The organism is Achromobacter sp. K91 (assembly GCF_003576205.1).
GTDB classification, from domain to species: Bacteria; Pseudomonadota; Gammaproteobacteria; order Burkholderiales; family Burkholderiaceae_B; genus Achromobacter; species Achromobacter aegrifaciens.
In genome coordinates, this window is sequence record NZ_QWFB01000030.1 from 165945 (window position 1) to 222212 (window position 56268).

Annotated in this window: 53 protein-coding genes (1 of these 53 cut by a window edge); 32 read left to right on the plus strand and 21 right to left on the minus strand. The window is 66.7% G+C overall.

Annotated features, from left to right (window positions below):
• The 6 genes in view from DXK93_RS12375 to DXK93_RS12400 are tightly spaced (at most 54 nt apart) and all read left to right on the plus strand, a layout consistent with a single transcriptional unit that may run on beyond the window.
• Window positions 1-1078 carry the 3' portion of a cytochrome ubiquinol oxidase subunit I gene (locus DXK93_RS12375; protein WP_119450190.1) on the plus strand. 497 nt of this gene lie to the left of the window's left edge, so only the last 1078 of its 1575 coding nucleotides appear in the window; the start codon falls outside the window, past its left edge; its stop codon occupies window positions 1076-1078.
• Between the two features lie 13 nt (window positions 1079-1091).
• Window positions 1092-2246 carry a cytochrome d ubiquinol oxidase subunit II gene (gene cydB / locus DXK93_RS12380; protein WP_054457758.1) on the plus strand — a complete coding sequence of 385 codons (1155 nt, stop codon included), beginning with the start codon at window positions 1092-1094 and terminating at the stop codon, window positions 2244-2246.
• Between the two features lie 16 nt (window positions 2247-2262).
• Window positions 2263-2388 (plus strand): cytochrome bd-I oxidase subunit CydX, encoded by a 126-nt coding sequence (cydX, locus tag DXK93_RS12385; protein WP_054457757.1) that lies wholly within the window; start codon window positions 2263-2265, stop codon window positions 2386-2388.
• Complete coding sequence (gene cydD / locus DXK93_RS12390; RefSeq protein WP_119450191.1) at window positions 2385-4163, plus strand: thiol reductant ABC exporter subunit CydD; 1779 nt, start codon at window positions 2385-2387, stop codon at window positions 4161-4163. Before cydX ends, cydD begins: the two co-directional genes overlap by 4 nt.
• The gene (cydC, locus tag DXK93_RS12395) at window positions 4160-5863 is read left to right on the plus strand and encodes a thiol reductant ABC exporter subunit CydC (RefSeq protein ID WP_119450192.1); all 1704 of its coding nucleotides are present in this window, start codon (window positions 4160-4162) and stop codon (window positions 5861-5863) included. Before cydD ends, cydC begins: the two co-directional genes overlap by 4 nt.
• Window positions 5864-5917: 54 nt before the next feature.
• Complete coding sequence (locus tag DXK93_RS12400) at window positions 5918-6472, plus strand: adenine phosphoribosyltransferase (protein ID WP_054457754.1); 555 nt, start codon at window positions 5918-5920, stop codon at window positions 6470-6472.
• 18 nt (window positions 6473-6490) lie between these two features.
• On the opposite strand, the gene DXK93_RS12405 is transcribed toward DXK93_RS12400, so the two are convergent.
• Window positions 6491-7381 (minus strand): LysR family transcriptional regulator, encoded by an 891-nt coding sequence (locus tag DXK93_RS12405; RefSeq protein ID WP_013396712.1) that lies wholly within the window; start codon window positions 7379-7381, stop codon window positions 6491-6493.
• A gap of 383 nt (window positions 7382-7764) precedes the next feature.
• On the opposite strand from DXK93_RS12405, the gene DXK93_RS12410 reads away from it, so the two are divergent.
• Together DXK93_RS12410 and DXK93_RS12415 are read left to right on the plus strand one after the other, a co-directional pair.
• Entirely contained in the window at window positions 7765-8148 is a 384-nt protein-coding gene (locus DXK93_RS12410; protein WP_054457753.1) for a DUF4148 domain-containing protein, read from the plus strand.
• 433 nt (window positions 8149-8581) lie between these two features.
• Complete coding sequence (locus tag DXK93_RS12415) at window positions 8582-9694, plus strand: porin (RefSeq protein WP_054457752.1); 1113 nt, start codon at window positions 8582-8584, stop codon at window positions 9692-9694.
• Window positions 9695-9866: 172 nt separating this feature from the next.
• Here DXK93_RS12415 and ilvA read toward each other — a convergent pair whose 3' ends face one another.
• Window positions 9867-11375, minus strand: coding sequence for a threonine ammonia-lyase, biosynthetic (gene ilvA, locus DXK93_RS12420; RefSeq protein ID WP_054457791.1), 1509 nt, complete (start codon window positions 11373-11375; stop codon window positions 9867-9869).
• A gap of 73 nt (window positions 11376-11448) precedes the next feature.
• Here ilvA and DXK93_RS12425 point away from each other — a divergent pair, with 73 nt between their 5' ends.
• Both DXK93_RS12425 and DXK93_RS12430 read left to right on the plus strand, forming a co-directional pair.
• The gene (locus tag DXK93_RS12425; protein WP_054457751.1) at window positions 11449-11985 is read left to right on the plus strand and encodes a YqaA family protein; all 537 of its coding nucleotides are present in this window, start codon (window positions 11449-11451) and stop codon (window positions 11983-11985) included.
• 133 nt (window positions 11986-12118) lie between these two features.
• Entirely contained in the window at window positions 12119-16078 is a 3960-nt protein-coding gene (locus DXK93_RS12430) for an FAD/FMN-binding oxidoreductase (protein WP_119450193.1), read from the plus strand.
• An 89-nt stretch (window positions 16079-16167) separates the two neighbouring features.
• Here DXK93_RS12430 and DXK93_RS12435 read toward each other — a convergent pair whose 3' ends face one another.
• The gene (locus tag DXK93_RS12435; protein ID WP_054457749.1) at window positions 16168-17136 is read right to left on the minus strand and encodes a tripartite tricarboxylate transporter substrate binding protein; all 969 of its coding nucleotides are present in this window, start codon (window positions 17134-17136) and stop codon (window positions 16168-16170) included.
• 129 nt (window positions 17137-17265) lie between these two features.
• Complete coding sequence (locus DXK93_RS12440; RefSeq protein WP_119450194.1) at window positions 17266-17985, minus strand: YggS family pyridoxal phosphate-dependent enzyme; 720 nt, start codon at window positions 17983-17985, stop codon at window positions 17266-17268.
• A gap of 199 nt (window positions 17986-18184) precedes the next feature.
• On the opposite strand from DXK93_RS12440, the gene DXK93_RS12445 reads away from it, so the two are divergent.
• Entirely contained in the window at window positions 18185-19426 is a 1242-nt protein-coding gene (locus DXK93_RS12445) for a PLP-dependent aminotransferase family protein (RefSeq protein ID WP_054457747.1), read from the plus strand.
• A 193-nt stretch (window positions 19427-19619) separates the two neighbouring features.
• Window positions 19620-20636 (plus strand): amino acid ABC transporter substrate-binding protein, encoded by a 1017-nt coding sequence (locus tag DXK93_RS12450; RefSeq protein ID WP_054457746.1) that lies wholly within the window; start codon window positions 19620-19622, stop codon window positions 20634-20636.
• Between the two features lie 57 nt (window positions 20637-20693).
• Here the strand turns inward: DXK93_RS12450 and DXK93_RS12455 are convergent, their stop codons facing one another.
• From DXK93_RS12455 to dprA, 3 genes are all read right to left on the minus strand, one after another.
• A complete protein-coding gene (locus DXK93_RS12455) occupies window positions 20694-21167 on the minus strand; it encodes a hypothetical protein (protein ID WP_054457790.1) in 474 nt (157 codons plus the stop codon).
• A gap of 8 nt (window positions 21168-21175) precedes the next feature.
• Entirely contained in the window at window positions 21176-22084 is a 909-nt protein-coding gene (locus DXK93_RS12460; RefSeq protein WP_054457745.1) for a hydroxymethylglutaryl-CoA lyase, read from the minus strand.
• 112 nt (window positions 22085-22196) lie between these two features.
• Complete coding sequence (gene dprA, locus DXK93_RS12465; RefSeq protein WP_119450195.1) at window positions 22197-23309, minus strand: DNA-processing protein DprA; 1113 nt, start codon at window positions 23307-23309, stop codon at window positions 22197-22199.
• A gap of 216 nt (window positions 23310-23525) precedes the next feature.
• Here dprA and def point away from each other — a divergent pair, with 216 nt between their 5' ends.
• Together def and fmt are read left to right on the plus strand one after the other, a co-directional pair.
• Entirely contained in the window at window positions 23526-24038 is a 513-nt protein-coding gene (gene def, locus DXK93_RS12470) for a peptide deformylase (RefSeq protein ID WP_054457743.1), read from the plus strand.
• Between the two features lie 175 nt (window positions 24039-24213).
• Entirely contained in the window at window positions 24214-25155 is a 942-nt protein-coding gene (gene fmt / locus DXK93_RS12475) for a methionyl-tRNA formyltransferase (RefSeq protein ID WP_054457742.1), read from the plus strand.
• A gap of 34 nt (window positions 25156-25189) precedes the next feature.
• On the opposite strand, the gene DXK93_RS12480 is transcribed toward fmt, so the two are convergent.
• Genes DXK93_RS12480 through DXK93_RS12495 form a run of 4 tightly spaced genes read right to left on the minus strand, consistent with a single transcriptional unit; the run spans window position 25190 to window position 27701 of the window.
• Complete coding sequence (locus DXK93_RS12480; protein WP_054457741.1) at window positions 25190-25816, minus strand: pyridoxamine 5'-phosphate oxidase family protein; 627 nt, start codon at window positions 25814-25816, stop codon at window positions 25190-25192.
• Window positions 25817-25833: 17 nt separating this feature from the next.
• Complete coding sequence (locus DXK93_RS12485) at window positions 25834-26460, minus strand: HAD hydrolase-like protein (RefSeq protein ID WP_054457740.1); 627 nt, start codon at window positions 26458-26460, stop codon at window positions 25834-25836.
• Between the two features lie 49 nt (window positions 26461-26509).
• Complete coding sequence (locus DXK93_RS12490; protein ID WP_119450196.1) at window positions 26510-27076, minus strand: hypothetical protein; 567 nt, start codon at window positions 27074-27076, stop codon at window positions 26510-26512.
• Between the two features lie 37 nt (window positions 27077-27113).
• Entirely contained in the window at window positions 27114-27701 is a 588-nt protein-coding gene (locus tag DXK93_RS12495) for a TIGR00730 family Rossman fold protein (protein ID WP_054457738.1), read from the minus strand.
• A 220-nt stretch (window positions 27702-27921) separates the two neighbouring features.
• On the opposite strand from DXK93_RS12495, the gene DXK93_RS12500 reads away from it, so the two are divergent.
• A complete protein-coding gene (locus DXK93_RS12500; RefSeq protein ID WP_119450197.1) occupies window positions 27922-28482 on the plus strand; it encodes a bacterioferritin in 561 nt (186 codons plus the stop codon).
• On the opposite strand, the gene DXK93_RS12505 is transcribed toward DXK93_RS12500, so the two are convergent.
• Window positions 28479-28874 (minus strand): helix-turn-helix domain-containing protein, encoded by a 396-nt coding sequence (locus tag DXK93_RS12505; RefSeq protein ID WP_119450198.1) that lies wholly within the window; start codon window positions 28872-28874, stop codon window positions 28479-28481. The two genes, DXK93_RS12500 and DXK93_RS12505, sit on opposite strands and share 4 nt — an antisense overlap.
• Before the next feature lie 81 nt (window positions 28875-28955).
• Between DXK93_RS12505 and DXK93_RS12510 the strand changes: the two genes are divergently transcribed.
• Window positions 28956-29273 carry a multidrug efflux SMR transporter gene (locus DXK93_RS12510; protein WP_042796135.1) on the plus strand — a complete coding sequence of 106 codons (318 nt, stop codon included), beginning with the start codon at window positions 28956-28958 and terminating at the stop codon, window positions 29271-29273.
• Between the two features lie 35 nt (window positions 29274-29308).
• Here DXK93_RS12510 and rimO read toward each other — a convergent pair whose 3' ends face one another.
• From rimO to DXK93_RS12525, 3 genes are all read right to left on the minus strand, one after another.
• Entirely contained in the window at window positions 29309-30646 is a 1338-nt protein-coding gene (gene rimO / locus DXK93_RS12515) for a 30S ribosomal protein S12 methylthiotransferase RimO (RefSeq protein WP_054457789.1), read from the minus strand.
• Window positions 30647-30825: 179 nt separating this feature from the next.
• Entirely contained in the window at window positions 30826-31083 is a 258-nt protein-coding gene (locus tag DXK93_RS12520; protein ID WP_054457735.1) for a DNA-binding transcriptional regulator, read from the minus strand.
• Window positions 31084-31332: 249 nt separating this feature from the next.
• Window positions 31333-31965, minus strand: a complete 633-nt coding sequence (locus tag DXK93_RS12525; protein ID WP_054457734.1) for a LysE family translocator — start codon at window positions 31963-31965, stop codon at window positions 31333-31335.
• A 92-nt stretch (window positions 31966-32057) separates the two neighbouring features.
• Here DXK93_RS12525 and rsmB point away from each other — a divergent pair, with 92 nt between their 5' ends.
• From rsmB to DXK93_RS12560, 7 genes are all read left to right on the plus strand, one after another.
• Window positions 32058-33395, plus strand: coding sequence for a 16S rRNA (cytosine(967)-C(5))-methyltransferase RsmB (gene rsmB, locus DXK93_RS12530; protein ID WP_119450199.1), 1338 nt, complete (start codon window positions 32058-32060; stop codon window positions 33393-33395).
• 40 nt (window positions 33396-33435) lie between these two features.
• Window positions 33436-34026 (plus strand): DUF4390 domain-containing protein, encoded by a 591-nt coding sequence (locus tag DXK93_RS12535; protein WP_082401241.1) that lies wholly within the window; start codon window positions 33436-33438, stop codon window positions 34024-34026.
• On the plus strand, window positions 34023-36338 hold the full coding sequence (locus tag DXK93_RS12540; protein WP_119450200.1) for an ATP-binding protein: 2316 nt from the start codon (window positions 34023-34025) through the stop codon (window positions 36336-36338). Before DXK93_RS12535 ends, DXK93_RS12540 begins: the two co-directional genes overlap by 4 nt.
• An 11-nt stretch (window positions 36339-36349) precedes the next feature.
• Window positions 36350-37042, plus strand: a complete 693-nt coding sequence (locus tag DXK93_RS12545; RefSeq protein ID WP_119450201.1) for a response regulator — start codon at window positions 36350-36352, stop codon at window positions 37040-37042.
• Window positions 37039-38418, plus strand: a complete 1380-nt coding sequence (gene trkA, locus DXK93_RS12550; RefSeq protein ID WP_054457730.1) for a Trk system potassium transporter TrkA — start codon at window positions 37039-37041, stop codon at window positions 38416-38418. Before DXK93_RS12545 ends, trkA begins: the two co-directional genes overlap by 4 nt.
• Window positions 38419-38469: 51 nt before the next feature.
• Window positions 38470-39939, plus strand: coding sequence for a TrkH family potassium uptake protein (locus tag DXK93_RS12555; protein WP_054457729.1), 1470 nt, complete (start codon window positions 38470-38472; stop codon window positions 39937-39939).
• A 308-nt stretch (window positions 39940-40247) separates the two neighbouring features.
• Complete coding sequence (locus DXK93_RS12560) at window positions 40248-41492, plus strand: YbdK family carboxylate-amine ligase (protein WP_054457728.1); 1245 nt, start codon at window positions 40248-40250, stop codon at window positions 41490-41492.
• Between the two features lie 56 nt (window positions 41493-41548).
• Here DXK93_RS12560 and DXK93_RS12565 read toward each other — a convergent pair whose 3' ends face one another.
• Window positions 41549-42481 carry a methyltransferase domain-containing protein gene (locus DXK93_RS12565; RefSeq protein WP_119450202.1) on the minus strand — a complete coding sequence of 311 codons (933 nt, stop codon included), beginning with the start codon at window positions 42479-42481 and terminating at the stop codon, window positions 41549-41551.
• 287 nt (window positions 42482-42768) lie between these two features.
• Here DXK93_RS12565 and DXK93_RS12570 point away from each other — a divergent pair, with 287 nt between their 5' ends.
• Complete coding sequence (locus DXK93_RS12570; RefSeq protein ID WP_306650696.1) at window positions 42769-43314, plus strand: ComF family protein; 546 nt, start codon at window positions 42769-42771, stop codon at window positions 43312-43314.
• Window positions 43315-43394: 80 nt separating this feature from the next.
• Window positions 43395-43865, plus strand: a complete 471-nt coding sequence (locus DXK93_RS12575; RefSeq protein ID WP_054457725.1) for a tRNA (cytidine(34)-2'-O)-methyltransferase — start codon at window positions 43395-43397, stop codon at window positions 43863-43865.
• Between the two features lie 50 nt (window positions 43866-43915).
• Here DXK93_RS12575 and DXK93_RS12580 read toward each other — a convergent pair whose 3' ends face one another.
• The 5 genes from DXK93_RS12580 to DXK93_RS12600 form a co-directional block, all read right to left on the minus strand.
• A complete protein-coding gene (locus DXK93_RS12580; RefSeq protein ID WP_054457724.1) occupies window positions 43916-44908 on the minus strand; it encodes a tripartite tricarboxylate transporter substrate binding protein in 993 nt (330 codons plus the stop codon).
• A gap of 48 nt (window positions 44909-44956) precedes the next feature.
• Entirely contained in the window at window positions 44957-46039 is a 1083-nt protein-coding gene (locus tag DXK93_RS12585; RefSeq protein WP_054457723.1) for an NAD(P)H-dependent glycerol-3-phosphate dehydrogenase, read from the minus strand.
• 94 nt (window positions 46040-46133) lie between these two features.
• Window positions 46134-46664, minus strand: a complete 531-nt coding sequence (gene secB, locus DXK93_RS12590) for a protein-export chaperone SecB (protein ID WP_054457722.1) — start codon at window positions 46662-46664, stop codon at window positions 46134-46136.
• 39 nt (window positions 46665-46703) lie between these two features.
• Window positions 46704-46961: a glutaredoxin 3 gene (gene grxC, locus DXK93_RS12595; protein WP_054457721.1), complete on the minus strand. Its 258-nt coding sequence runs from the start codon at window positions 46959-46961 to the stop codon at window positions 46704-46706.
• Between the two features lie 51 nt (window positions 46962-47012).
• Window positions 47013-47435 carry a rhodanese-like domain-containing protein gene (locus DXK93_RS12600; RefSeq protein WP_059378185.1) on the minus strand — a complete coding sequence of 141 codons (423 nt, stop codon included), beginning with the start codon at window positions 47433-47435 and terminating at the stop codon, window positions 47013-47015.
• A 162-nt stretch (window positions 47436-47597) separates the two neighbouring features.
• On the opposite strand from DXK93_RS12600, the gene gpmA reads away from it, so the two are divergent.
• From gpmA to DXK93_RS12635, 7 genes are all read left to right on the plus strand, one after another.
• Window positions 47598-48350: a 2,3-diphosphoglycerate-dependent phosphoglycerate mutase gene (gene gpmA / locus DXK93_RS12605; protein ID WP_054457719.1), complete on the plus strand. Its 753-nt coding sequence runs from the start codon at window positions 47598-47600 to the stop codon at window positions 48348-48350.
• 7 nt (window positions 48351-48357) lie between these two features.
• The gene (locus DXK93_RS12610; RefSeq protein ID WP_119450203.1) at window positions 48358-49977 is read left to right on the plus strand and encodes a murein hydrolase activator EnvC; all 1620 of its coding nucleotides are present in this window, start codon (window positions 48358-48360) and stop codon (window positions 49975-49977) included.
• 59 nt (window positions 49978-50036) lie between these two features.
• Window positions 50037-51482, plus strand: coding sequence for a S41 family peptidase (locus tag DXK93_RS12615; RefSeq protein WP_054457717.1), 1446 nt, complete (start codon window positions 50037-50039; stop codon window positions 51480-51482).
• On the plus strand, window positions 51479-52234 hold the full coding sequence (locus DXK93_RS12620; protein ID WP_054457716.1) for a molybdopterin-synthase adenylyltransferase MoeB: 756 nt from the start codon (window positions 51479-51481) through the stop codon (window positions 52232-52234). Before DXK93_RS12615 ends, DXK93_RS12620 begins: the two co-directional genes overlap by 4 nt.
• A 107-nt stretch (window positions 52235-52341) precedes the next feature.
• Window positions 52342-53529 (plus strand): GGDEF domain-containing protein, encoded by a 1188-nt coding sequence (locus DXK93_RS12625; RefSeq protein ID WP_054457715.1) that lies wholly within the window; start codon window positions 52342-52344, stop codon window positions 53527-53529.
• Between the two features lie 102 nt (window positions 53530-53631).
• The gene (locus DXK93_RS12630) at window positions 53632-54351 is read left to right on the plus strand and encodes a FadR/GntR family transcriptional regulator (RefSeq protein WP_119450204.1); all 720 of its coding nucleotides are present in this window, start codon (window positions 53632-53634) and stop codon (window positions 54349-54351) included.
• A complete protein-coding gene (locus DXK93_RS12635; protein ID WP_054457713.1) occupies window positions 54348-55760 on the plus strand; it encodes an FAD-binding oxidoreductase in 1413 nt (470 codons plus the stop codon). Before DXK93_RS12630 ends, DXK93_RS12635 begins: the two co-directional genes overlap by 4 nt.
• Window positions 55761-56268: the final 508 nt, after the last annotated feature.

Genomic DNA, 56268 nt, shown 5'->3' on the forward strand with positions numbered 1-56268 from the left:
GCGCATGGAGATGACCGACTTCGCCGCGGTGATCTTCAACCCCGTGGCGCAGGCCAAGTTCGTGCACACGGTCAGCGCAGGCTACGTCGCGGGCGCCATGTTCGTCATGTCGATCAGCGCCTGGTACCTCCTGAAGGGCCGCCACATCGACCTGGCCAAGCGCTCGATGGCGGTCGCCGCCAGCTTCGGTCTGGCCTCGGCGCTGTCGGTCGTGGTGCTGGGAGACGAAAGCGGCTACCTCACCACCGAACACCAGAAGATGAAGATCGCGGCCATCGAGTCCATGTGGCACACCGAGCCGGCCCCCGCGTCCTTCAACCTGATCGCCATCCCCAACCAGGCCGAGCGCAAGAACGACTTCGCCATCGAGATTCCCTACGTCATGGGCATCATCGGCACGCGTTCGCTCACCACGCCGCTGCTGGGCATCGACGACCTGATCCGCCGCGCCGAAAACCGCATCCGCGATGGCATGGTGGCCTATGACGCCTTGCAGAAGATCCGCGCCAATCCCAAGGACGTGGACGCGCGCATGGTGTTTGACAAGACCTGGCCCGACCTGGGCTATGCGCTGCTGGTCAAGCGCTATCAGCCCGACATGAGCAAGGTCACCGAAGACGACATCAAAAAGGCCGCCGTCGATACCGTGCCCAACGTGGCGCCGCTGTTCTGGGCGTTCCGCATCATGGTGGCGGTGGGCATGTACCTGATCCTGTTCTTCGGCGTGGCCTTCTGGCTGGCCTCGCGCGGGCGGCTGGACAGCCGGCGCGGTCTGCTCAAGGTGGCGTTGTGGAGCCTGCCGCTGCCCTGGGTCGCCATCGAAAGCGGTTGGTTCGTTGCCGAATACGGCCGCCAGCCCTGGGTGATCGAAGGCGTGCTGCCGACCTACTACGCGGCTTCCGGCCTGACCATCGTCGACCTGGCGATCAGCCTGACAATATTCCTGGTGCTGTACACGGTGCTGCTGATCATCGGCGTGAAGGTGATGCTGCACGCCGTGAGGAAGGGACCGAAATCCGATGGGCCGGCGCCCGGCGCTGCCGCCGCCGATCCTGTGCACGCTGCCGTGCGGGCCTGAAGGAGAGACAGCGATGGATACTCTTATTCCTTTCGACTACGGCACGCTGCGCGTGGTCTGGTGGGTGCTGCTGGGCGCGTTGCTCATCGGCTTCGCCGTCATGGACGGCTTTGACCTGGGCGTGGCCGCGCTGCTGCCGGTGGTAGCCAAGACCGACGCCGAGCGCCGGGTGGTGATCAACGTGGTGGGACCGGTCTGGGAAGGCAACCAGGTCTGGCTCATCACCGCGGGCGGCGCCATTTTCGCGGCATGGCCCTTGCTGTACGCCGCGTCGTTCTCCGGGTTCTATCTGGCGATGATGCTGGTGCTGATCGCGCTGATCCTGCGGCCGGTCGGCTTCAAGTACCGCAGCAAGATGGAAGGCACCAGCTGGCGCAACCGCTGGGACGGCGTGCTCTGTTTCTCGGGCGTGGTGGCCTCGCTGGTGTTCGGCGTGGCCATGGGCAACATCATCCTGGGCGTGCCGTTCACGTTCGATCCGGTGACCTTGCGTCCGATCTATGAAGGCCACTTCTACCAGTTGTTCATGCCGTTCGCGTTGTTGGCCGGCGTGCTCAGCGTGGTGATGCTGGCCATGCACGGCGCCGTGTTGCTGGCCTGGCGCACGGAAGACCCGATCTCGTCGCGCGCCCGCAACTGGGGTAGGCTGTGCGCCTTGCTGACCGCGGCGCTGTTCGCAGCGGGCGGCTTCTGGGTGGCAAGCGGCTTGCCTGGCCACGTGATCACCAGCGCGGTGGACATGGCCGGTCCGTCGGACCCGATGCTCAAGGCCGTGACGGTGCAAAACGGCGCCTGGATGGCCAACTACGCGAAATGGCCGCTGATGTGGATCGCGCCCGCGCTGGGCGTGGGCGGCGCCGTCCTGGTGGCGCTGCTGCTTAGCGTGCGCGCCAACGTGCTGGCGTTCCTGGCGTCGTCGGTGTCGATCGCTGGCGTGATCCTGACGGTGGGCTTTTCGCTCTTCCCGTTCATCATGCCCTCGTCGACCAAGCCGCAGGCCGGCCTGACCATTTGGGACGGATCCTCCAGCCACTTGACGCTATGGATCATGGTGATCGCGGTCGCCATCTTCCTGCCCATCGTGACCGTCTACACCGCCTGGGTCTACCGCGTCATGCGCGGCAAGGTCACCCATGAGTCGGTCGGCGACACGCCCAACTCATACTGATAAAGGAGCCTCCACCATGTGGTATTTCTCGTGGATACTCGGTCTGGGCCTGGCGTGCGCCTTCGCCATCCTCAATGCAATGTGGTTCGAGCTGCGCGAGGGTCATACCCATGATCCGCGCGCCAGCCGCGAAGACGAGTGAGCGGCGGCGCCAGCAGCCTCGAGCACGATCCCTCGGCCACCCTGAACAAACCGCCGCGCGAACAGTCGCGGTGGTTGATGGCGCTCGCCAAGACGGCCAGGCTGCCGCTGATGCTGGCGGGCGCCGCGCCTCTGGTCAGCGGCGCCTTGCTGGTGGTGCAGGCCTGGTTGCTGGCCAGCGTGCTCGACGCGGCCATCGTCAGGCAGGCGCCCCGGCAGGAGCTGCTGGGCGACATCCTGGCTATCGCAGGGCTCATGCTGGTGCGCGCCTGCATCACCTGGGCGGGCGAGCGCGCGGGCGCGGACGCGGCCGAGCGCATCAAGCGCTACGTGAGGCTGTCGCTTTTCCGGCGTTTGGTGCAGAAGGGGCCGTACTGGAGCCGGGGGCAGGCGTCTGGAGAACTGGCGAGCGCAGTGGTGGACCAGGTCGAGGCCCTGGACGGGTTCTTTGCCAAGTATCTGCCCGCCATGGCCGCGGCCGCCATGCTGCCGGTCGCTTTTTCGGTGGTGCTGCTGCCGATGGACGTGATTGCCGGACTGGTCCTGCTGATCACGGCGCCGTTGATTCCCTTGTTCATGGCCCTGGTGGGCTGGGGCGCCCAGGGCGCAAGCCGCCGGCACCTGCGCGCCTTTGCGCGCTTGTCGGGCTTCTTTGCCGATCGGCTGCGCGGTCTGTCCACCCTGAAGCTCTATGGCCGCGCCGAGGCTGAAGCCGAGTCCGTCGTGGCGGCCAGCGACGCGCTGCGCCAACGCACGATGTCGGTGCTGCGCATCGCGTTTCTTTCATCGGCGGTGCTGGAGTTCTTCGCGGCGCTGGGCGTGGCCGGGGTGGCGGTCTACATCGGATTGACCTATCTGGGATTCCTGGATCTGCGCTGGTCGCCGCTCACTCTGCAGGCAGGGCTGTTCTGTCTGCTGATGGCGCCGGAGGTCTATGCACCGTTGCGCCAGTTCGCGGCGCACTATCACGATCGCGCGGCCGCGCTTGCGGCAGTTTCGCAGATCTCCCTGCTGTTCGATGGCTTGCCGCAGGCTGGCGATGCTGCAACCGATGGAGCGCCTGGCGCAGGCAAGGCCGCCGCAGGCCCGGGACGCGTTTCCAAAAGCCGCGGCCCCGGCGCCGCCCTGGCCATCGCGGGTTTGAACCTTGACGCGCCAGGCCGCAGCCAGGCGGTACTGGCGGACGCTGGCCTGACCTTGGCGCCCGGCGAGCATGCCGCGCTGATGGGGCCCAGCGGCATCGGCAAATCCTCCCTGATCGAGGCGATTGCGCGCCTGCGGCCGTTTCAAGGCGATATCCGCATCGACGGCGTGCCCTTGCCGGATTGGGGCGAGGCGGCACTGCGCCAGCGCGTGGCGCTGATTGGGCAGAAGCCGCAGCTGCTGACGGGATCCATCGCCGACAACATTCGCTTGGGGCGTCCGGAGGCTTCCGATGCCGAAGTGCAGACGGCCGCGCGCCGCGCCTGCGTGCTGGAGTTCGCCGAGGCCCTGCCGCAAGGGCTGGCGACGCAACTGGGTGGCCGCGGGCACGGCCTGTCCGGCGGCCAGGCGCAGCGCGTCGCGCTGGCGCGTCTATTCCTGCGCGATCCGGGCTTGATCCTGCTGGACGAACCCACGGCGCATCTGGACGAAGGCACGCAGGCGCGCGTGCTGGACGCGATCCTGGAATTCTCCGCCGGCCGCACCTTGTTGCTGGCAACGCACGCGCCCGCGGTGGCGGCCCGGCTGGGCAGGACGTTGCAGGTGGTTGGCGGAAAAGTGGAAGACGCATGAAGAATCTGTTGTTGCTCCTGCCGCTCTATGTGCGCCGAAAAAGCGGGCTTTTACTCGCATTGTTCTGCGCGCTGGCCACCGTGGCGGCCGGCGTGGGCCTGCTGGGCGTGTCGGGCTGGTTCCTGACCGGCGCGGCGCTGGCGGGGGCGGGCGGCGCGTTCAATCTGTTTGCGCCTTCGGCGCTGGTGCGGGGTTTGTCGTTCCTGCGCATCGTGGCGCGTTACGCCGACCGCGTAGTGGGCCATTCCGCCACGCTGCGCCTGCTGGCGGACCTGCGCGCCAAAGTGTTCTCGGCCTTGATCCGGCTTACGCCGCGGCAATTGGCGCGCTATCGCGACGGCGATCTGGTGGCGCGCATGACGGGCGACGTCGACGCGCTCGATACGGTCTTCCTGTTTGTGCTGGCGCCCTTGATCACCGCCATCCTGGCGGGAGCGGTGTTGACCGCGGTGTTGGGATCGTGGGTGCCCGCCGCCGCACTGGCGCTGGCCCTGGCCTTGCTGGTCGCATGCGTGCTGGTGCCCTTGTGGCTGCTGCGCGCCGCGCGCAAACCTGGCGCGGCGGCCCAGGAGAGCGCGGCGGGACTGCGCGCCGCGACGCTGGACGCGGTGGATGGGCATGCCGACATGGTGGCCTTGCACGCGCAGGCGCAGACGGCCGCGCATTTCGAACGTCTGTGCGACGCCAGTGCGCTCGCCCGCCGCAGCCAGGCGCGGGTGGCTGCGCGGGGACAGTTTTTCCTGCAGGCCGCCGCCGGCGCATCGGTGCTGGCCTTGCTCTGGTTCGGCCTGGACACGCTGGAGATGGGGCGCATGGAAGGTCCCACGCTGGCCGGATTGTTGCTGGCGGTCATCGGCATTTTCGAAGTGGCCGGCCCGATCATGCGGGGCGCATCGCGCATGGGCTCGGCCATCTCGGCGGCCGGACGCATCCGTGAAGTCACGCAAAGCGAGCCGGACATGCAGGATCCGACGACGCCCCGGGCCTTGCCCGAGAGCGGCGCGCTGGAGCTGGACGGCGTGCGCTTTGCCTATCCCGCCCGGGGAGCGGCCGCGAGTCCGCCTGTGCTGGCCGGCGTAAGCCTGCGCGTGGCGCCGGGCGAACGGATCGCCATCGTGGGACCCAGCGGCGCGGGCAAGTCGACACTGTTGCACCTGCTCCTTCGTCTGGAAGACCCGCAGGCGGGACAGGTGCGTTTCGGCGGCTGCGACGCGCGCGCCTGTACGCAGGCGGATTGGCACCGGCGCATCGCGCTGCTGTCGCAGGACGCTCCCGTGTTCCTGGGAACCCTGCGCACCAATCTGCTCATCGGCGATCCCGAGGCGGACGACGCCGCCTTGTGGCGCGCGCTGGACGCTGCGCGGCTGGGCGACTTCGTGCGTGGCCTGCCCGATGGCCTGGACACCTGGGCGGGGGAGACGGGGTCGCAGCTGTCGGCGGGACAGGCGCGCCGCTTGTGCCTGGCGCGTGCGCTGTTGTCGCCAGCTGCGGTCATCGTGCTGGACGAACCCACTGCCGGTCTGGACGTCGAGGCCGAAGCGGCATTCTTCAGCGATCTGGCGGGCGCCTTGCGGGGACGCGCCGTGGTGCTGGCCACCCACGCTGCGTTGCCCGCAGGGGCGGTCGATCGCCGCTACGCACTGCAGGGCGGCCGGCTACAGCAATGTGAATTGTCATCGCGGACGGCAACCCTGGCTTAAGCGCTGTTGCGAGGTTATAGTTCGCCTTGCTTCAATTCTTCAGGGCCGTCTTCCATGCAGACCGACAACGCCGAGTACATCCGGCGCACCATCCGCAGCGTTCCAGACTGGCCCCAACCCGGTGTCATTTTTCGCGACATCACGCCCGTGCTGCAGGATCCGCGCGCGTTCCGGGTGCTTATCGATCTCTTCGTCTATCGCTATATGCGCCAGCGCCTGGACCTGGTGGCTGGCGTGGATGCGCGCGGCTTCATCGTGGGCAGCGTGCTGGCTTACGAACTCAATCTGGGCTTTGTGCCGGTGCGCAAGAAGGGCAAGCTGCCGTTCCGCACCGTGGCCGAGGAGTACTCGCTCGAGTACGGGAACGCGTCGGTTGAAATGCACACGGACTCCGTGCGCACCGGCCAGCGCGTCCTGCTGGTGGACGACCTGATCGCCACCGGCGGCACCATGCTGGCCGCCATCAAGCTGCTGCAGCGCCTGGGCGCCAACGTGGTCGAGGCGGCCGCCATCATCGATCTGCCCGACCTGGGCGGTTCCGCCAAGGTCGCCGCCACCGGCACGCCGCTCTACACCGTCTGTCAGTACAGCGCCGACACGCCCGCGTAACTCATCAACAACCGCCGCTCAAGCGTCCGACAACCTGGGTTGTATGAAATCCAGGAAAGCCTTGGTCTTCGCCGGCAGCATGCGCGAAGGCAGCAGCGCGAAGAGCGGCAGGGGCGTCAGGCTCCACTCCGGCAGCACCCGCACCAGGCCCGCTTGCTTGATTGCGCGTTCCATCGCGTCAAAGACCAGCAGCGGCGTGATGCCCAGGCCTTGTCCGGCCAGCCGTCCGAGCATGCCGACGTTGTTGGCCGACAGGCGTCCCGACACTTGTACGCGTTCCACCTTGTCGCCCGAATGCAGCATCCAGAAGGATGACTCCTCGCGCATGGTGGGGCGCAGACATTCGTGATGGCTGAGATCCGCGGGCACCCGAGGCTCGCCGTGGCGGGCCAGGTACTCGGGAGAGGCATATAGCTGATGGGCCATCAGCACGATCTTGCGCGAGATCAGGCTGGAGTCCGGCTGCTGGCCAAAGCGCAGGATCAGGTCGAACGGATTGCTGATGGGGTCGATCGGGCGCATGCTCAGATCGAAGTCGCATTCGATATCCGGATGCTGCTCGCGGAATTCGCTGATGACGGCGGGCAGGAACAGCTGCGCCAGGCTGGTGGGCAGCGAGATACGCAGGCGTCCCTTGGGTTGCACCGCCATGTCCAGCAACTGATCGTGCGCAATGCGCGCTTCTTCCACGATATGACGGCAGCGTTCGAAGTAGATGGCGCCGGCCTCGGTCAGGTCGATCTTGCGCGTGCTGCGGTTGAGCAGCCGCATGCCGATGCTGCGCTCCAGTTCGCTGACGCGGCGCGAGAGCGTGGACGTGGGAATATTCAAGGCTTCGGCCGCGTGGCTGAAGTTCTTGCGCTTGGCGACTTCGACAAACAGAGCGATGTCGTTAAGCTGGATATCCATGGGGGCTCTCACGATTTAATTCCATTTCTGGGTGGATTCATATGATAAATGGAATAATTGTCCCGCCAGTAGAAATGTCTATTTCCCCACGCTGAACGGCGCATCCACCCGATCAGCTGCATATGTTCTCTTACCTAGCTTGCTTCCCGCTGAATGCTGGCAAGTCTTGCCGTCGCTGGATGGTATGGGGAACTGTGCAGAAAATGCGCAGATTCTGGCGATAACATCCCGTAATTGTCCCATCTGTGCAAATATGTTCCCCAAAATAAGGGTTTTTACTAGGCTGCAATCGCCAGATACTTCGTCCCAGCAATCAAATTGTCATATCGCACCTGCCAGCCTGGCAGAAGACGATGTGCAAGGTTTAGGATGGAGTCATCTCAATGAAAGCCCTAGCTACCGCACTCATGGTTACCGCAACGTTGGTGGGTATGTCCGCCGCTCACGCCGATGGCAAGACGCGTGAACAGGTCCAGCAGGAACTGCAAGCCGCCAAGGCCGCCGGCCAGGTCACGTTTGGTGAACTGGACTACCCGCCCGCCACCGTCGAGCGCACCAGCCTGTCGCGTGAACAAGTCCAGCAGGAACTGCAAAGCGCCAAGGCCGCTGGCCAGGTGACCTCTGCTGAACTGGACTACCCGCCCAAAGCCGCCGTGTCGCAAACCGCGGGCAAGAGCCGCGAACAAGTGCGCCAGGAACTGGCTGAAGCCAAGGCGCGCGGCGAGTACAGCTTTGGTGAACTGGACTATCCGCCCCAAGGCCGTTAAGTCGCCCCGCTACCAAGGAAAAAGCCCCTACGGACGCCGAGGGGCTTTTTTCTGCGCGGTGCGCACGGCCGCGCTCGCCAAATAGTGTCGCGTTTGCGCATCAGAATTGTGCGAATCAGCCAACAAGTCTTGTTGGCCGGTCAGGCGCGGCAGGAGAATGTCCGAGGCTTGTTTGATTTTTTGCGAGCCTTAATTCGCATTTGATATCAACACGTTAACGCAGGTTTCCAAAGAGGGTAGCTAGTAAGAGGGCCGTGATTATCCCAACCATGGAAAGTAGTTCTTCGAAATCCGGGTTACTTCGAATTGGCGCAGGCTGGACACTGGCTTCAGTGCATGCGCCGCTAACTTGTTCGCAGCGGCACGCAGACTCCCAGCTCTGTGCGCGGTGGGTTTGCGGTTTGCCTTTCATCTCGCCATTTTGGGGACTTATATGAAGAAGACGCTATTGGCTGTCGCGCTGCTGGCTGGTTTTGCCGGCGTTGCGCAAGCCGCAGACTCCGTGACGCTGTACGGCTTGATCGACGCCGGTATCGGCTACGAGAAGGTCAAGTTCGACGGCAATTCGCAAAGCCGTTTCGGCGGCGTGCAGGGCGTGAGCAGCGGCTCGCGTTTTGGCCTGCGCGGTACCGAAGATCTGGGCGACGGCCTGCGCGCGGTGTTCACGCTGGAAGGCGGCTTCGGCCCCATGAACGGCAAGTCGCTGCAGAACGGTCGCCTGTGGGGCCGCCAGGCCACCGTGGGCCTGGACAGCGATACCTGGGGCCGCCTGGAATTCGGCCGCCAGACCAACCTGGCTTCCAAGTACTTCGGTTCGATCGACCCGTTCTCGATCAGCTACAACACCGCCAACATGGGTACCACGTTCGGTAGCGCCAACACGATGCGCCTGGACAACATGGTCCTGTACCAGACCCCCAGCATGGGCGGCTTCAAGGTGGGCGTGGGTTACTCCTTCAGCGCCGATGACGCCGTCAGCGACACCTCGCAGACCGGCTTCCAGACTGGCAACAACAACCGCGTGCTGACCGCGGGCGTGCAATACGTCAACGGCCCGTTGAACCTGGCTGCTGCGTATGACCGCTTCAATCCGTCCAACGGCCAGACCGGCGGCAAGTCCGAAGCCCGCATCCAGGAATACATCCTGGGCGGTTCGTACGACTTCGAAGTCGTGAAGGTTGCGGCGGCATTCGGCCAGACCCGCGACGGCTGGTTCGTCGGCCAGAACATGGGCACCACGCCCGCTGGCATGCAGAACCTGGGCACGTTCAAGCTGGCCGACGGCTTCCGCGCCAATTCGTACATGATCGGCGCGACCGTGCCGCTGGGCCGCCACGCGGTCTTCGGTTCGTGGCAGCGCGCGACCGCCAGCAACGACAAGCTGACGGGCGACGACGCAACGTTCAACGTCTACAGCTTGGGCTACACCTACGACTTCACCAAGCGCACCAACCTGTACGCGTACGCCTCCTACGGCGACAACTACGCGTTCCAGCGCGATGCGACCGACACGGCAGTCGCCGTGGGTGTGCGTCACCGTTTCTAAGCGCTAGGACGTCCGGCAAGACCTTGCTGAATGCGCGGCTCATCTCCGTGGGCCGCCGAGTGACAGCGAACCCCCCCACTGGTTGCCGCCGGACGTTTGTAGAGCAGGGAAGGGAAGGGCCTCCGCAAGGAGGCCCTCTCGTTTTTTATGCGCCCGCGTGAAGGGCGTGGATTTAGAGGAACAGCTTGTAGGCCGGATTGTCGGTCTCGTTCCAGTGGGGATAGCCCAGTTCCGCGACGAAGCTGCGGAACTGCTTCTTGTCGGCGGGCGGCACCTGGATGCCGATCAGGATGCGGCCATAATCCGCGCCCTGGTTGCGGTAATGGAACAGGCTGATGTTCCAGTCCGGATTCATGGCGTTCAGAAAACGCATCAGCGCGCCCGGGCGTTCCGGGAATTCAAAGCGGTACAGCAGTTCGTTGCGCGCCAACGCCGAGCGTCCGCCCACCATATGGCGCAGGTGGGTCTTGGCCATTTCGTCGTGGGTCAGGTCCAGCGTGTCAAAGCCGTGGCGGCGGAAGTTTGCGGCGATCTTGTCGGGTTCGGACGCCGAGGACACCTGGATGCCGACGAAGACGTGTGCGCGGTCCGCGTCGGAGATGCGGTAGTTGAACTCGGTCACGCTGCGCTCGCCCACCAGTTCACAGAAACGGCGGAAGCTGCCGCGCTGCTCCGGCATGGTGACGGCGAACACGGCTTCGCGCATTTCGCCGACCTCGGCGCGTTCGGATACGAAGCGCAGCCGGTCAAAATTCATGTTGGCGCCGCAGGCGATCGCCACCAGCGTCTTGCCCTTCAGATTGTGTTCGGCCGCGTACTGCTTGGCGCCCGCGACCGCCATCGCGCCAGCCGGCTCCAGCACGCTGCGCGTGTCCTGGAACACGTCCTTGATGGCTGCGCAAATCGCATCGGTGTTGACCACCACGAAGTCGTCCACGTACTGGCGCGTGAGCTTGAAGGTCTCCGCGCCCACCATCTTGACCGCCGTGCCGTCCGAGAACAGCCCCACATCGTTCAACTGCACGCGGCGGCCCGCGCGCACGCTGCGCAGCATGGCGTCGGAATCTTCCGTCTGCACGCCGATGATCTTGATTTCCGGGCGCAGCTGCTTGATGTAGGCGGCCACGCCCGCGATCAGCCCGCCGCCGCCGATGGCCACGAAGATGGCGTCGATCGGGCCGGGATGCTGGCGCAGGATCTCCATGCCCACGGTGCCCTGGCCGGCGATCACGTCAGGGTCGTCGAAGGGGTGGACGAAGGTCAGCTTCTCTTTCTTTTCCAGGATCTGCGCGTGCGCGTAGGCGTCAGAAAAGCTCTCGCCGGCCAGCACGACTTCGCCGCCCAGGCGGCGCACCGCGTCGATCTTCACTTGCGGGCTGGTGGTGGGCATGACGATGACGGCGCGGCAGCCCAGCCGGCTGGCCGCCAGCGCCACACCCTGGGCGTGGTTGCCCGCCGAGGCCGCGATGACGCCGCGGTTGCGCGCGGCCGGGCTCAGGTTGGCCATCTTGTTGTAGGCCCCGCGCAGCTTGAAGCTGAACACCGCCTGGGTATCTTCGCGCTTGAGCAGCACCGTGTTCGAGATCCGCTGCGACAGCAGCGGCGCCGTCTCCAGCGGCGATTCGACCGCTACGTCGTAAACCTTGGAGGTCAGGATGCGTTTCAGATAGTCAGTGGACATGGACAGCGGGCGGGGCAAGAAGTAGGAAGGTGGGGCAGATTATGCACCCGCGCGCGGCTACACTCGCCCCACTATGGAAGAAAGTCTGTTATCCGCTGTGCATTGGATGCTGGGGGTGCTGTCGCTGCCCTCGGTCGGCCTGTCCGCGATCTTCACGGTCTCGCTGGTGTCCGCGACCCTGCTGCCCTTGGGTTCGGAGCCCGCCGTGTTCGGCTACATCAAGCTGGCGCCGGACATGTTCTGGCCGGCCATCCTGGTGGCGACCGCGGGCAATACCGTGGGCGGCGCCATCAGCTATGCCATGGGCCTGGGCGCCGAGCGCGCCGTGCAGCGCTGGAAGGAACACCACCCCCATCCGCATCCTGACGCGACCGAAGGCGGACGCATGCGCGGCCGCTGGAACGAGCGGGCCCATGACTGGATCCACCGCATGGGGCCGCCGGCGCTGCTGCTGTCCTGGCTGCCCGCAGTGGGCGATCCGCTGTGCGCCGTGGCAGGGTGGCTGCGGCTGTCGTTCTGGCCTTGCGTGGTCTACATGGCCATCGGCAAATTCCTGCGCTATCTGGTCATGACGGCCGGACTGCTGTGGTTTTTCCCCGGGCAGATCTAGCGCCAGGATTGCACTTAATTGGGGACGCACCGCCCCTCTCATTTCCGAGTTTCGAGCGCTTCCCTAGGGGTATTAGGGGCCAGACTCGGCCTATGGCATAAAATAATTTTTTAAGGGCCCCCTTCTTGCAGCCATGAACGCCCCACTCGCTAGCCACATCTTGAACGGGGCGATGCCGCCCGCAGCACCCGCGCGCTTGCGCGAAATCCCGTACAACTACACGTCGTTTTCCGACCGCGAGATTGTCGGCCGCTTGCTGGGCGACGACGCCTGGAGTCTGCTGAGCGACCTGCGCGGCGAACGCCGCACCGGCCGTTCCGCGCGCATGCTGTACGAGGTGCTGGGCGACATCTGGGTGGTGCGCCGCAACCCTTATCTGCAGGACGACCTGCTCGACAATCCCAAGCGCCGCAAGCAGCTCATCGAAGCCCTGCATCACCGCCTGGGCGAAATCGACCGTCGCCGCGAACCGGACGTGCCCGCCGAGGCCGGCCATGATCCGCACCGCGACGAGAAGGTCGTCGGACTGCTGGCGCGGGCGCGCTCCGCCATCGCCGCATTCGAGGGCGAATTCGACCAGACCGCCATGATGCGCAAGCAGGCGCAGAAGGTGCTGGGCCGCATCACCGCCCGCGACAACATCAAGTTCGACGGCCTGTCGCGCGTCTCGCACGTGACCGACGCCACCGACTGGCGCGTGGAATACCCCTTCGTGGTGCTGACGCCGGACTCGGAAGACGAGATCGCCGCGCTGGTCACAGCCTGTATTGAACTGGGGCTGACCATCATCCCGCGAGGCGGCGGCACCGGTTATACCGGCGGCGCCATTCCGCTGACCTGGAAGTCGGCGGTGATCAACACCGAAAAGTTCGACAAGCTGGGCAAGGTCGAGTCCTGTCTGCTGCCCGGGCTGACCGAGCCCGTGGCGGTCATCCATGCCGGCGCCGGTGTGGTGACCAAGCGCGTTTCCGAGGCCGCCGAGGCCGCGGGCTTCGTGTTCGCCGTCGATCCGACCTCGGCCGAGGCTTCCTGCGTGGGCGGCAACATCGCCATGAACGCGGGCGGCAAGAAGGCCGTGCTGTGGGGCACCGCGCTGGACAACCTGGCCTGGTGGCGCATGGTCGACCCGAACGGCAACTGGCTGGAAGTCAGCCGCCTCGACCACAACATGGGCAAGATCCATGACGTGGACGTGGCGCGCTTCGAGCTCAAGTGGTTCGACGGCCGCGGCAAGCCGGGCGAGCGCCTGCTGAAGACCGAAACCCTGGAAATCCAGGGCCGCGTGTTCCGCAAGGAAGGCCTGGGCAAGGACGTCACCGACAAGTTCCTGGCTGGCCTGCCCGGCATCCAGAAGGAAGGCTGCGACGGCCTGATCACGTCGGCGCGCTGGGTGCTGCACCGCATGCCGCGCTACACGCGCACCGTCTGTATGGAGTTCTTCGGCCAGGCGCGCGACGCGATCCCGTCGATCGTCGAGGTCAAGGGCTACCTGGACGGCGAAGGCCGCGCCCGCGGCGCCATCCTGGCAGGTCTTGAGCACCTGGACGAACGCTATCTGCGCGCGGTGGGCTACGCCACCAAGAGCAAGCGCGGCGTGCTGCCCAAGATGGTCCTGATCGGCGACATCGTCGGCGACGACGAAGACGCCGTGGCCGCGGCATCCAGCGAAGTCGTGCGCCTGGCCAACACGCGCCACGGCGAAGGCTTTGTGGCCGTCAGCCCCGAAGCGCGCAAGAAGTTCTGGCTGGACCGTTCGCGCACCGCCGCCATCGCGCGCCACACCAACGCCTTCAAGATCAACGAAGACGTGGTGATCCCGCTGCCGCGCATGGGCGAGTACACCGATCACATCGAACGCATCAACATCGAACTCTCGACCAGCAACAAGCTCAAGCTGCTGGGCGAGCTGGACGCCTATCTGTGCACGCCGTTGCCGGTCGGCAAGATCGACGACACGGACGTCGAGACGACCCGCGCCGAAATGCTGGCCGAGCGCACGCGCCAGGCGCTGGAACTGGTGGCCGCCGTCCGGCAGCGCTGGCAGTGGCTGCTGGACAACCTGGACCTGCCGCTCCTGCAGGCGCTGCCCGAGCTGCACGGCCTGGGCCTGGGTGAATTGCAACCCGCCTTGTCGGACCGCCTCGCGGCGCAGCCCGGCGCACGCGTCTTCGACGTGGTGCAGGACCGCACCATCCGCCTGTCCTGGAAGACGGAAGTGCTGGCGGGCCTGCAGCGCACGTTCTCGGGCGCAGCCTACAAGAAGATCATCGACGAGATGATCGCCATCCATGGCCGCGTGTTGAAGAGCCGCGTGTTCGTGGCGCTGCACATGCACGCCGGCGACGGCAACGTGCATACCAATATCCCGGTCAACTCGGACGACTACGGCATGCTGCAGGAGGCCCACCAGGCCGTCGAGCGCATCATGCAGATCGCCCGCGACCTGGACGGCGTGATCTCGGGCGAGCACGGTATCGGCTTGACCAAGTACGAATTCCTGACCGAGGCCGAACTGGCCCCGTTCCAGGACTACAAGCGCCGCGTCGATCCCAACGGCCACTTCAACGCCGGCAAGCTGATGCCGGGCGCGGACCTGCGCCACGCCTGGACGCCCAGCTTCAACCTGATGGGCCACGAGTCGCTGATCATGCAGCAAAGCGACATCGGCGCCATCTCCGAATCCATCAAGGACTGCCTGCGCTGCGGCAAGTGCAAGCCGGTATGCGCCACCCACGTGCCGCGAGCCAACCTGCTGTATTCGCCGCGCAACAAGATCCTGGCCACCTCGCTGCTGGTGGAAGCCTTCCTGTACGAAGAGCAGACCCGGCGCGGCGTCAGCCTCAAGCACTGGGAAGAGTTCGAGGACGTGGCCGACCATTGCACGGTCTGCCACAAGTGCTACAACCCCTGTCCGGTCGACATCGACTTCGGCGACGTGTCGATGAACATGCGCGCCGTGCTGCGCCGCATGGGCCGCAAGTCGTTCAATCCGGGCACGGCCAGCGCCATGTTCTTCCTGAACGCCAAGGATCCGGCGACCATCAACGCCACCCGCAAGGCGATGGTGGGCGTGGGCTACAAGGTCCAGCGCGCCGCGCATGACCTGCTGTCGGGCCTGGTGAAGAAGCAGACCGCCGCGCCTCCGGCCACGGTGGGCAAGCCGCCGCTGCGCGAGCAGGTGGTCCACTTCGTGAACAAGAAGATGCCCGGCGGGCTGCCCAAGCAGGCGGCGCGCAAGCTGCTGGACATCGAAGACGCGAACTACGTGCCCATCATCCGCGATCCCAAGGCCACCACGGCCGACACGGAAGCGGTGTTCTACTTCCCGGGCTGCGGCTCCGAACGCCTGTTCTCGCAGGTGGGCCTGGCCACGCAGGCCATGCTGTGGCACGCGGGCGTGCAGACCGTGCTGCCGCCGGGCTACCTGTGCTGCGGCTATCCCCAGCGCGGCAACGGCATGACGGACAAGGCCGAGCAGATCATCACCGACAACCGGGTGCTGTTCCACCGCGTTGCCAACACGCTGAACTACCTGGACATCAAGACGGTGGTGGTCAGCTGCGGCACTTGCTACGACCAGTTGGCGGGCTACGAGTTCGACAAGATCTTCCCGGGCTGCCGCCTGATCGACATCCACGAGTACCTGCTGGAAAAGGGCATCAAGCTGGAAGGGGCCAAGGGCGTGCGCTACATGTACCACGACCCCTGCCACACGCCCATGAAGCTGCAGGAACCCATGAAGACCGTGCGCGCCCTGGTTGGCGACGACGCCGTCAAGAGCGACCGCTGCTGCGGCGAATCGGGCACGCTGGCCGTGAGCCGTCCGGACATCTCCACGCAGGTGCGCTTCCGCAAGCAGGAAGAGCTGCTCAAGGGCGATGCCGCCTTGCGCAGCGACGGTTTCACCGGCGACGTGAAGGTGCTGACCTCCTGCCCGTCGTGCCTGCAGGGTCTGTCGCGCTATGAAGGCGACACCGGCATGGACGCGGACTACATCGTGGTCGAGATGGCGCGCCATATCCTGGGCGAAGGCTGGATGGAAGAGTACGTGCGCCGCGCCAACGCGGGCGGCATCGAGCGGGTGCTGGTCTAGGCCGGCAGTCCGCGCAAGATACGCGCAAGAAAAAACCGCGGCCATTGCTGGCCGCGGTTTTTTTTCAGCTGTGGCAGTGAGCCGGAGGTTTACTCCAGCTTGATGCCGGCCTTCTTGATCACGTCCGCCCAGGCGCTGCGTTCCTGTTCGGCGTAGGCCTTGAACTCCTGCGAGGACATCGGCATCGGGATGACGCCCATGTCCAGGATCTTCTGCGATACGGCGGGCGACTTCAGCGTGGCTTCCAGGTCGGCGGCCAGCTTCTTGACGACGGGCTCCGGCAGGCCGGCCGGGCCGACCAGGCCTTGCCAGGCATAGGCGGTGAAGTTGGGCACGCCTTGTTCGGCCATGGTGGGCACGTCCGGCAGCGCGGCGACGCGTTCCGGAGTGGCCGCGGCCAACACGCGCAGCTTGCCGGCCTTGACGTTGGGCAAGCCCGAGGCCAGGTCGATGAACATCAGGTCTACCTGTCCGCCCAGCAGATCCTGCACGGCGGGCGCTGCGCCCTTGTAGGGCACGTGCAGCACGTTGGCGTTGGTACGCTGCTTGAAGAGTTCCAGCGCCAGGTGATGCGGCGAACCCGCGCCGGCGGACGCCGCCGACAGCTTACCCGGCTCTTTCTTGGCGGCCTGGATCACGTCGTCCACGGTCTTGAACGGCGAATTGACGTTCACGGCCAGCAGCAGCGGGAACTTGGCGATGCCGCCGATGTAGGTGAACTTGGACGGATCGTAGGACAGCTTGGCGTACAGCGACGGGTTGAAGGCCAGCGTGCCCGAGTCGGCCGTGCCGACCATGTAGCCGTTGGCCTCGGCCTGGGCGATGGCGGTGGCGCCGATGATGGTGGCGGCGCCGGGGCGGTTTTCGACCACGATGGTCTGGCCCAGCGGCTTTTCCAGGCCGCTTGCCACCGTGCGCGCCACGACGTCGGTGCCGCCGCCGGCCGGGTAGGGCACGATCCAGCGGATCGGCTGGGTGGGCCAGGATTGGGCCGAGGCCGCGCCGGCGGCCAGGGACAGGGCGGCCAGCGCCAACAGGCGCTTCGCGTGCTTATGCATGGGGTGTCTCCAAGTGCGGAATTGAGTATGGGCCGCCGCCGCAGGGTATGCGGGGGGCCTGTTATGCGCCGTTATTATGCCTTGCGTCCCCGGCAATCGGCAGATGTTTTGTGCCCTGCTTTCAGCGGCTTATTGCGGATCGGGATAGCTGCGGGCGCCGAAGATCGCCGAGCCGATACGCACCTCGGTCGAGCCTTCCTCGATCGCCAGCTCGAAGTCTCCGCTCATGCCCATCGAGAGACGGTCCAGCGATACGCCTGGCAGGTTTTCCTGCCGCAGGCGGTCGCGCAGCTCGCGCAGGGTGCGGAAGCAGGCGCGCACCTCGGCGGGATCCGGCGAATTCACGGCCAGCGTCATCAGGCCTTGCACACGTAGCGTCGGAAAGTCGGCGGTGATGCGGCGCAGGAAGGCGGGCACGTCGGCGGGGGCCATGCCGTACTTGGTGGGCTCGGACGAAGTCTTGACCTGCACCAGCACGTCCAGCGTCCGGCCTTCGTTGGCCAGGCGGCGGTGCAGGGCTTCGGCCAGCTCCACCCGGTCCAGCGACTGGACTTCGGCGGCGTCGCGCGCCGCGTCGCGGGCCTTATTGGTCTGCAGATGGCCGATCAGCACCCATTGCAGGCCCAGGCCGTCCAGCGCCGCGGCTTTCTGGCGGATTTCCTGCGTCTTGTTTTCGCCGTAGCGGGTCAGCCCCAGCGCCATGCCCTCGCGGATGGCGTCCACGCCGAAGGTCTTGCTGACGGGCAGCAGCGTCACGCTGTCCGGGCTGCGGCCGGCGCGCGCGCAGGCGTCGGCGATGCGTTGCTGGATCTGGGCAAGGCGCCCGGCCATGGTGTCTACGGCGGTCATTCAGCTCTCTGGTAGGAACGGGATGTCCCATAGTGTAGGACTGCGCCCGATCGTTTCGCCACAGCGCCCGTGCGCGTCGTTGACCCTGTCTGATCGGCAGGCTTAGAATTTGAAGATATTTGTTTATATTTCAATGTTCTATGCCATCCGGCGCCGCCCCAGCGGGCGACACGGTATCCAACCTACACAGTCTCCCGCCATGTCCACCGCAGCGCCTGAATACGCTTTCGCCACGCCTTTCCTGAATCCCCCAGCTTCCCCCATCCGATCGCTCATGCCGTATGCCATGCGGCCGGGCACCATTTCGCTGGCGGGCGGCTATCCCGCGCAGGAACTGTTCGACGTGGAAGGCCTGTCGATCGCGTCGACCCAGGTCCTGGCCCGCCTGGGCGCCTGCCTGCAGTATTCCAACATCGACGGCCAGGCCAGCCTGCGCCACGAGCTGGCGCGTCTGTCGGCCGAGCGCGGCCTTATCTGCAACGCGGATACCGAGCTGGTCGTGACCGGCGGCTCGCAGCAGGCCCTGGCTTTGCTGACCCGCGTCATGCTGCAGCCCGGCGACCATGCCATCATCGAATCGCCCGCGTTTCCGAATTCCGTGCAGGCGCTGCGTTACACCGGCGCAACGGTGCATACGGTGCAGTCGGGTCCCGAAGGCATCGACGTGGACGCGCTGGACGAACTGGCCGGCCGCATCAAGCCCAAGATGGTCTGCGTGGTCGCATCGTTCTCCAACCCCTGCGGCGCGACCCTGACGCGCGAGCGCCGCCTGCGGCTGCTGGAACTGGCGGTCAAGCACCGCTTCCTGATCGTTGAAGACGATCCCTACAGCGAACTGCGCTTTGCCGGCGAAGCAGTGCCGCCCATCGCCGCGCTGGCCGAGGGCGAAGCGCGCCACTGGGCCGTGTACCTGGCCAGCATGTCCAAGACCATGGCGCCGGCGCTGCGCATCGGCTGGCTGGTGGCGCCGCCCGAAGTCCGCCGCCGCTGCGTCAGCGCCAAGGCAGCCGACGACATGGCCTCGTCCGCCTGGATCCAGGAAGTCGTGGCCCAATACCTGGCCAATGGCCGCTACGGCGAACACGTGCCGCGCATCCGCGCGGCCTACGGCCTGCGCTGTGACGCCATGGCGGAATCGCTGGCCCGCGAACTCAACGGCCGCGTCACCTTCAGCAAGCCCGAGGGCGGCATGTTCTTCTGGGCCCGCCTGACGGGCGAGATCGACGCCACGCGCCTCTTGCCCTACGCCATCGAGCACGAGGTCGTCTACGTGCCGGGCAAGGCGTTCTACGCGGATGCTGCGCAGGCCGACCTGCATGCCATGCGCATGTCGTTCGCCACCATGAATGAAAGCCAGATCGCCCAGGGCATGGTGCGGCTGGGCCGCGCGCTGGACGCGTGCGAGGCCAACGAACCAGTGTCGATCTCGCTGGCTGCCTGATGCCGGCTTGACGGCGCGCATGCGCCGCTGTGCGGCCTGTTGCTACGCTCTTCTGCCTGTCCGCCCCGGCGCTTGCGTGCCGGGGCGCGCATACCTAAATAAGCGTTGGTTATTTGGTTTGGGCGCTTCATGTCTATAAGCTTCTTGCCTCGGCGCGTTCCCGCGCCCGCAAAGCAGAACAGGAAACGAGGTCATGAACATTGCAAAAGGGTTGATCGGCGCAGCGTTGCTGGCGGCAGCGGCGCAGGGCGCGCAAGCGGCCACGCTGGACGTGGTGCGCCAGCGCGGCGCCGTGGCTTGCGGCACGACCACAGGCTTCGCGGGCTTCTCCGCGCCTGACGCGCAAGGCAAGTGGCAGGGGCTGGACGTCGACCTGTGCCGCGCGATTGCCGCAGCGGTCTTCGGCGACGCCAGCAAGATCAAGGTGGTGCCGCTGAATTCGCAGCAGCGCTTCACCGCCTTGCAATCCGGCGAGGTGGACGTGCTGACGCGCAACACCACGGTGACGCAGCAGCGCGATACCGCACTGGGCATCATCCACGCCGGCATCAACTTCTACGACGGCCAGGGCTTCCTGGTGCCGAAGTCCCTGGGCGTGAAGAGCGCCAAGGAGATCAACGGGGCCACCATCTGCCTGCAGACCGGCACGTCCAACGAAAACACGCTGGCCGACTGGGCCCGCGCCAACAACGTGAGCTACAAGCCGGTCGTGATCGAGACCTTCAACGAGGTGGTCAACGCCTTCGCCGCGGGCCGTTGCGACGTCTTCAGCACCGACGCCTCGGGCCTGGCCTCGATCCGCATTTCCAAGCTGCAGAACCCCGACGACTACGTGGTGCTGCCCGAGATCATCTCCAAGGAACCGCTCGGCCCCTTCGTGCGCCAGGGCGATGATGCCTGGCTGAACATCGTGCGCTGGTCGTTGTCGGCCATGATCGAAGCCGAGGAATACGGCGTGTCGTCCGCCAACGTGGACGAGCAGGCCAAGAGCGCCAACCCCAATATCAAGCGCATCCTGGGCGTCACGCCCGGCAGCGGCGCCAACTTGGGGCTGGACGAGAAATGGGCCTACAACATCGTCAAGCAGGTGGGCAATTACGGCGAAAGCTTCGAGCGCAACGTGGGCCAGGGCAGCCCGCTGAAGATCAAGCGCGGGCTGAATGCGCAATGGACGCAGGGCGGCCTGATGTACGCGTTGCCAATACGGTGATGACGGCGGGTTTCGCGCGTTGGGTACTCGATTGCCCGTGCGCGAAGCCCGATGGCTTTATCCGCGCCGGTACAACTCCGCGATCTTCACGAACGCGGCGCGCAATTCGCGCGTGCCGCCCTGGAAGATCATCGGCCGGCCGCGGTGCGTGAACACCACCAGCCGCTTGGAAAACAGCATCGGCACGAAGCGCGCGTAGCGCACGTCTTCCCAGGCGACTTCGCGGCGCGTGAACCAGGTCTGGCGCAGGCCGCGTTCATCGATGGTGGTGATGGATGTCTGCATGTGCCAGGAAACGAACAGCAGCCCCAGGAAGCACAGTCCCACCACGACGGCCAGCAAAGTGTCGAAGGGCTGCGAGGGCGCGCGGATGGCGGTGGTGACCACCTGCACGCCCAGCACTGCCAGGATGACCCAGGTCAGGATGCGGACCCAGTCGGGCCAGGCCTGGCCGGACAAGGGCAGGGGACCGATGGTCCGCAGCAGCGCCGCGTGCTCCTCGGCGGAGGGCGTGCTGGCCGGAGTATTCATGCGATCCGTCATGCCGCCCGTTTGGCGGCGATGGCGTTGCCGGCGCGGCTCGAGCCCTTGCGGTTCAGGTGGGCCGACATCCACTGGCCGATATCGACCACGGCGTCGAAATCCACGCCGGTGTCGATGTCCAGTCCGCGCAGCATGTACAGCACGTCTTCGGTGGCGACGTTGCCGGTGGCACCCTTGGCGTAGGGGCAGCCGCCCAGGCCGGCCACCGACGTGTGGAAAATCGAGATGCCGGTTTCCAGCGCCGCCAGGATGTTGGCCAACGCCTGCCCGTAGGTGTCATGGAAGTGGCCGGAGATGCGGGCCGGGTCGGCCACGCGCGTCACCGCGGTCATCACTTCGCGCACGCGCCTGGGCGTGCCCACGCCTATGGTGTCGGCCACGTCGATCTCGTCGACCTGCATTGCCAGGTAGCGCTGCGCCACGTCCACCACGGCTTCCACCGGTACTTCGCCCTGATAGGGACAGCCCAGCGCGCAGCTGATACTGCCGCGCACGCGGATGCCGGCGGCGCGCGCGGCCTGCACCACGGGCTCGAAGCGCGCGATCGATTCGGCGATGGAACAGTTGATGTTCTTCTGCGAGAAGGCTTCGCTGGCCGCGCCGAAGATCACGATTTCGTCGGCCCCGGCGGCCAGCGCACCCTCGAAGCCCTTCATGTTGGGCGTCAGCACGGAATAGATGGTGCCGGGACGGCGCTCGATGCGGGCCATGACTTCCGCGCCGTCGGCCATTTGCGGCACCCATTTGGGCGACACGAACGAGGCGGCCTCCACGTTGGGGAAGCCTGCGGCGGATAAGCGGTTGACCAGTTCCACCTTGATGTCGGTGGGCACGAATTCCTTTTCGTTCTGCAGGCCATCGCGGGGCGACACCTCGACGATCTTCACGCGGGAGGGCAAAGCCATGTCTATTCCTGTCTCGGGATGGGGTAGGCGGCGCGGCAGGGCGGCGCTATCTGCTCAATATTAGCGCCATAGCGCCGACCCTGTTTTGCAGGGAGGTCCAGGGGGAACAACCCTATTTCATGCGTTGGTAACGGCCGTCGTCCAGCTGGACGACGCGGCCTTGCAGCTCCAGTTGCACCAGTTGCGTCTGCAGGTCGGCGGTGTCCATTCCACTGCGGGCCTGGATCGCATCCAGGTGCAGCGGATCGTAGCCCAGCGCGTCCAGCACCGGGTGGTCAGGCAAGGCTTCCGCGGCGGCAGGCTGGGCGCGCACGGCCGGCGTGGGGTCGCCGCCCAATTCGTCGGTGATGTCGCGGGCGGTCTCCACGAGCTTGGCGCCCTGGCGGATCAGCGCATGGCAGCCGCGCGAAAGCGGTGAATGGATGGATCCGGGAATGGCGAAGACCTCGCGCCCGCCTTCGGCCGCCAGCCTGGCCGTGATCAGCGATCCGCTCTGGCGGGCGGCTTCCACTACCAGCACCCCGCGCGCCAGCCCGGCCACGATGCGGTTGCGCTTGGGGAAGTGCTGCGGCAGTGCGCCCGTGCCCAGTGGCAGTTCCGACACCAGTGCGCCGTGCGCCGCGATGCGGTGCGCCAGGTCGCGATGCTTGGCGGGGTAGATGCGGTCTATGCCGGTGCCCATGACGGCCACGGTGCCGGCGCCATCGGGGCCGGCGTCCAGCGCGCCTTCATGGGCGGCGCCGTCGATGCCCAGCGCCAGCCCGCTGATGACGCGCCAGCCATGCCCAGCCAAATGCCGCGCAAAGGCGCGGGCGTTCTCCTGGCCGCCGGGCGTGGCGTTGCGCGCGCCCACCACGGCCAGCGACGGTCCCTGCAGGAAAGCGGGGTCGCCTGCGACATACAGCAGGATGGGCGGGTCGGCGATGGTCAGCAGGCTTTGCGGATAAGTCGGATCGGCCAGCGTCAGGATGTGCCGGCCGGGCGCGGCTACCCATTCCAGCGCGCTTTCGACCTGCGCTGCCATTTCTGGCGGCATTGGGGCGGCCAGTTGCCGCGCCAGCGCCTCGGGCAGATGGCGCGACAAGGCGGTGGCGCGCTGGGCGTAGATCTGTTCGGGCAGGCCGAGCGCGCCGAGCAGGGTGCAGGCGGTGGCGGAGCCTATGTTCGGTTCCAGGGACAGGCGCAGCCAGGCGGCCAGTTCGGAAGGGGATTGCGTAAGCGGCATCGTGCGGGCGCGTAAGGGCGTCGGTGGTGCGAGAGTGTCGCATGCGGGGCGCTGGACCGCGGGCCCGAGGCGGATTGATTTGCGGCGCGGAGCGGCCAGGAAACGCCGCGGACATGGCAATCCGGCCAATCCCGGGATTAGCCGAAAACTATTAGAAATCAAGAGTCTAATGAATTAAACTCTTATGTAAACCTGACTACTGGCATTTCCCCCGCAATGGCTTTACTTCCTATTCTTCGCTACCCGGACCCGCGCCTGCACAAAAAGGCCAAGCCGGTCGCCGAGGTCGACGACCGCATCCGCCAACTGGTGCGCGACATGGCCGAAACCATGTACGACGCGCCGGGCGTAGGGCTGGCCGCGACCCAGGTCGACGTGCATGAGCGCGTCGTCGTGATCGACGTGTCCGAGGAAAGCAACCAGCTGCTGGTGCTGATCAATCCCGAGATCACCTGGCGCAGCGACGACTACAAGATCTACGAAGAGGGTTGCCTGTCCGTGCCCGGCGTCTATGACGACGTCGAGCGGGCCTCCCGCATCCGTTGCAAGGCGCTGGATATCGACGGCAAGCCCTTCGAGTTCGAGGCCGACGGCCTGCTGGCCGTATGCGTGCAGCACGAGCTTGACCATCTGGAAGGCAAGGTGTTCGTGGAATACCTGTCCAGCCTGAAGCAGAACCGCATCAAGACCAGGCTCAAGAAGGCCGAGCGCGAAGCGTTGCGAGCGTAAGGGGCTCACCCCCTACCCGCTGCGCGGGCCCCCTCAGGCGGGCCGCCGTCCAGGGGGCGGCGCAGGCGAACCGGCAAAGCCGGATCCGCGGCGCCCCGGATCGGCCAGGCCTCCTGGCTGCGGGCAACGCGATTCTTTGAACGTCCGTTCCATTTCATTCTTCTTTTCTCGTCCCATGCGCCTAGTCTTTGCCGGCACGCCGGAATTCGCCCGTATCGCCTTTGACGCCCTGCGCGCCGCAGGCCACGAGATCCCGCTGGTCATGACCCAGCCCGACCGCCCGGCCGGGCGCGGGCTGAAGCTGACGCCCAGCCCCGTGAAGCAGGCGGCACTGGACGCCGGCATCGAGGTCGCCCAGCCGCGCAGCCTGCGCCTGGACGGCCGCTATCCCGAAGAGGCCGGCGAGGCTCGGGCCCTGCTTGAGCGTGTGGCGCCCGACGTGATGGTGGTGGCGGCCTATGGCCTGATCCTGCCGCAGTGGGTGCTGGACCTGCCGCGCCTGGGCTGCCTGAACATCCATGCCAGCCTGCTGCCGCGCTGGCGCGGCGCCGCGCCCATCCAGCGCGCCATCGAAGCCGGCGACGAGCAGACCGGCGTGACCATCATGCAAATGGATCAGGGCCTGGATACGGGTGACATGCTGCTGGAACGCATCGTGCCCATCGGCGGCGACACCACGGCGGCCGAACTGCACGATGCATTGGCGCTGGCGGGCGGGGAGGCGATCGTTGCGGCGTTGGACGCGCTGGCTCAAGGCGGACTGACGCCGCGCAAGCAGCCCGAGGCCGGCGTGACCTACGCCGCCAAGCTCGACAAGGCCGAAGGCGCGCTGGATTGCACGCAGCCAGCTGAACTGCTGGCGCGCCGCGTGCGCGCCTTCAATCCCGTGCCGGGCGCCAGCATCCGCCTGCCCGGCCTGGCAGATCCGGTGAAGGTGTGGCGCGCGCAGGCGCTGGACCAGGCCACGACGGCCGCGCCAGGCAGCGTGCTGCGCGCAGATGCCACGGGCATCGACATCGCCACCGGCAACGGCGTGCTGCGTCTGTTGGAACTGCAGAAAGCGGGCGGCAAGCGCCAGCCCGTGGACGTGTTCGCGCGAGGCTGGCAGCCGGCCTGAACCCGCCGGGGCCTGGCGGCCCCGGGATCTTTCTTCAATACAAGGTGCTGGCCACGCGGGCAGGCAATTCGCGGTCGTAGGTGACGCCGTCGAAGGTGCCCGCCGTCAGGTCCGACAGGATGCGGCCCACGCTGGGCAGCGCGGTGCGCGGCACCTGTGTCGCCGGATCCCATAGCTTGGAGCGCAGCAAGGCGCGCGAACACTGGAAGTACACGGTGTGCACGTCCACGACCAGCACCGAGCGCGGGAGCTTGCCGTCCATCTCGAAGCGCGCCAGCAGCGCCGGGTCCACGCTGATGCGCGCCGCGCCGTTGACCCGCAGGGTCTCGCCCACGCCCGGCACCAGAAACAGCAGCGCGACCCGAGGATCGGCCAGGATGTTGCGCAGGCTGTCGATGCGGTTGTTGCCGCGGCGGTCCGGCAGCAGCAGCGTCTTGTCGTCCTCTACCACCACGAAGCCGGCGGGATCGCCGCGCGGCGAAGCGTCCAGGCCATCGGGGCCCGCAGTGGCCAGCACCGCGAAAGGCGCCGCTTCGATGAAGGCGCGGTAGTGCGGATGCACATGATCCACCTCCTTCTTGATGGAGGCTTCGCCGGACGCGCCATACAGCGCCTGCAGGGCGTTTGCGTCGGTGACCAGATGGGCGGGATCGATATGCATGGCTGCGGGTTCCAGGTTCAGGCCAGCGCGGCTGGCAGGTCGGCAACGGTCAGGAACAGCTCGTCGGGGCCGCGTTCGCGCAGGGCCTCGACATGGTTATAACCCCAGGCGACGGAACCGATACGCACGCCGGCCTTGCGGGCGGCGTCGATGTCGCGCATTTCGTCGCCCACCAGCAGGAAGCGCTCGGGGGCGGTGCCATGCTGCTTGAGCAGGCGGTCGATCTTGGCGGACTTGCCGAACAGGTCGGTGCCGCATTCGTAATCGTCGAACAGGGCGGCGGTTTCAGCGCCCAGCACGCGCTGCACGTTCTCGATGGAGTTGGAGCTGACCACCGCCAGCCGCAGCCCGCCCGCCTTCAGGCGCGCCAGCGCGTCGGGAATGCCGTCGAACAGGTGCACGCTGGGGTCGATTTCCTGCATCAGCGTGCGCACGTGGGCCATGATGGCGGGCAGCTTCCACAGCGGGATGCCCAGAAACTTGAGGATCTCGGCGGCATCGCGATGGCGCAGCTGGTCGCGTTCGGAGGCGTCGATCTTGCGGAAGCCATATTTGTCGGCCACCGTATTCAGGATGGAGTTGAACCATGGCATGGTGTCCGCCAGGGTTCCATCAAAATCAAAAGCGGCGATGTCGTATTTCAAGTCGCGGGTCTCTGAGCCTGTTGATGCTGAAAATAGCGTTGTGCCGGCCCTAGGCGCCGTTCGGATGCAGCAGATAGTGCACGACGGGAGCCAGGCCCTCGAGCGGCGGCGCGCCGGCCACGACGCGGGCGGCGCTGGTCCAGGGATAGTCCAGACCCAGCAGCCAGCCGAACACGGCTTCGGTGTCGTGCGCGGGCAGCGTCACCATGGTTTCGATGGTGATGACGAGGTTGCTCGCGCGATAGGGCTCGGGCTGGAATTCCCAGTCATAGCGGCCACAGCCCACACGGACGTTGCCCGTGGCCTTTTCCGTCATGCCCACGATCCAGTCGCACTGGTAGGCGGGCAGGCGCGCCTCGGCCTCGGGTCGCGCCAGATAGAACGTGTAGACGTTGTCGTAGGTCTGGCCGAACTTGCGCACCAGCGTATCGGTGATGGCAGCCAGGCCGTGCGACTCGGGCGGGAAGGCGATGGCCTGCGTGCGCAAGGCCATCTTCAGCACGGCGTCCGGCGCGAACGCGCGCGCCATGTAGTGCGGGCGGTTCTCGTCCTTGGCATGAAAGTAGTCGCGCAGGACGGACTCGGTGCTGGCGGGAGTCAACGCATGGGTGGGCATTGCGGGGCTTCCGTTGTGGTCGGGTGGATGGATGGCCTCAGGCCTTGATCTGTTCGAACCACTTCGAGACATTGGGCGGTTCGTACATGGCGTAGCGGTCCAGCAGCAAAGCAGGGTCCTCTTCCACCACCAGCATGTCGCGATGCTGGGGGCGGATGAATTCTTCCTCGACCGCATGGTCCACGAACTGGACCAGCGCGTCGTAGTAGCCGGCAATGTTCAACAGGCCGCAGGGCTTCTGGTGCATGTTCAGCTGCGCCCAGGTCCAGACCTCGAAGAACTCTTCCAGCGTGCCCGCGCCGCCGGGCAGCGCGATGAAGCCGTCGGCCTTCTCCATCATCATCGCCTTGCGCTCGTGCATGTTCTGCACCAGGTGCAGCTCGGTCAGGCCGCGGTGCGCCTGCTCCTTCTTCATCAGCAGTTCGGGGATCACGCCGATCACGCGGCCGCCGGCGGCCAGCACCTCATTGGCGACCACGCCCATGATGCCCACGACCGAGCCGCCATACACCAGCCCCAGATCGCGCCGCACCAGTTCGCGGGCCAGTACGCGGGCCTGCTCGATGTAATCCGGCCGGGCGCCCGGGTTCGAGCCGCAATACACGCAAATGTTCTTCAAAGTCATAGATCTTCGGGTGATGCCCATCCCGTTACAGATTGCGTCACGGGTTTTCGGGAAGCCCATAGTTTACGCAAGGATCGAAAACCGTTTTCGCCGGGCAATTTGGGGGGCGCAGGCAATGTTTGGACACAGCATGTTCCGCCACGATCGGTAGACTGGGTTGTACGGAGAGACTGGAAGCCCAGTGTCGCAGTGCTTTCACTTAACCAAGAGGAGCCACGATATGGAACAAGCAACCCGTACCCAAGCGCAGGCGAACCGCCCGTTCGACATGGACGTGAAGGCCATACGCGCCAAGGCGCGCCAGGACATCGAGTCCGGCGCCGTGACCGACACCTATCGCGCCGACCGCCAGACCGTGCTGAAGCTGCTGAATGAAGCGCTGGCCACCGAGATCGTCTGTGTGCTGCGCTACAAGCGCCACTACTTCATGGCCCGCGGGCTGAACGCCGAGCCCGTGGCCGCCGAATTCGCCGAACACGCCACGCAGGAACAGGACCATGCCGACCGGCTCTCGGAACGCATCGTGCAGCTGGGCGGCGAGCCCAACCTGTCGCCCAAGGGACTGTTGGAGCGCAGCCATTCCGAGTACGTCGAAGGCACGTCGCTGGAGGACATGATCAAGGAGAACCTGATCGCCGAGCGCATCGCCATCGACAGCTACCGCCAGATGATCGAGTACATCGGCGAACAGGACACCACCACGCGCCGCCTGCTGGAAGAGATCCTCGCGGTGGAGGAAGAGCACGCCGACGACATGTCGGACTTCCTGGCCAAGCGCTAGCGGACGCGGCGCGCCGCCCGGGCGTCATGGCGGCGCGCGGCCGCGTCCAGCGCCGCATGATGGGTCTCGGCCCAGCGGTCCAGCGCGATCAGGGCCACGTTCAGGGATTGGCCCAGTTCGCTCAGCCGGTAGTTCACGTGCGGCGGCACGGTGCCCAGGTCCTCGCGCAGCACCAGGCCGTGACGCTCCAGTTCCTTGAGCGTCTGGGTCATGACCTTCTGTGAAATCCCGTCCAGCCTGCGCAGCAGCTCGTTGTTGCGCATGGGGCCATGTTCCAGCGCAGGCAGGATCAGCGGCACCCATTTGCCGGCAATCAGTTCCAGCGCTCGGCGCGACGGGCAGGCAGCGTCGAACACGTCGCCCGAGGGCACGGAGGCGGATGGCTTTTTCATAGTTACCAAAAGGTGCGTACTTGTCTTGTGGTAACTATAGTCTCTAAGCTAGCCGTTCCCTGGTTCTGGCAGGAGGCCGCAATGGCCTGGTTGATTCTGGTCGCCGCGAGCGCGGTGGAAATCGTGATGGCCCTGGCCTTGAAGTATGCGGATGGCTGGACGCGATTCTGGCCCAGCGTGATCGGCATTGCGGCCGCCCTGGGCAGCGTGTTCCTGCTGACGCTGGCCATGAAGCAGCTGCCTGCTGGCACGGCCTACGCCATCTGGACCGGTATCGGGTCAGTGGGCATTACCGTGCTGGGAATCATGCTGTTCGGGGATTCGCCGTCTGCCGCGCGCCTGCTGTGCATTGCGATGATCGTGGGCGGCGTGGCTGGGCTCAAGCTGCTGGAAGCCTGAGCTGCGCGCGGCGGGCGCCGCGCGCAGGAGCGGATTCAGATCGCGTCGGCCCAGAGGTCGTATTCGTCGGAATCGGTGACGCGGGCGCGCACCAGATCGCCTGCCTTCAGGGGCTTGTCCGAGCTGACGTAGACGCAGCCGTCGATTTCAGGCGCATCGGCGCTGCTGCGGCCCACGGCGCCGTCTTCGTCCACTTCGTCGATCAGCACGTCGATCTCGCGGCCCACCTTCCTGGCCAGGCGGGCGGCGGAGATCGATTGCTGCAGCTCCATGAAGCGTTCCCAGCGTTCCTGCTTGACCTCGTCCGGCACCGGATTGTCCAGCAGGTTCGCGGGCGCGCCTTCCACCGGCGAATACTGGAAACAGCCCACGCGGTCCAGCTGCGCTTCCTGCATCCAGTCCAGCAGGTACTGGAAGTCTTCCTCGGTTTCTCCGGGGAAGCCGACGATGAAGGTCGAACGGATCGTCAGGTCCGGACAGATCTCGCGCCAGCGCTTGATGCGGGCCAGGGTCTTGTCCTCGAAGGCCGGGCGCTTCATGGCCTTCAGGATGCGCGGGCTGGCGTGCTGGAACGGGATGTCCAGGTAGGGCAGGATCTTGCCCTCGGCCATCAGCGGGATCACTTCGTCCACGTGCGGGTACGGATACACGTAGTGCAGGCGCGTCCACACGCCCATCTCGGACAAGGCCGTACAGAGCTCGGTCATGCGGGTCTTCACCGGACGGCCGTTCCAGAAGCCGCTGCGGTACTTCACGTCCACGCCATAGGCGCTGGTGTCCTGCGAGATCACCAGCAATTCCTTCACGCCCGCCTTGACCAGGCGCTCGGCTTCGCTGAGCACATCGCCCACCGGTCGGCTGACCAGGTCGCCGCGCATCGACGGGATGATGCAGAAGCTGCAGCGGTGATTACAGCCTTCCGAAATCTTCAGATAGGCGTAGTGCCGCGGCGTGAGCTTGATGCCTTGGGGCGGCACCAGATCCAGGTAGGGATTGTGGTCCTTCTTGGGCGGCGCTGCCTCGTGCACTGCGCGCACCACCTCTTCGTATTGCTGCGGGCCGGTCACGGCCAGCACGCTGGGGTGCACGTCGCGGATCACCGATTCCTCGACGCCCATGCAGCCGGTCACGATGACCTTGCCGTTCTCGGCCAGGGCTTCGCCAATGGCCTCCAGCGATTCCGCCTTGGCGCTGTCGATGAAGCCGCAGGTATTGACGACGACCACGTCGGCATCGTTGTACTCGGGCGTGACTACGTACCCTTCGGTGCGCAGTTGGGTCAGGATGCGCTCGGAGTCGACCAGGGCCTTGGGACAGCCCAGGGAAACGAATCCCACGCGCGGGGTCCGGCCGTCGGCGTTGGCGGCGGCGATGGTGTCGGCCAGGGCGGAGGTGGCGGACGCGTTTGCGTCAGCGTCGTTGGCCTTGCCGGGGCCCTTGCCAGGCCGGGAGGTTTCGAGGATTTCCAATGTCGTTCACCAAAAAATCGCGCGGCAAGCGTGTCGCGCGGCGGATGTGTTGTTCATGTCGGGCGAGGCCGGGGCGGCTGGCCTCAGGATTCAGCGTGTTCGTTGGCGGGCCACGGGGGCAGCTCTCGCAGGGTCTCGGGATGCATCATTGCTACCTGCAGCAGGGTCTTCGCCGCGCCCGAGGGGGTGCGCCGTCCTTGCTCCCAATCTTGCAGAGTGCGTACGCTCACGCCCAGCAGTTCAGCGAAATCCGTTTGCGGCAGGCCCACGCGGCTGCGTGCTTCGCTGATATGCGACGCCTGCCACGGTACGCTGCGCGCCGTCGGGGCAGCATTCTTCATGGCTCTTCAAAAGTCGGGCGCCTGTATGGCGTCCCAGGGTTCAGGCCATCGCCCCAGGATGGGCGGCGAAGGCGAATTTTTAATTATACGGCATTGCCGTAGGTCAAGCGCGGGGCGCTCCAATAGCGCGATGTGCCTGCTATCAGGAATCATCCCCGCGCGTAGTGCGGTCGCGAGGCGGACCGATGCATCCGCGTTGTTGGGTGCTGCCCAACGTGTATCCGTGCGGGATTTGGAATCGAGGTTGCATCAAGGCGCGCTGCGCCGATACAGCGCCAGCGTCCCCGCCAGCCCGATCAGCAGTCCCCCGCAGACGCGGTTCAGCCAGCGCAGGCCGGCGCCCTGGAAGGCGCGCACCATCTGCGCGCCCAGCGCGGCGTAGGCCAGCATCACGGCGATGTTCATCAGCGCCATGACCCCGGCCAGTACGGCGTACTGCGCCAGCAGAGGGGCGGCGGGATTGATGAACTGGGGCAGGAAGGCGGACATGAACAGCAGCGCCTTGGGGTTGGTCAGCGCCACCGCGAAGCTGCGCAGGCCCAGCGCCAGGCCGGCCGGACGCCGGGCGTCCGCCTGGGCGGCGGGCATGACCAGCGCCGCGTCCGAGCGCAGCATCTTCCAGCCCAGGTACGCCAGATAGGCCGCGCCCACCCATTTGATGAGCTGGAAGGCGATTTCGGACGCCGCCAGCACCACGCCCAGGCCCGACGCCACCGCGCCGATCAGGACCAGGTCGGCCAGCACCGCGCCGGCCATGCCCCAGCAGGCAGCGCGCACGCCGTGGCGCGAACCGTTGCTCATGGCGAGCAGGACGGTGGGGCCCGGCGTGATGATGGTGACGGCCGAGGCCAGGATGAAGAGCAGCAGGGTGGCGAGGGTCATGAGGGGCTCCGTGGCTGGGGCCAGTGTGCCGCGACGGCCGCCATTCGTCCAGGTCCGGCTACCATAGCGGTCTTATCTCCTGAATTTGCATCATGTCCACGCGTTCCGACTCCCCCAATCTGGCCCCTCCGCTGTCCTCCGTCCTGCTTTCCAGCGCGGAGGTGGTCGAGAGCGTGCTGGACGGCCGCTCCCTGACGGACGCGCTGGCCGACGTGGAATCGTCCCTGCGGCCCGCCACGCAGGCCGTGTCGTTCCATGCCATGCGTTACCTGGGCTGGGCCGACGCCGTGGGTCGCGAGATGGTGCAGCGCTATCCCAGCGTGTTGTTCGAATCTTTGTTGCTGGTGTCGCTGACCCTGCTGAAGGAAGAAGGCGATGCCGCCGCCGCCCTGCCGGGCATGCCGGTCTACGCGGCGCACACGGTGGTGGACCAGGCCGTGACGGCGGCCTCCCGCAGCCGCGCCCTGGCTTCCTATAAGGGCATGCTCAACGCCTGCCTGCGTCGTTTCCTGCGCGAGCGCGCGGCGCTCGAGGCTGCCGTGGCGGACAGCCCCGAGGCCCAATGGAACCACCCCGGCTGGTGGGTCAAGCAGCTGAGCGTGGCCTATCCGCGGGAATGGCGCGAGATCCTGGCTGCGGCCAATGTGCCCGCGCCGCTGACCCTGCGGGTCAATCGCCGCCGCGCCAGCCGCGAGCAGGTGTTGGCCGCCTTCCAGGCCGCCGGCTTGGCGGCCGAACCCGTGGGCCAGTCCGGCCTGGTACTGGCCACGCCCAAGCCGGTCACGCAACTGCCCGGCTTTGCCGAGGGCTGGTGGTCGGTGCAGGACGCCGGCGCGCAACTGGCGGCCGAACTGCTGGCGCCTGCCGACGGCATGCGGGTGCTGGACGCCTGCTCGGCCCCTGGCGGCAAGACCGCCCACCTGCTGGAGCTGGCCGATATCGACCTGCTGGCGCTGGATGCCGACGCCGACCGGCTGGCCCGCGTCGGGCAGAACCTGGACCGGCTGGGTCTGGCAAGCGATCGTGTCGAGTTGAAAGCGGCGGATGCGGCCGACCTGGACGCCTGGTGGGACGGCAAGCCGTTCGACGCCGTGCTGGCCGACGTCCCCTGCACGGCCTCGGGCATCGTGCGCCGCCATCCCGACATCCGCTGGCTGCGGCGCGAGAACGACGTGCGTCGCACGGCCACCCTGCAGGCCAGCATCCTGGACGCGCTCTGGCGCACCGTGGCGCCCGGCGGGCGGCTGCTTTACGTGACCTGCTCGATCTTCCCGATCGAGGGTACGCGCCAGGCGCTGGAGTTCATGCAGCGCCATCCGGAGGCGCAGCGCCTGGACGCGCCCGGCCAATTGCTGCCAGTTGCGGTCGATGCAACACCTGCGGCGCAGCGCGACGGGTTTTTCTACGCCTTGTTTGCCAAGCAGTCCTGAATCGCCAAGAATAGGGGGCATGACGTAGTTCCGGTGCCGTATGTCCATTATTCCGCGCTTATTTCTCGGGTTGTTGCTCGCATCTGCCTTGCTTTCCTTCGTGCCGGGCGGGCAGGCGCATGGGGCGGAACCCAAGGTCACCGAAGTTCGCCCGGCGGTTCGAGACGGCCAGCTCCAGATCGACGCGGACATCGAGTTCGAACTGAACTCGCAGCTGCGCGAAGCCGCCCAGCGCGGAGTGCCGCTGTATCTCACCGCCGACCTCACCGTCACGCGCGAACGCTGGTGGTGGTTCGACAAGTCCCTGGTCGACACGTCCCGCACCTGGCGCATCATCTACAACGCCCTGACCCGGCAATGGCGGGTGGGCGTGGGCGAACTGACCTTTCCAGTCGCCTCGCTGGATGACGCCATGGGGGTCATCCGGCATATCCGCAACTGGCCGGTGGCGGACGCCGCCGACTTCGATGCGGGCGTGCTGTACGGCGGCCAGTTGCGCCTGCGCCTGGATACGTCGCTGCTGCCGCGGCCCTTCCAGGTCAACGCCCTGAACAGCAGCTCCTGGGTACAGTCGACGCCGTGGATGGACTTCACGTTCGTGCTCAGCGACAAGGAGAAAGACCCGTCATGAGGCTTGTGCTTCGGCTGGCCCTGATGGTTGGCGCCGCAAGCGGCCTGGCATTGCTGGGGCTGTTGGCGTGGTCCACCGGCAATGCCTCGCGCTTTGCGCGCTACTACGACACGCTGCTGGTGCTGAATGGCATTTTTGCGCTGGCGCTCTTCATCTGGGTGGTGGCGCTGACCGTGAGGCTGGCGCGGCAGATCCGTCGACGCCAGTTCGGCGCGCGGCTGACGGCCCGTTTTTCCCTGGCGTTTGCGCTGATCGGCGTGGTGCCCGGCGCCCTGATCTACACCGTGTCGGTGCAGTTCATGTCGCGCTCGATCGAATCCTGGTTCAACGTGCGCGTGGACACGGCGCTGGAGGCGGGCCTGAACCTGGGCCGCGCCGCGCTGGATTCGCTGCTGGCCGACCTGGACGCGCGTGCGCGCTCCATGGCGATGGAACTGAACCGCAGTTCCGACAGCGGCGTGACGCTCGCCTTGACGCGGCTGCGCGAGGCCAACGGCGTGCAGGAAGCCATGGTCTTTACCGGCAGCGGGCGCATGATCGCGTTCTCCACCAGCCAGTACGGGCAATTGCTGCCCGCGATGCCGCCGTCCACCGTCATGAACCAGCTGCGGCTGGCGCGCGGCTACTCCGCCGCCGAGGCCGATGACCCGGTGACCCCCGGCGCTGAAGGCGGGCTGCACCTGCGGGTGGTGATTCCGCTGACCGGCCCCGACCGCTACGACAACCTGTTGGGACCGGCATCCGAACCGCGTTGGCTGCAGCTGCTGCAGCCGGTACCCGAGCAGATCGCCCACAACGCCAATCTGGTGCAGCAGGGTTTTCGCGACTACCAGGAGCTGGCGCTGTCGCGGCTGGGCTTGCGCAAGCTGTACGGCATCACCCTGACCCTGGCCTTGCTGCTGGCGGCCTTCGGCGCCATCGCGGTGGCGCTCTCATTGTCCAAGCGGCTGGTGCGCCCGCTGCTCAGCCTGGCGGGCGGCACGCAGGCCGTGGGCGTGGGCGACTACCGGCCCTTGCCCGAGCCGCCCGAGCGCGACGAAGTCGGCCAGCTCACGCGTTCGTTCAACGCCATGACACGCCAGCTCGACGAGGCCCGCCGCATGGTCGAGAGCAACCGGCAGCAGCTGGAACGCTCCAATGTCTATCTGGAAAGCGTGCTGTCGAACCTGTCCTCCGGGGTGCTGGTGTTCGACGAATCGTTCCGCGTCACCACCGTCAACCAGGGCGCCCAGACCATCCTGGGCGCGGACCTGCGCTCGGTGATCGGACGGCCGCTGGAAACCGTGGCCGGCATGCTGGAGTTCGCCAACATCGTGCGGCAGGCTTTTTCCGCCCACGCCGCGGTGGGGTCCGAGCGCCAGCACTGGCAGCAGCAATTCGAGATCGCCCCGGGCCAGGACGACGCGCCCGCTGGCTCGCAGCCCCTGACCCTGCTGGCGCGCGGCACGCATCTGCGCGTGGACGGGCGCGGCAACGGCTATCTGGTGGTGTTTGACGACATCACCGAAGTGATCTCGGCCAACCGGACCGTGGCCTGGGGCGAAGTCGCCCGCAGGCTGGCGCACGAGATCAAGAACCCGCTTACGCCGATCCAGCTATCGGCCGAGCGCCTGGCGATGAAGCTGGAGGGCAAGCTGCCTCCCGCCGAGGCCCAGATCGTGGCACGGTCTACCAATACCATCGTCAACCAGGTGGCATCGCTCAAGCAGATGGTGGACGACTTCCGCGAATATGCCCGCACGCCGCCGGCCGTGATGCAACGCATCGACTTCAACGCCCTGGTGGCGGACGTGCTGTCGCTGTACGGCTGGGAGCCCGAAGGCGGTTCGTCGCGCCTGGCCGAAAAGGCCCTGAATCTGGACGTGACGCTGGCGCCGGACCTGCCGCCCATCGAGGGCGATCCCACCCAGTTGCGGCAGGTGATCCATAACCTGATGTCCAATGCCCGCGACGCGATCGCCGAGCAGGGCGGGCAAGGGCGGGTCAGCGTGACCACGCAGCTCATGCGCAGCGAGCAGCCCGACCGGGCGGCCCATCAGGCGCTCAGGTTCACGGTCGCCGACACGGGCCCGGGCTTTCCTCCCCAGGTCATGCAGCGCGCGTTCGAGCCCTACGTCACCACCAAGTCCCACGGGACTGGGTTAGGATTGGCAATCGTACGCAAGATCGTGGAAGAACACGGCGGGCGTATAGACCTTGCGAACCGCAAGGAAGGGGGCGCGCGGATCTCCATATTGTTGACCCGGCTGGCTTCCGAGGCCGATACTATGGACGCGGCCGCGCAAGAAAAGGATAATGCGGCTACGCAATAGGTGGATGCTTTATGGCCAGAATTCTGGTGGTTGACGACGAAGTCGGTATACGCGAGCTTTTGTCGGAAATCCTATACGACGAAGGACACACGGTCGAGCTGGCTGAAAACGCAGCGCAAGCGCGCGCCGCACGCTTGCGCATGCGTCCTGACCTGGTGTTGCTGGACATCTGGATGCCGGACACGGACGGCGTCAGCCTGCTCAAGGAATGGGGCTCGCAAGGCCTGCTGGACATGCCCGTGATCATGATGAGCGGCCATGCCACCATCGACACGGCAGTCGAAGCCACGCGCATCGGCGCCATGGACTTCCTTGAAAAGCCGATCACGCTGCAACGCCTCCTGAAGACGGTCGCCGCCGGCCTGGCGCGCGGCCGCGCGCCGCATCCGGCGCCTGCCGCCGCGCATTCGGCCGTGGCCAGCCCCGCGGTGGCGCTGGAAGACGAACTCGATCCCCCGGTCCAGGCCGCCGCGCCGTCCAACGAAGTCCCCGTCACGTCCAACGGCCAACTGGGCAGCATTTCGCTGGACCAACCGCTGCGCGAGGCGCGCGACGAATTCGAGCGCATCTATTTTGAATACCACCTGGTCCGCGAAAGCCACAGCATGACCCGCGTGTCGGAACGCACGGGGCTGGAACGCACCCACCTGTACCGCAAGCTCAAGCAATTGGGCATCGAGTCCGCCCGCAAGCGGAGCTCATGAAGATCCTGATCATGGGCGCTGGTCGCGTAGGCACCAGCGTGGCCGAGAACCTGGTGTCCGAAGAGAACGACATCACGGTGATCGATTCGGATCCTGTCCAGCTCCAATACCTGCAAGAACACTTCGACCTGCGCGTCGTCCATGGCGACGGCTCGCAGGTTTCGGTGCTGGAGGCCGCTGGCGCCGCCGACACCGACCTGCTGATCGCCTGTGCGGCCTCGGATTCGGCCAATATGGTGGCCTGCAAGATCGCGCGCCAGCTGTTCAACATTCCCCGCCGCATTGCCCGCATCCGTTCGGTGGAGTTCGCCGAACACCCGGAACTCATGAGCGAAGAGGGCTTCTGCATCGACGCCCTGATCAGCCCCGAGCGCAGCGTCACCACCTATCTGCACAGCCTGATCGAATTTCCCGAGGCCCTGCAGGTGGTGGAGTTCGCCGAAGGCCGGGTCAGCGTCGTGACCGTGCGGGTCGGCGCGGGCAGCCCGATGGCCCATTCGCCGGTCGACAAGCTGCGCGACGTCTGGCCCGACGTGAAGGCGCGCGTGATCGACGTGCTGCGCGGCGGCAGGCCGCTGCGGGCCGGCAGCGGTACCGTCGTCGCCCCGGGCGACGAGGTGGTGCTGGTGGTGGACTCGCGCGATGCGCGCCGCGCCGTTCGGCAGCTGCGTGAGGCCGAGCGTGCCGTGCGTCGCGTGATGATCGCGGGCGGCGGCAACATCGGCCTGCGCCTGGCGCGCCAACTGGCCGAGGAAAAATACAGCGTCCGCATCATCGAGCGCGACCAGAAGCGCTGCGAATACCTGGCGACCCAATTGCCCGACAGCGTGCTGGTGCTGCACGGCAGCGGCACCGACGAAGCGTTGCTGGAACGCGAGAACATCGAGGACATGGACACCTGGCTGGCGCTGACCAGCGACGACGAGGACAACATCATGTCCTCGCTGCTGGCCAAGCGCCTGGGCGCGCGCAAGGTGATCGCGCTGATCAACCGCCAGGCCTACGGCGAGCTGATGCAGGGCAGCCATATCGACATCGCCGTGTCGCCATCCCAGGCCACCATGAGCGAACTCCTGCGGCATGTGCGCCGCGGCGACGTGGCAGCCGTGCACCGGCTGCGCCAGGGCGTGGCGGAAGCGCTGGAGGCCATCGCCCACGGCGACCGCTCCACCTCCAAGGTGGTGGGGCGCGCGGTCGGGCAGATCAGCCTGCCCAAGGGCGCCAGCATCGGCGCGCTGGTGCGGGAGGACGAAATCATCCTGCCGGACGCCGACACCGTGATCGAATCCGACGACCACGTCATCGTCTTCGTACCCTCGCGCCGGCAGATGCCGCGCGTGGAAAAGCTGTTCCAAGTCTCGGCGTCGTTCTTCTGATGCGCGCCGCCTCCTTCCTTCTGCGCGGGCCGCGCGCGGCCGGATAGCTCCATGAAGCGTGTCCTGGGCACTCTCTACATCCTGGGCCTGACGATGGTGATGTTCGCGCTCACCATGCTGATCCCGCTGACCGTCGCCTACGTGGGCGGCGACGGCGCGCGCGAGGCCTTCCTGGACGGGTTCCTGATCTCGGTGGGCATAGGCGGCGGCCTGGCCGCGATAACGCGCCGCGCCCGCTGCGAGCTGCGGGCGCGCGACGGCTTCGTGCTGGTGTCGGCCGTGTGGGCGGGCCTGCCCCTGCTGGCGGCCATTCCGCTGCTGCTCTACTTCCATGGCGCCGGCTTGCCGCTGTCGTTTACCGGCGCCTATTTCGAGGCCATGTCGGGCCTGACCACCACCGGCGCCACCGTCCTGACCAATCTGGACACCTTGCCCGCGTCGATCAACCTGTGGCGGGCCACGCTGATCTGGATCGGCGGCATGGGCATCCTGGTGCTGGCCGTGGCCATTCTGCCCCTGCTCGGTGTCGGCGGGCACCAGGTGGTGCGGGCGGAAACCCCCGGACCGATGAAGGACGAGCGGCTCACGCCGCGCATCGCCAGCACCGCCAAGGCGCTGTACGCGGTGTATTTCGTGTTCTCCATCCTGTGCTTCCTGGCCTACCGGGCGGTCGGCCTGTCGTGGTTCGAGGCTTGGTGCCACATGGCCACCACCATGGGCCTGGGCGGCTTTTCGACCTGGGATGACGGCTTCGCCCATTTCGATTCGGTCGCGGTGGAAATGGTGGCGATGGTGTTCATGCTGATCGCGGGCATCAACTTCGCCACCCACTTCAATGCCTTCCGCCAGCGCAGCGCGCGCGCCTACGTGCGGTGTCCGGAGGCGATCCCCTACCTGGTGGTGGTATTGGGAGTCGGGCTGGTCATCTCGGTGTTCCTGTTCCTGAAAGGGGTCTATGAAGACCCGCTGCAGGCGCTGCGCTACGGCATGTTCAACACGATTTCCATGGCGACCACCACGGGCTACGCCAATACCGACTTCGCGCAATGGCCGCTGTTCGCTCCGCTGACCATGCTGTTGCTGTCGGGTTTCGCCACGTCGGCCGGGTCGACCGGGGGCGGCATCAAGATGATCCGGGCGATCCTGCTGGTCAAGCAGGCGCGCAATGAGCTGGTCACAATGTTGCACCCGCACGCGGTCAGCCCGGTGCGCATCAATGGCCGCGCGGTCGAGACCCGCACCATGTCGTCGGTGCTGGCCTTTATGCTGTTCTACGGCCTTTCTATCGCCGTTTTCACCAGCCTGCTGCTCCTGTCCGGCCTGGATCCGATCACCGCCTTCTCGGCCGTCTTCGCCAGCGTCAACAACACCGGACCAGGCCTGGGGCCCGTCGGACCCATGGGCAACTTCGCCGTCCTGTCCGATTTCCAGATCTGGGTCTGCACCTTCGCGATGCTGATCGGGCGCCTGGAACTGCTGACGGTGCTGGTGTTGTTCACCCCTATTTTCTGGCGGAAATAGATAAGGGATAACCCTTATAAGGGTTGTCCCACCCCCTCTTGAAAGCCCCTTGAGCGCTTGCTTTCCGGCTGCCGCAGCCCGGGAGGCCGCGCCATTTCTATGCCGTGAGCGCTCGCTCACTTTCCTTCACAGGGAAAAACCGATTGCTTCGTGATGTTGCACATAAATGTCACGATTTTCCATCTTCTTGCCACAAAACAGCGGCTATCATGCGTGCACAAGCTGCCGTCTAGTGCCCCCCGGGCTGTTTCCGGGCTTCAAGGTCGAACGGCGCACACCCTCATCAAACATTCAGAAAGGAGTCCGAGATGGAACAGATCCCGTTCATTTCGTCGGCCCCCAACACCCTGGGCATCGAGCTCGAGCTGCAACTGATAGACCCGCGCAGTTTTGACCTGACCGCAGCCTCGGACGAGCTGCTGGCCCAAATGGCCAACCACCCCATCGCCGACCGCGTTAAACCGGAAATCACGCGGTCCATGATTGAACTGAATTCCTCGGTGCACGAGCACCCCATGGGCCTCTTGGCCGAGATGCGCGAAATGCGCGACGCCCTGATCGAAGCGGCGGACGCCGTGGGCGTATCGGTCGCTGGCGGGGGCGCCCACCCCTTCATGCGTTGGCAGGAACGGTCCATTTCGGACACCCCGCGCTTCCAGTACCTGGCCGAAATGTACGGTTACCTGGCGCGTCAATTTACGGTCTTCGGCCAGCACATCCACCTGGGCGTCAAGAGCGGCGACGATTCCATCAAACTGTTGCGCCGCCTGTCGCCCTATGTGCCGCACTTTATCGCCCTGTCGGCCTCGTCGCCCTATTGCGAGGGGGTGGACACCTTGTTCTCGTGCTCGCGCCTGAACGCGGTGAACAGCTTCCCGCTGGCCGGGCACATGCCGCCCGAAGTGAAGGACTGGTACCAGTTCGAGGCCCATCTGGCGCAGCTGCGCGCCTATGGCCTGGCGGAAAGCATCAAGGACCTGTACTGGGACATCCGCCCCAAGCCGGAATTCGGCACGGTCGAAATCCGCGTGTGCGACACGCCGCTGACGGTCGAACGGGCTTGCCAGCTGGCGGCTTTTGCCCAGGCGCTGGCGGTGCTGCTGATGCGCGAGGGCGACCCCGGCGACGGCGCCTGGCTGTCCTACCGCAGCAATCACTTCCAGGCTTGCCGCTTCGGCCTGCAGGGCAGCTACGTGACGCCGGACGGCCAGCGCCTGCGGCTGATGGACCACCTGCGCAACCTGTTCCAGCGCCTGATGCCGGTGGCTGAAGAGCTGGGCACGGGCGACATGATCGCCGCCCTGCGCGATGAATCCATGCGCAGCGGCAACGATTCCCGCTGGCTGCGCAGCCAGTTCCACCGCTTGCGCGACCTGCCGTTGGTGGTGGAGGCCATGTCGAACGCCTGGCGCGGCGTGGCTTCGCCCGGCGTAGGGCCCGCAGAACCGACGGCGGTCCTGAGGCGCCGCATTCGTGCAACCTCCGAGCCTATGTCGGCGTTGCCGGCTTCCGAGCCCGGGGTCAGCGTGCCGATGCCGGAACGCCTGCACTAGACGGGAAGGCCGGCGCCCGCAAAGCGCCGGCTCTGCCGGTCAGCCTGCGGCCCAGGTCAGGGCGCGCGGTGCCGGCCGCCAATCGCGCTGACCGACAGCCGGGTTTCACCGGCCACGGTGCGATGCGCCGCGGCGCGCCAGGCGTGGCCGTAGGCGACTTCGATACTCAGCACGATCAGGCCGTCGGGCCGGCGCTGTGCTTCCAGCGCGGCGCCGAGGCGATCGCGCCAGTCGCGGCCCACCAGGCCGCCGCGCCGGCCTTCGGCCGGGTTGCCGCCCAGCGCGCGTACGTCCTGCAGCAGCTTTTCCGGGCTGCGGTAGGTCAGGGTCAGGATCTCCTGGTCCATGACCGGATCCGCGAAGCCGTTTTCCACCAGCAGGTCGCCGAAATCATGCATGTCCACGAAGGACGGCGTAGCCGTGCGCAGGCCGGCGTCGTCCAGGGCCTGGCGCAGTTCCCGCAGCGTGGCCGGCCCAAGACAGGAGAACATCGCCAGTCCGCCCACTTTCAGGATGCGCCGCCATTCCGCCAGCACGGCGTGCGGAGCGCGGTGCCAGTGCATGGCCAGGTTGGACCACACCAGTTCCAGCGATTCGGGCGCCAGGCCCGTCGCCGCCAGGTCGGCGTTGACGAAGGCAGGGGCGGCCGGGCCGCGGCGCGCCAGCTTGCCGATCCAGGCCGACAGGCCGGCAGGGGCATGGCGCTTGCGCGCCTGTTCCAGCAGCGGTTCGCAGTTGTCCAGCCCGGTATAGGCGGCGTCGGGATAGCGTTCACGCAGCAGCGGCAGGTTGTCGCCCGCGCCGCAGCCCGCGTCCAGCATGGCTTGCGGCTGGACCCGGATGTATTGCAGGCGGCCCAGCATGCGGCGGGCGATTTCCCCGTACAGGAACTGGGCCTCGGCCAGGTCGCCGCGGCGGGCGAATTGCCGGGGCACGTCGGCGCTGACGATGGGCAGGGAGGGGAGCGTTGCGGATTCTGGCAGGGACATTTCGGTCGCACCCGCGTCTGCAACGCGGGCGGATCATGGTTTCATGAGGGATGGCATCCATTATTGCGCATCCCGGCCGCGGCTTCCGATTGCCCCTACGGGTCATGGGGCGGTGGCTGCTGTCGCGCGTCGGTTGCGACTGCCCCTTGTGCGGCGCCCGGGTGGCGGGTGCTAGGCTTTGCGCGGGCTGCGAGGCGGATATCTGCGGCGATGCTCTCCGCCGGGCCGATAGTGGGGTGGTCGCGCGTCGCCCTGCAGCGCCACGCTGTCCTCGTTGCGCCCTGCGGTTGCGCCCGGATGCGCCGCACTGCGCCGCCTGCCTGGGCGCGCCCCGGACGTTTTCGCGCACGATTGCCGCCTTTGACTACGCGCCGCCCGCCGACACCTTGATCCTGATGCTGAAGACCCGGCTGCGCCTCAGCATGGCGCCGGTGCTGGCCCGGATGATCGCGGCTGCCGTGGCCCGAGACGGGCCTGCGCCGGAAGGCGCCTTGCTGGTGCCCGTTCCCGCCAGCCGCGCATCGCTGCGCCAGCGCGGCATGAATCCGGCCGGTGAAATTGCGCGCAGCCTGGCGGCGGAGCTGGGGCTGCCGCTGGCGCGCGGGCTGCTGCGGCGCCGGCGCGAGACGCCCCGGCAGACCGCGCAGGGCCGCCAGGCCCGCCGGCTCGGGGCGCAAAACCTGTTTTATTGCGTGGGCGACGTAAGCGGCCGGCAGCTGCTATTGGTGGACGACGTCATGACCACCGGCAGCACCGCCAACGCGGCCGCCGCTGCGCTGCTGGCAGCAGGAGCTGCGGATGTCACGGTGCTGGTGGCGGCGCGCACGCCCTGAGCCGGCCCCCAGGTAAATCGGCGACAATTCCCGGTGCGCGGCGACGTTTCCGCCGCAAGCCGTCCCGAGTCCCTAGCGCCATGTTCCACGTCATCCTTGTTTGTCCTGAAATCCCGCCCAATACCGGCAACGCCATCCGCCTGTGCGCCAATACGGGCGCGCAATTGCACTTGGTTCGTCCCTTGGGCTTCGAGCTCGACGACGCCCGCATGCGCCGCGCCGGCTTGGATTACCACGAATGGCAGCCCGTCCGCGTGCATGACACGCTGGAGGAGGCTTTGGCCGATACCGGCGCCGCGCCGTCCAGCATCTACGCGCTGACCACGCATGCGCAACGCAGCGTGGCGGATATCGGCTTCAAGCCGGGCGACGTGTTCGTATTCGGCCGCGAAACTTCGGGCCTGTCGGAAGAACATCAGGCGATGTTCCCGCCCCAGCAGCGCCTGCGCCTGCCGATGCGCGCTGGCCAACGCAGCCTGAACCTGTCGAATGCCGTCGCCGTGACGGTGTTCGAGGCCTGGCGTCAGCAGGGGTATGAAGGGGGAGTGTGACGGCGGCGCGCTGAAGCCGGCGCGCCTGGCCCGTCACGGCTGGGCTGCAATCAATCCAGCGACAGATTCAGCTTCTCGATCACCTGGTCCCAGCGCGCCTTTTCATTCTTGATGCGGGCGGTCAGGGCTTCCGGCGTGGACGGCGCGGGGGTGAAGTACTGCAGCGCCAGCTGCTTGCGCACCGCTTCGCTGCCGATGATGCGCGCCAGCTCGCTGTTGAGCCGTTCGACGATGGGCGTGGGCGTACCGGCGGGAACCAGCACGGCATTCCAGGAAATGGCTTCAAAGTCCGGATAGCCCTGGGATGCCATCGTCGGCACGCCCGGCAGCGCCTCGCTGGGCTGCAGGCTGGTCACGGCCAGCAGCTTCACCTTGCCGTCGCGGGCCTGGGGCACGGCGATGGCGGGCACCATGAAGCCGGCCTGGACATCGCCGCCGATGATGGCCGAGATGACCTGCGGGAAGCCGGAATAGGGGATGTGCGCCAGGTCCACGCCGGCGCTTTCCTTGAACATTTCCATCGCCAGATGGGCCGAGCTGCCCGGGCCCACGGAACCGTAGTTCAGCGAATTGCCGCGGCCCTTCACCAGCGCGACGAAGTCCTTGACGTTATCGACCTTCAGGCTGCTGGGCACGACCAGCACGTTGGGGCTGGTGCCCACCAGCGATACCGGCTGCAGGTCGCGCAGCGGGTCATAGCCCAGCGTCTTTTTGTACAGCGTGGGGGCGGTGACCAGCGGGCCGTTGATCGTGTAGAGCAGCGTGTAGCCGTCCGGCTTGGCCTGCGACACGATGCGCGTGCCGATGTTGCCGCCGGCGCCCGGCTTGTTGTCGATCACGATGGGCTGGCCCAGCGCCTGCGACAGCGGTTCCGAGATGGTGCGCGCCAGGATGTCGGGCGACGAGCCGGGCGGGAAGGGCACGACCATGTGGATCGGACGGTCGGGCCAGTCGGCATGGGCGGCGGCGGGCAGGATGGCGGCCAGGCTCAGGCACAGGCCGCGTAGCAGCGGGCCGACCCGGAACTTGCGGGTTTGCGTCATGAAGGATGTCTCCTCGGGGTTGTGCGTGGTATTTGTTTTTGGGGCGGCTCAGCGGGGCCGGTTGTCCGGCGACGCGTCCGGCTGGCTGGCTATCCCGCTTTCGTAGCGGGCGTCGCGCGCCAACAGGGCGGACACGGCCGTCATTGGGGCCACGCCGTCGAACAGCACGGCGCAGACGGCTTCGGTGATGGGCAGTTCGACCCCGATGGCGCGGGCGCGGTCCAGCGCGGCGCGCGCGCAGCGCACGCCTTCGGCCGTGATGCCGCTGGCCAGGATGTCGGCCAGCTTGCGCCCGGCGCCGATCTCCAGGCCCACGCGGCGGTTGCGCGACAGCTCGCCTGTCGCGGTCAGGACCAGGTCGCCCAGGCCGGTCAGCCCGGCGAAGGTCTCGGCCTGCGCGCCCAGCGCCACGCCGAAGCGGGTCATCTCGGCCAGGCCGCGGGTGATCAGCGCGGCGCGGGCATTGGTGCCCAGGGCCAGGCCGTCGCCAATGCCGCAGGCGACCGCGATCACGTTTTTCAGCGCGCCGCCCACTTCCACGCCCACCAGGTCGGTGCTGGCGTAGACGCGCAGCGCCGCGCCGTGGAAGGCGGCAGTGGTGGCATCGCGCAAGGCGGGGCTGTCGCTGGCCACGGTCAGCGCGACCGGCAGGCCCTGCGCGACTTCGCGCGCGAACGAGGGGCCCGACAATGCGCCGCCGGTGGCGCCAGGCAGGGCCTCGCGCATGATTTCATGGGGCAGCCTGGCCGTGTCGGCTTCAAAGCCCTTGCACGTCCAGACGATGGGAGTGTCCTGCAATCCCAGCGCGGGCAGCCGGCGGGACAGCTCGCCGCAGATGGCGGTCAAGCCGGCCACGGGCACGCCCAGCACGATCAGCCGGCGCGCGCCGTCTTCTTGCAGGCTGCGCAGCGTGGCGTCGAGATCGGAGGAGATATTCAGTGCCTGCGGCAGGGCGATGCCCGGCAGGTAGCGCGCGTTTTCGTGCGAGGCGGCCATGTCGGCGGCCTGCGCGGCATCGCGCGCCCAGAGTACGGTGGCGTGGCGGCGGCTGGCAGCCGCCGCCAGCGCGGTGCCCCAACTTCCCGCACCCAGGACGGCGACGCGCAGGCGTGGCTCGATGGGATTTTTCATCGCCGAGCCGCCTCAAGATGAAAAGCGCCCCCACGGGGGGCAGCAAGCCGAAGGCGCAGCGTGGGGGCTCTTTTCATTGGACGCCGCGGCTGCTTTACTGGCGGGTCGCGCCGGGGGGCAGGATGATGCCCGAGTCGCTGCCGTTGCCGTTGGCGGCGCTTTGCTGCTGTTGCAGCTCGGCCAGGCGCTGCTCGTACAGGGCCTGGAAGTTCACTTCGGTCAGGTGCAGCGGCGGCATCGAGGTGCGGGTGATCGCGTCGGCGATGTTGGCGCGCAGGTAGGGGTACAGCATGGTCGGGCAGACGATGCCCAGCAGCGGGTCGAGCTGTTCTTCGGGGATGTTGGCGGCCTCGAAGATGCCGGCTTGCGTGCCTTCGACCAGGTACACGACCTTTTCATTGATGCGGGTGGTGACGGTGACGGTAACCGTGGTTTCGAACACGGTTTCAGCCAGGCGCTGGCCACCCACGGTGATGCTTACCTCGACCTGGGGCGCTTCCTGTTCCAGGAAGACGTGGGGCGCATTCGGCATTTCCAGCGAAAGGTCTTTCAGGTAGACGCGCTGCAGATTGAACGAGGGCGCGTTGCCGCCTTCTTGCTGGGTGTTTTGGTCTTGATCAGCCATGAGTGTTTCCGTTGGTGGGAGGGGCAAAAAGGGGGCGATTTAGCTGGCCAGCATGGGGGCAAGGCCACCCGAGCGGTCCAGGGCCATCAGGTCGTCGCAACCGCCGACGTGGGTATCGCCGATGAAGATCTGCGGGACGGTGCGCCGGCCGGTGCGTTCGATCATGACGTCGCGCTGGGACGGGTCCCGGTCGATCTGGATGATTTCCAGGTCGGTCACGCCGCGCTGCTCCAGCAGGGCTTTGGCGCGGGCGCAATAGGGACAATAGTCCTTGCTGTACATGACGACTTTATTCATGGGCGCTCCTGTGAGTACAAGAATAGGTAGATGGGGGCGCGGCCCCAGGCTTCAACCCTTCTGGGTCACGGGCAGGCTGGCGGCCGACCAGGCGCGCATGCCGCCTTCCAGCGGCACGACATCGGCGAAACCCTGGGCGCGCAGCTTGGCGGCGGCGCGGGCAGAATCGCGGCCATTGTCGCAAACCACGACCAGCGGCTTGTTCTTGGGCAGCGAGGCGGCCTTTTGCTCCAGATCGGCCGCCGGCACGTTGCGGGCCTGGGCGATGTGGCCGGCCTGGAACTGTTCGGCGGGACGGACGTCGACCCATACGGCCTGGCGCTGGTTGACCATCTGGATGGCCTCGGTCGTGCTCACGGCCGAACCGGTGCGGCCTTTGCGCAGGGCGGGGATGGCCAGCATGATGCCGGAGATCACGGCAACGGCGACGATGAAGACGTTGTTTTTATCGATCAAGAATTGCAAAAGGTCCACGGGGCATCCTGAAGTGCGGCGACTAGCCTGGTATAGGCGAACCCTGATGCGCCGCGCCGCAGAAATGGGCGGGTGCGCCGGGGCAAAATCAAGGGCAAAATCGCTCAATTATAAAATGAGCGCATTCCTTCACTTTAACCCGCGTTACAAGCGTCCCAAATCATGCACAAACTCGTTCTGATGCGCCACGGCGAAAGCCAGTGGAATCTGGAAAACCGCTTCACCGGTTGGACCGACGTCGACCTCACCGAGACCGGCCGCGAACAGGCCCGCAAGGCCGGCGAACTGCTCAAGAAAGAAGGCTTCACCTTCGATCTGGCCTACTCGTCGCTGCTCAAGCGCGCCATCCGCACCCTGTGGATCGCCCTGGACGCCATGGACGCCATGTACACCCCGGTCGGCGTGACCTGGCGCCTGAACGAACGTCACTACGGCGCGCTGCAAGGCTTGAACAAGGCCGAAACCGCCGCCAAGTACGGCGACGAGCAAGTGCTGATCTGGCGCCGCGCCTACGCCATCGCCCCGGAACCGCTGGCGCTGGACGACGAACGCCATCCGCGTTTCGACAAGCGCTACGCCAAGGTGCCGGCCGACCAGCTGCCCGCCACCGAATGCCTGAAGGACACCGTGGCCCGCGTGCTGCCGTTCTGGAACGAATCCATCGCCCCGGCCATCCGCGCCGGCCGCAATGTCCTGATCGCGGCCCACGGCAACAGCCTGCGCGCCCTGATCAAGCACCTGGACAACGTGTCGGACGAGGACATCGTCAACCTGAATATTCCCACCGGCCAGCCGCTGGTGTACGAATTGGATGATGACCTGCGCCCGATCCGCCACTATTATCTGGGCGATGCCGCCGAGATCGAGGCGGCCATGGCTGCGGTGGCAGCCCAGGGCAAGGCTAAGAAGGACTGATATTCCTATGCGTCGCGCGGCAGGGTTGTTGTTGGCGGTCATGTTGACCGGTGGAGCGCTGTCGGCTCGCGCCGCGCCCAACGACCTTGCCGGCCGCCAGTCCGACGCGGAAAAGCAGCAGGCCGCCTTGCGCGACCGCATCGAGAACCTGCAAAAGGATATCGATGACCGCGAGGCCGCCCGCAAGGAAGCCGCCGACGCGCTCAAGCAGTCCGAGTCGGCGATTTCCAAGATCAACCTGCGCCTGCGGGAGCTGGCCGAGGCCAACCGCCAGGCGCAGGCCGACCTGACCGGCCTGGAAAAGCAGATCGGCGCCCAGCAGGCGGTGCTGGCCAAGCGCCGCACCGAACTGGCCGAACAGCTGCGCACCCAGTACACCAGCGGCCTGTCGCCCTGGACCGCCCTGTTGTCGGGCGACGATCCCCAGGTGCTGGGGCGCAACCTGGGCTATCTGGATTATGTGTCGCAGGCCCGCGCCCAGGCCGTGCAGGCCCTGCGCGAGGACATCGAGCGCCTGGCCGCCCTGCAGGGACGCGCCGACGCCCGCCGCGCGGAAATCGAAAAAGTCGTGGCCGAGACCTCCGAGCAGAAGACCGCGCTGGTCGGTCAGCAAAAAGAGCGCGCCACGCTGCTGGCCCAGCTGGAAGGGCAGATCGCCGCCCAGCGCGCCGAAGCCAACAAGCTGGGCCGAGATGATCAGCGCCTGTCGCGGCTCATCACCGATCTGGATGCGGCCATCGCCAAGCAGATCGAGGACGCCCGTCGCGCCGAGGAAGCGCGCAAGCGGGCCGAGGAAGTGCGTCGCGCGGAAGAAGCGCGCCGCGCCGCCGAGGAAGCCAAAAAACGCGCCGACGCCGAGCGCCGCGCCGCCGACGAGGCCCGCAAGAAGGCCGAGGCTGACCGCAAGCTGGCCGCAGACAATGCCAAGCAGGCCGCCGACAACGCCAAGCGCGAGCGCGACGCCCGTGACGCCCGCGATGCCGCCCAGGCGCGCGAACAGGTCGAAGCCGCCTCGCGCCAGAACCGCGGTCCCGTGGCCGTGGCCGACCCGGATGCCGCCGGACTGCGCCCGGCCGAGCAGAAGCAATCCCGGCTGACCACGCCCGAACCGCCGCCTCAGGCCAAGCCCGCGGAACCGCCCCGGAAGGCGGAACCTATAGAGGAAAAACCCGCTCCAAGCCGTAGCGAGCCTGCGCAGCAAACCCAGACCGCGCGCGCCGCGCCGGCGGTGGGCGGCGGCAACGGCTTGCGCCACGGGCTGTCCATGCCGGTGCGCGGCCAGGTGCAGGGGCGCTTCGGGGTCGACCGTCCGGATGGCGGCGTATGGCGCGGCGTGGTGCTGCGCGCCGCCGAAGGCACGCCGGTCAAGGTGGTGGCCCCCGGCACGGTGGTCTACGCCGATTGGCTGCGGGGTTTTGGCAACCTCATCATTGTGGATCATGGGCAGCAATACCTGACCGTCTATGCTTACAACCAAAGTCTGCTCAAACGGGTGGGAGATTCGGTGACGGGTGGCGATACCATCGCCACGGTCGGGGCGACCGGCGGCCAAGTGGAATCCGGCCTATACTTTGAAATTCGCCATCGTGGCGCTCCTGTGGATCCGGCACAATGGCTGGCGCAGTAGATTGATGTCGTTGGTAATTACCAAACCCCATCGGCGAAAACAAAATTCGGGAAGTGTGCATGGGCACTCGTAAGTTTCGCGGTTTCGGTCTGATTGCCATCGGTGCGGTGGCTGGTGTGTTGCTCAGCGTAGGCGTGACCGCGGTCGCCCAGCGCGGCAGCCCTCTGCCACTGGACGAACTCAGGCAGCTGAGCAATGTGTTCGCCGCCATCAAGAACAACTACGTCGAGGCCGTCGACGACAAGACCCTGATCGACAATGCCATCTCCGGCATGGTGTCGAACCTCGACCCGCACTCGGCCTACCTGGACGCCGATGCCTTCCGCGAAATGCAGACGGCCACGCAAGGCGAGTTCGGCGGCCTGGGCATCGAGGTCGGCGCGGAAGACGGCTTCGTGAAGGTCATCTCGCCCATCGAAGACACGCCCGCGGCCCGTGCCGGCGTGATGGCTGGCGACCTCATCATCAAGATCGACGACACGCCCACCAAGGGCATGACGCTCAACGATGCCGTCAAGCTGATGCGTGGCGCGCCCAAGTCGCCGATCACGCTGACCATCATGCGCGCCGACCGTCCGCAGCCCATCGTGCTGAAGATCGTGCGCGACATCATCAAGGTGCGCAGCGTGCGCAGCAAGATGCTGGACAACGGCATCGGCTACGTCCGCGTCGCCCAGTTCCAGGAAAAGACCGGCGCCGACCTGGCCAAGCAATTGAAGGACCTCGGCGCCAAGGAAGCCCCCAAGGGCCTGGTGCTGGACCTGCGCAACGACCCGGGCGGCCTGCTGACCAGCGCCATCGGCGTGTCCGGCGCGTTCCTGCCGCCCGACTCGGTGGTGGTGACCACCGACGGCCGTACTCCGGACGCCCGCCACAAGTACCTGGCCACGCCTTCGGAATACGCCCGCGGCGAAAGCAACTACCTGGCCGGCCTGCCGGCCTGGACCAAGACCGTGCCGATGGTGGTGCTGGTGAACGTGGGCTCCGCCTCGGCGTCCGAGATCGTGGCCGGCGCGCTGCAGGACCACAAGCGCGCCAAGGTCCTGGGCAACCGCACCTTCGGCAAGGGCTCGGTGCAGGTGATCCTGCCGCTGTCCGAAACCACTGCGGTCAAGCTGACCACCTCGCGCTACTTCACCCCGAGCGGCCGCTCGATCCAGGCCACCGGCATCGAACCCGACTACGTCGTGGCCGACACCGCCGAAGGCGACCTGTTCCGCCTGCCGCGCGAAGCCGACCTGCAGCGCCACCTGTCCAACCAGCAGACGGCCAACGAAGTGAAGTCCAGCGCCGGCGAAGACAACGCCGATGTGCCGGCCAAGGTGTTCGAATTCGGCGGCAAGGACGACTTCCAGCTGCAACAGGCCCTGAACGTGCTGGCCGGCAAGCCGGTGCAGAAGGGTTCGGCCCGCGCCCAGGCCAAGGCTGATGCCAAGGCCGGCGGCGGTACGCCCCAGCGCATGAAGATCACGCCGACCGGAGTCGAGCCCAGCAAGGACAAATGAACGACGAGCAACTGCTGCGCTACGCCCGCCACATCCTGCTCGACGAGCTGGGAATCGAAGGGCAGGAAAAACTGCTGGCGGCGCGTGTGCTCATCGTGGGGGCGGGCGGACTGGGTTCCCCCGCCGCCCTCTATCTGGCCACTGCCGGCGTGGGCGACATCACCCTGGCCGATGACGATGTCGTCGAGCTGAGCAACCTGCAACGCCAGATCCTGCACACCACCGCCAGCGTCGGCCGCCACAAGGCCGAGTCGGGGCGGGACATGCTGGCGGCCTTCAATCCGCAGACCCGGGTCCATGCCCGCGTCGAGCGCCTGGAAGGCCAGGCCCTGTCCGACGCCGTCGCCCAAGCGGACCTGGTGCTGGACTGCACCGACAACTTCACCACCCGCCACGCCATCAACCGCGCCTGCGTGCAGCACCGCAAGCCACTGGTATCAGGCGCGGCCATACGCTTCGACGGCCAAGTCAGCGTCTATGACCTGCGCGACGACAACGCGCCCTGTTACCACTGCCTGTTCCCGGAAGCGGACGACGTCGAGCAAGCCAATTGCGCCACGATGGGCGTGTTCGCCCCGGTCGTCGGCATCATCGGCAGCATGCAGGCCGCAGAGGCCCTGAAACTGCTGTCCGGGGTGGGCGAAAGCCTGTCCGGCCGCCTGCTGTGGCTGGACGTGCGCACCATGCAATGGCGCAGCGTCAACGTCCAGCGCGACCCGGAATGCGCCGTCTGCGGCCATCGCGGGCACTGATTTCCTGCCCGGGATTGGCCCCGCGGACAATATTAAAGGCTTGAAATACCTGCTATAACGCCAGCCAGCCTACCCGAAAGCGGGTAGATGGCCAGGGACGTGACCGCGTGGATACAGCACTGAAGTTCAGTTTGCCCAAATGGCGCCTGACGCGTTGGCTGACGCATTCCGGGCACGACACCCCTGCGGACATCCGTTCGGCCCTGATCGCCAGCTTGTTCGGCACGCTGCCCATTTTTGCCGGCGGCGTCATCAACACCCTCATGATCTCCGGCGTGGTCGCCTGGCGCCGCCCCGAGCCGCTGTACCTGTCCTGGCTGGCGATGGAGGTGATACTGGCCCTGGTCCGCGTGCTGATCCTGCGGTCCGCCTTGCGCGCCGCGCCCAAGGGCGGCAATACCCATACCGATATCTACATCCTGCTGGCGCTGCTGTGGGCGTTCAGCGTGGGCTACGGCGTCTTCGTCACCTTCATCAACGGCGACTGGCTGGCCGCCACCCTGGCCGGCGTGTCCTGCGGGGCCATGGCCGGCGGCATCTGCTTCCGGAACTACGGCGCGCCGAGGCTGGTCGGCGCCATGATCTTCCTGAGCCTGGGGCCGATGTGCCTGGGCGCGGCCTTCACCGGCGAATACGTCACAGCCATCGTCTTCATCCAGATTCCGTTCTACCTGGTCAGCATGAGTGTCGCCTCGCACCGGCTCAACCGCATCCTGGTGTCGACCATGCTGGCCGAGCGCGACAGCGAACGTCGCGCCAGCGAAGACGCGCTGACCGGTCTGGCCAACCGCGCCGGCCTGCAGGCCGCGCTGGAGCGCGTCTGCGCCAGCGCGCGCGGCCAGGACAGTTCTGCGGCGCTGTTGTACATGGACATGGACGACTTCAAGCTCATCAACGACACCTACGGCCATGCTGCCGGCGACCAGGTGCTGATGACCATCGCCCAGCGCATGCGCTCCATGTTGCGGGTGGACGACGTGGCCGCGCGGATTGGTGGCGACGAGTTCATCGTGCTGGTGACCGGCATTGACGCCACGGCCGCGCTACGGCTGGGCGAGCACCTGCTGCATGACGCTTCCCAGCCGATCACGCTGGCGGATGGCACGCGGGTCAGTGTCGGCCTGTCCATCGGCATTTCCATTGTGTCCGGCGCCAACCGCAGTCCGGAAGCTGCCTTGCATTCCGCCGATGCCGCCCTCTACCGGGCCAAGGCGCAGGGCGGCCGCTGTTGCGCCGTGGCGGGGGCGGAAGAGGCCGAAAAGACCGTCCGGGACGACGAACCCGCCGTCGCCTGATCCGCCCGGTTCGCGTAATCCATCAAGCCTGAACCCGATCTGGAAGCGGCTTCTTTCTCAAAAGTTATCAGATAACCTGAGAAGTGTGCCTATAATGCCCGGATGCTGACCAAGAGCCTCACCCTGACCGAACAGGTCGCCCGCCAGATCGCCGCCGACATCGCCGGGGGCGCCTATCCCGTCGGCGCCAAGCTGCCGGCGGGCCGCATGCTGGCCGAGCAATACGGCGTCAGCGCCGCGGTCATCCGCGAGGCCACCGAACGCCTGCGAGCCCAGGGTCTGATCCAGAGCCGGCAGGGTTCCGGCAGCACCGTGTTGTCGCGCACGGGCGCGCAGGGCTTCCAGCTTTCCGCCGGCATCGCCGTGGACCGCAAGCAGTTGGCCGGGGTCTACGAATTGCGCATGGAGCTGGAAGGCGGCGCGGCCGCGCTGGCTGCGCTGCGGCGCGACGATGCTGACCTGGCCGCCATGGCGTGCGCCCTGGCTGACCTGGGATCGCATCTGGAAGACCCGGAGCAGGGCGTGGAGCACGACATCGCCTTTCACCGCGCCATTGCCGCCGCCACGCACAACAGCTGCTACCAGGACCTGTTGCAGTACCTGAACCTGCAGCTCAGGCTGGCGGTCAGCACTGCGCGCAGCAACAGCCGCCTGCAGGCCGGTTTGACGGCCGCCGTGCACCAGGAGCACGTGGCCGTGTTCGAGGCCATCCGCGCGCGCGATCCCGAACGGGCGCGGCACGCCGCCGCCCGCCATCTGCAACAGGCGGCCAGCCGCCTGCAACTCGATCTTCTCTCTCCCGCCGCAAGGCAGACATCATGACCGCATCCGACTTTACGCAACGCCTGGTCCAGGCCCTGGGCCCCGATACCGTCATCACCGCCGAGGCCGACATTGCGCCCTGGCTGTCCGACTGGCGCGGCCTGTACAAGGGCAACGCGCAGGCGGTGGTGCGCCCGCGCACAACCGCCGAGGTCGCCACTTGCCTGGCGCTGTGCCAGGAGGCAGGCGTGCCGGTAGTGCCGCGCGGCGGTAACACCGGCCTGTGCGGCGGGGCCACGCCGGATGCCGCCGCGGGCAATGTGGTGCTGAGCCTGGACCGCATGAACGCCGTGCGCTCCATCGACACCATCGCCAACACCATGGTGGCCGAGGCGGGCGCGATCCTGGGCAATTTGCGCCGTGCCGCGCAGGACGCCGGCCGCCTGCTGCCGCTGAGCCTGGCCGCGGAAGACTCCAGCCAGATCGGCGGCAACGTTGCCACCAACGCCGGCGGCGTGAACGTGGTGCGTTACGGCATGGCGCGCGAACTGGTGCTGGGCCTGGAAGCGGTGCTGCCCACGGGCGAGATCTTCCACGGCCTGCGCACGCTGCGCAAGGACAACACCGGCTATGACCTCAAGCAATTGCTGATCGGCTCCGAGGGCACGTTGGGTGTCATTACCGCCGTCGCTTTGCGATTGTTCCCGCGCACTGATGTGCGGTCGGTGGTGCTGGCCGCCGTCGAGTCGCCGGCGCAGGCCCTGCAACTGTTCGAGATCCTGTTCGAACAATGCGGTGCGCGGCTGCAGGCGTTCGAGTACTTCTCGGGCGACTGCCTGGATCTGGTGCTGGCGCACGCCGCGGGTGTGCAGGAACCTTTTGACCAGCGCTATCCGGCCTATGTGCTGGTGGAGCTGGCGGACACGGCCGATGAGGCCGCGCTCAATGGCCTTGTTGAAAACGTGATCGGCACGGCGCTGGAACGCGGCCTGTGCCTGGACGCAGCCGTGTCGGCGTCGCTGGCGCAATTGCAGGCGCTGTGGAAGCTGCGCGAGGAAATCTCCGAAGCCCAACGCGCCGACGGCCCGCACCTGAAGCACGACGTGTCGCTGCCGATCGAACGCATTCCCGACTTCATGGAATCCGCCGAGGCCCGCGTGCGCGCGCTGTACCCGGACATCCGCCCCTTCATCTTCGGCCACTTCGGCGACGGCAACCTGCACTACAACCTGTCGCGCCCGGCCGGAGCCGATCGCGACTGGGTGGCGGTGCATGGGGCGGCGATCACTGATGCGGTGCTGGATGAGGTCAATCGCTATGGCGGGAGCATTTCGGCAGAACACGGAATCGGGCAGCTGAAGCGGGATCATTTCCTGCATAGCAAGGACGCGCTGGAGTTGCGGTTGATGCGGGAAATCAAGGCTGTATTGGATCCTGCGGGGATTATGAATCCGGGGAAGTTGCTGTAGTTTTTTTTGGGTTGTTTTTGAGCGGGGCTTCGGCGGTGTGCATGAGCGAAGCTTCGTAGGCCGCACGGCGGTGCGGGCGGCATGGCGGCGAGCGCCCACGATTGCGGTCCGGAGCGTTCGCTCCGGACTGCCCCTTCGTCATCTTCGTCACCGCCTTCGGCGGTTCCTTCAGATTCCCTCGGGCGCATCGAGGTTGCTCGCCGCCATGCCGCCCGCACCGCCGTGCTATCTGCGTCTTGGCTTGTTGCGTTGCTAGAGCCGTGTTCAGTGGCGAGTCTTGCGGGGCCCGCTCATTGCGGCCGCCCGGGCGGCCGCAATGAGCATGCGCGCTTGCTTGCGTCGTGATGGGAGCGCTGGCGCGAATGCGACGAGCGGTTTGCTAGTGGTTGTCGCCGTTTTTTGGGGGGCGGTGATGGGCGGCGCGCGTTGGACAGAAGCTTGCGCACGCAGATCCTCTCGCGCGCGCCGCCCATCCGGCGGCGGAGTTGAAATGACGAACGTTTGCCGC

Excerpts from the sequence above, each read along its gene's own strand:
- DXK93_RS12505 (WP_119450198.1), bottom strand. The coding sequence starts at position 28,874 with ATGAAAAAGCCATCCGCCTCCGTGCCCTCGGGCGACGTGTTCGACGCT.
- rsmB (WP_119450199.1), top strand. The coding sequence starts at position 32,058 with ATGTCCACGCGTTCCGACTCCCCCAATCTGGCCCCTCCGCTGTCCTCC.
- DXK93_RS12435 (WP_054457749.1), bottom strand. The coding sequence starts at position 17,136 with ATGCATAAGCACGCGAAGCGCCTGTTGGCGCTGGCCGCCCTGTCCCTG.
- DXK93_RS12490 (WP_119450196.1), bottom strand. The coding sequence starts at position 27,076 with ATGCCCACCCATGCGTTGACTCCCGCCAGCACCGAGTCCGTCCTGCGC.
- DXK93_RS12555 (WP_054457729.1), top strand. The coding sequence starts at position 38,470 with ATGAAGCGTGTCCTGGGCACTCTCTACATCCTGGGCCTGACGATGGTG.
- ilvA (WP_054457791.1), bottom strand. The coding sequence starts at position 11,375 with ATGTCCACTGACTATCTGAAACGCATCCTGACCTCCAAGGTTTACGAC.
- DXK93_RS12520 (WP_054457735.1), bottom strand. The coding sequence starts at position 31,083 with ATGAAGAATGCTGCCCCGACGGCGCGCAGCGTACCGTGGCAGGCGTCG.
- DXK93_RS12545 (WP_119450201.1), top strand. The coding sequence starts at position 36,350 with ATGGCCAGAATTCTGGTGGTTGACGACGAAGTCGGTATACGCGAGCTT.
- DXK93_RS12445 (WP_054457747.1), top strand. The coding sequence starts at position 18,185 with ATGTCCACCGCAGCGCCTGAATACGCTTTCGCCACGCCTTTCCTGAAT.
- DXK93_RS12560 (WP_054457728.1), top strand. The coding sequence starts at position 40,248 with ATGGAACAGATCCCGTTCATTTCGTCGGCCCCCAACACCCTGGGCATC.
- gpmA (WP_054457719.1), top strand. The coding sequence starts at position 47,598 with ATGCACAAACTCGTTCTGATGCGCCACGGCGAAAGCCAGTGGAATCTG.
- trkA (WP_054457730.1), top strand. The coding sequence starts at position 37,039 with ATGAAGATCCTGATCATGGGCGCTGGTCGCGTAGGCACCAGCGTGGCC.
- DXK93_RS12450 (WP_054457746.1), top strand. The coding sequence starts at position 19,620 with ATGAACATTGCAAAAGGGTTGATCGGCGCAGCGTTGCTGGCGGCAGCG.
- DXK93_RS12510 (WP_042796135.1), top strand. The coding sequence starts at position 28,956 with ATGGCCTGGTTGATTCTGGTCGCCGCGAGCGCGGTGGAAATCGTGATG.
- dprA (WP_119450195.1), bottom strand. The coding sequence starts at position 23,309 with ATGCCGCTTACGCAATCCCCTTCCGAACTGGCCGCCTGGCTGCGCCTG.
- DXK93_RS12630 (WP_119450204.1), top strand. The coding sequence starts at position 53,632 with ATGCTGACCAAGAGCCTCACCCTGACCGAACAGGTCGCCCGCCAGATC.
- DXK93_RS12635 (WP_054457713.1), top strand. The coding sequence starts at position 54,348 with ATGACCGCATCCGACTTTACGCAACGCCTGGTCCAGGCCCTGGGCCCC.
- DXK93_RS12440 (WP_119450194.1), bottom strand. The coding sequence starts at position 17,985 with ATGACCGCCGTAGACACCATGGCCGGGCGCCTTGCCCAGATCCAGCAA.
- cydC (WP_119450192.1), top strand. The coding sequence starts at position 4,160 with ATGAAGAATCTGTTGTTGCTCCTGCCGCTCTATGTGCGCCGAAAAAGC.
- DXK93_RS12500 (WP_119450197.1), top strand. The coding sequence starts at position 27,922 with ATGGAACAAGCAACCCGTACCCAAGCGCAGGCGAACCGCCCGTTCGAC.
- fmt (WP_054457742.1), top strand. The coding sequence starts at position 24,214 with ATGCGCCTAGTCTTTGCCGGCACGCCGGAATTCGCCCGTATCGCCTTT.
- cydB (WP_054457758.1), top strand. The coding sequence starts at position 1,092 with ATGGATACTCTTATTCCTTTCGACTACGGCACGCTGCGCGTGGTCTGG.
- DXK93_RS12525 (WP_054457734.1), bottom strand. The coding sequence starts at position 31,965 with ATGACCCTCGCCACCCTGCTGCTCTTCATCCTGGCCTCGGCCGTCACC.
- def (WP_054457743.1), top strand. The coding sequence starts at position 23,526 with ATGGCTTTACTTCCTATTCTTCGCTACCCGGACCCGCGCCTGCACAAA.
- DXK93_RS12405 (WP_013396712.1), bottom strand. The coding sequence starts at position 7,381 with ATGGATATCCAGCTTAACGACATCGCTCTGTTTGTCGAAGTCGCCAAG.
- DXK93_RS12620 (WP_054457716.1), top strand. The coding sequence starts at position 51,479 with ATGAACGACGAGCAACTGCTGCGCTACGCCCGCCACATCCTGCTCGAC.
- DXK93_RS12565 (WP_119450202.1), bottom strand. The coding sequence starts at position 42,481 with ATGTCCCTGCCAGAATCCGCAACGCTCCCCTCCCTGCCCATCGTCAGC.
- DXK93_RS12430 (WP_119450193.1), top strand. The coding sequence starts at position 12,119 with ATGAACGCCCCACTCGCTAGCCACATCTTGAACGGGGCGATGCCGCCC.
- DXK93_RS12610 (WP_119450203.1), top strand. The coding sequence starts at position 48,358 with ATGCGTCGCGCGGCAGGGTTGTTGTTGGCGGTCATGTTGACCGGTGGA.
- DXK93_RS12615 (WP_054457717.1), top strand. The coding sequence starts at position 50,037 with ATGGGCACTCGTAAGTTTCGCGGTTTCGGTCTGATTGCCATCGGTGCG.
- DXK93_RS12540 (WP_119450200.1), top strand. The coding sequence starts at position 34,023 with ATGAGGCTTGTGCTTCGGCTGGCCCTGATGGTTGGCGCCGCAAGCGGC.
- grxC (WP_054457721.1), bottom strand. The coding sequence starts at position 46,961 with ATGAATAAAGTCGTCATGTACAGCAAGGACTATTGTCCCTATTGCGCC.
- DXK93_RS12425 (WP_054457751.1), top strand. The coding sequence starts at position 11,449 with ATGGAAGAAAGTCTGTTATCCGCTGTGCATTGGATGCTGGGGGTGCTG.
- DXK93_RS12400 (WP_054457754.1), top strand. The coding sequence starts at position 5,918 with ATGCAGACCGACAACGCCGAGTACATCCGGCGCACCATCCGCAGCGTT.
- secB (WP_054457722.1), bottom strand. The coding sequence starts at position 46,664 with ATGGCTGATCAAGACCAAAACACCCAGCAAGAAGGCGGCAACGCGCCC.
- DXK93_RS12415 (WP_054457752.1), top strand. The coding sequence starts at position 8,582 with ATGAAGAAGACGCTATTGGCTGTCGCGCTGCTGGCTGGTTTTGCCGGC.
- cydX (WP_054457757.1), top strand. The coding sequence starts at position 2,263 with ATGTGGTATTTCTCGTGGATACTCGGTCTGGGCCTGGCGTGCGCCTTC.
- DXK93_RS12410 (WP_054457753.1), top strand. The coding sequence starts at position 7,765 with ATGAAAGCCCTAGCTACCGCACTCATGGTTACCGCAACGTTGGTGGGT.
- DXK93_RS12460 (WP_054457745.1), bottom strand. The coding sequence starts at position 22,084 with ATGGCTTTGCCCTCCCGCGTGAAGATCGTCGAGGTGTCGCCCCGCGAT.
- DXK93_RS12455 (WP_054457790.1), bottom strand. The coding sequence starts at position 21,167 with ATGAATACTCCGGCCAGCACGCCCTCCGCCGAGGAGCACGCGGCGCTG.
- DXK93_RS12535 (WP_082401241.1), top strand. The coding sequence starts at position 33,436 with ATGTCCATTATTCCGCGCTTATTTCTCGGGTTGTTGCTCGCATCTGCC.
- DXK93_RS12480 (WP_054457741.1), bottom strand. The coding sequence starts at position 25,816 with ATGCATATCGATCCCGCCCATCTGGTCACCGACGCAAACGCCCTGCAG.
- DXK93_RS12585 (WP_054457723.1), bottom strand. The coding sequence starts at position 46,039 with ATGAAAAATCCCATCGAGCCACGCCTGCGCGTCGCCGTCCTGGGTGCG.
- DXK93_RS12495 (WP_054457738.1), bottom strand. The coding sequence starts at position 27,701 with ATGACTTTGAAGAACATTTGCGTGTATTGCGGCTCGAACCCGGGCGCC.
- DXK93_RS12575 (WP_054457725.1), top strand. The coding sequence starts at position 43,395 with ATGTTCCACGTCATCCTTGTTTGTCCTGAAATCCCGCCCAATACCGGC.
- DXK93_RS12580 (WP_054457724.1), bottom strand. The coding sequence starts at position 44,908 with ATGACGCAAACCCGCAAGTTCCGGGTCGGCCCGCTGCTACGCGGCCTG.